Origin of the sequence: Marinomonas aquimarina, assembly GCF_900089755.1 — a bacterium.
Lineage (GTDB): Bacteria > Pseudomonadota > Gammaproteobacteria > Pseudomonadales > Marinomonadaceae > Marinomonas > Marinomonas aquimarina.
The window spans coordinates 115,198-172,868 of record NZ_FLOC01000004.1 but is presented as its reverse complement, the minus strand read 5'-3'; the positions used below and the strand labels follow the sequence as shown (position 1 = coordinate 172,868).

Sequence of the window (57,671 nt, the reverse complement as noted above, 5' to 3'; positions counted from 1 at the left end):
CGGACGCCAATTTAAACCGCGATCGTTTAGAGTCGGAGATTCAATTAGCGATCAAAGATCTGCCGGAAGAATTGCGTGGGGCCTTAACCCTGCGAGAGTTCGATGGTTTGAGTTACGAAGACATTGCCCAGGTCATGGATTGCCCTGTTGGAACGGTCAGATCGCGAATTTTCCGTGCCCGCGAGGCGGTGGAGAAACGAATTCGTCCCATAATGGGAGGAGGAGAATAGTCATGTCGAAATTCCATGATAAGCACGGCGTAGGGCGTGACGACAGTCTATCGGCATTTTTGGATAACGAAGCCACCCAAGCTGATATTGAAGCCTTGCTTGCCAGCGATATCAATGTGTTAGCGGATAAATTGGATCATTACGCGCAGATACAGCAAGCGATCCAGCCAGATCATGCTGTTTTGATTGAGGATTCAGGGGCGTTTCTAGCGCAGATGCACAGCAAACTTGAGCAGGGCAAAGCCGAAACCAATGTTGTTGCGTTTCCCAATCAGCCTAGCCAAGCGACGCCCCCCGCTAAACTCGAACAGCTGGAGCTGCCGCATATGAGTCCAACGGCGCACCGTTCCAGACGTTCGCTTTTCTCAGGTTTGGCGGTCGCCGCCAGTGTAGCCTTTGTGGTGGTACTGGGCGGTAACCTGCTGCTGCAAGGGGATAGCAATAACACCACGCCGACGTTCGCGGCCAGCACAGCGCCGCAAGCGACACCGGTTGAACCGATCACAGCGTTGAGCCCAGAAGAAGCGCTGCAGAACAATGAGCGCTTACAAAATTACTTACGCCAGCATGCACAACAGGCCTCCATGACGGCTGGGCAAGGCATGATACCGATGGCGAAAGTGGTGGGTTACCCGCAAGGGAACGGGCAATGATTCGTGGGTTAATAATGTCACTTTTATTGTGCGCCAGTAGTAGCTTGTTGGCGGCACAGACGGGAGTGGACTGGTTGACCCGCATGACCGACTCGTTTGATACCTTATCTTACGATGGCGTGTTTGTGCACCAAGAAGCGGGCATGATGAATTCTATGCGTGTCCGCCGTGGCCTGATTGGTGGGGTGGAATATGAAAGCCTCGAAGATTTAGATGGGCAGCGCATCGCTGTGATCCGCATCGATGACAGTGTTATCTGTGTCTTCCCAGACGTGGGCGACTATGTTGCAGGCGTGACCTTAGCGGAGCCATTGCGTCGCTTTCAAGAGCTTGACAAGGACCGTTTGACTCAAGCCTATGACATTAAGATTGTTGATAAAAGCCAGCGTATAGCGTCCCGTAAAGCGGTCAAACTAAAATTGATACCCAAAGACGAATACCGCTATGGCCATGAATTTTGGATTGATAAAAGCACTGGTTTTCTGCTGAAACACGATGTGCTCAGTTTGGATCATCAGTTGTTGGAGCGTATCCAATTTACCTCGGTTTCTTTTGCGCCCGACTTGAAAGAAGCGGATTTCACCCCCAGTGATGACTCCTATACGCAGCACTTTGTTGAAGTCGAACCAAAAGTCGTGAAACGAAATTGGCACTTTGACTGGTTGCCACAAGGCTTTGCTCTGGTTTGGCAAGAAGCGCGTCGCATGAACGACAGCACCAATATGATGTTGTTGTCTGATGGCATGAGCACGGTGTCCGTGTTTGTCGAACAGACGGATAAAAAGCGTCCGCAAACTATCATGAACCTTGGTGCCACCATCGCCGGTGAAATGAGCATCCAAGTGGATGAGCAAATGTATTTGCTGACCATGGTGGGGGAAGTGCCTGCGGTAACGATTCAACGTCTGATGGCAGTGATTATGCCGGGGCCCGATAATGATTGAAGAAAATGGTACTGTGCTTGCGATTGAGGATGGTATTGCCGAAGTAGAAACCATCCGTACCAGCAGCTGCACCAGTTGTCGTGCGCGTCATGGCTGTGGCCATCACGCCATTGCTAAGGTGTCGAACAGTAACCGTATGCTGATGAAGGCCATTGCCCCTGCCGATTTGGAAGTGGGCCAGAATGTGGTGGTGGGCATTCCCGAAGACACCTTGTTGCAAGCGTCTGTGTGGATGTATGCCGTACCGCTGCTGGGCCTAGTGCTGGGGGCAGCCCTGCCATCAATGTTCACGGAACAGACTATAATTTCGATTGTCGGAGCGGTAAGTGGGTTTGCTGGGGGCTTATGGGCGGCGAAATGGAAATCGTCTCACGAAGCCAAGAATCCAGATTTCTACCCGCGCGTTTTGAGAATCAATAAACATCAGGCCCAGATCATCCCGGTGGTACAAGAAGCCTGAGAAATCCTCTTCACCTGACACAATAGCAACAACCAACTTTGGTACATCTAAGGAGACCAATAAATGAACAGATTGCTAAAGCGTGTGAGCTGGATCAGCGTCACTTTTATGATGTTGTTCTCAACACTTGTGAATGCGGCCAACTTACCTGATTTCACCGAATTGGTGGAAGATTCTTCTCCCGCCGTGGTCAACATCAGCACAGAACAAACCACGACCTCCAATGCGCGTCAGCTCAGTCCTGATGCACGTGAGCTGAATGAGTTCTTCCGTCACTTTTTTGGTCAGCAACCCTTTGGCCAAACACCGCAGCAACCGCGCCAACAGCAGCGTAGTTCGCTGGGGTCGGGCTTTATTATTTCCCAAGATGGCTATGTCCTTACCAATAACCATGTCATCGAAGGCGCCGACGTGATTCACGTCCGTTTAAATGACCGTCGTGAGTACGAAGCCACGCTGGTGGGCACCGATGCGCGTACCGATTTAGCCCTGTTGAAAATCGAAGCGGAGGATCTGCCGACTGTGGATATGGGCGACTCAGATGATCTCAAAGCGGGTCAATGGGTGCTGGCGATTGGCTCGCCATTTGGTTTTGACTACACGGTGACGGCCGGTATTGTCAGTGCGCTAGGGCGTAATTTGCCAAGCGATAACTATGTGCCCTTTATCCAGTCTGACGTGGCCATCAACCCTGGTAACTCCGGTGGTCCGCTGTTTAACTTAGACGGCGAGGTAGTGGGCATTAACTCACAAATCTACACCCGCTCTGGTGGTTTTATGGGCGTGTCCTTTGCCATTCCATCCAATGTGGCCATGTCCGTGGTGCAACAGCTGAAAAAAGACGGCAAGGTGTCGCGTGCTTGGTTGGGGGTTTTGATCCAAGATGTGAATCGCGACTTGGCTGAATCCTTCGGTCTTGAACGTCCCCATGGCGCTTTGGTAAGCCGTGTTATGCCGGATTCGCCCGCTGAAAAAGCCGGCCTAGAAGCGGGTGATATCATTATGGCGTTTAACGGCAAAACCATCGAACACTCTTCAGAGCTGCCTTACTTGGTTGGTCAGCTTGGCGTCGATACCGATGCCAAAGCGCGTGTCTTCCGTGACGGCAAAGAACGTACCTTGACCATTACCCTAGCTAAGCGTCCTGACGGCAATGGTATGCAACAACAGCAAGCGGATGAGAATCGCTTGGGCATGACCGTGGCGCCGGTGCCGGAAAATGTCGCCGAGCGTCTCAACATTGAGGGGGGCGTTATGGTTCAGCAGATTCTAGGGGGCGCTGCCGCACGCAATGGTCTGCAGCAAGGCGATGTGATTACCATGCTTAACGGTGAGATCATTGACGGTGTCAGTGGTTTTAACCGTATTGCACAGACACTCCCTGCGAACCGCTCCGTGCCGATGCGTGTGATCCGCGATGGTTACCCAATGTTCATTCCCTTTAAAATTGTTGAGTAACCTGATCTAACAAAGAGCGTAAGACATAAAAAAACCCGCTGCGAGTGATCGCAGCGGGTTTTTTTGATGCGCCTTGCAACTGCGTTATGGCAGCTGTTTAGCAAAGATCTTAGAGTTACGCTGATAGTTGTACAGCACTTGTTTCTTGGCCGGTAGGCTAGAAAGAGTGGTTTCACGGAAGCCGCGCTCAACGAACCAGTGGGCCGTACGTGTGGTCAGTAGGAATAGGGTATCCAAGCCTAGGCGTTTGGCCTCGTGCTCGATGCCTTTGAGTAAGCGCTCACCACGGTTGGAGCCACGGTATTCCGGTGACACAGCCATACAGGCCAGTTCCCCGGCACCCTCTTGTTCAAATGGGTATAACGCCGCACACGCAACAATGGCGCCATCGCGTTCAATCACTAGGAAACGTTCAATTTCGTTTTCCAGCAGCTCTCGCGAACGGCGCACCAAGATACCTTTGGCTTCCAGTGGCGCGAGCAAATGCATCATGCCGCCGACATCGTCGATGGTGGCGATACGCAGCTTCTCGTAGCTGTCTTCATCAATCATGGTGCCCGAGCCTTCACGGGTGAACAGCTCGCTGAGTAAGCCACCATTTTCATTGTAAGAAATAATATGGGCACGGGGCACGGCGGCGCGCACGGCCATCAAACAGGCTTCTAAGGCATCACGGGTAATGGCGTTGAGGCTGTCTTGGGCCAAGATGGTGTCTGCATGGTGGGCCAGCAATTCGGAGTAAAGCTCGTCTTTGGCGTCGAAGATGCCTTCGTCTTCGGTAAAGATGATCAGCTTGTCGGCTTTCAGCTGGATCGCTGCTTGGGTAGCCACATCTTCGGCTTTTAGGTTGAACACCTCTCCCGTCGGTGAAAACCCTAAGTGAGGCAATAGCACCATGTTGTCGTCTTCTAGCAAGCGGAAAATCGCATCTCTGTCGATACGGCGCACTTCGCCAGAATGGCCATAGTCGATGCCATCGACCACGCCCAGAGGTTTGGCGACGACATAGTTACCACTGCAGACTTTTAAGCCGGCATTGGCCATCGGTGTATTAGACAGACCCATCGACAGCTGTGCTTCCAACTGTACGCGCACTGCTGCAGAAGCTTGAATAATATCGATTAAGTGATCTTGTGGCGTGACACGGTAGCCATCTTCAATCTGTGATGGTAAATCGCGCTCAGCCAAAGCACGATTGATTTGCGGGCGAGCACCTTGCACCAGTACCAGACGGATGCCGAGCGAATCCAGCAAGGCAAGGTCATGGATGATGTTGGAGAAGTTTGGGCTCTCGAACGCTTCACCTGGGATTAAGATCACTAGGGTCTTGCCGCGGTGGGCGTTAATGTAGGGCGAAGAGTGGCGGAACCAGTCTACATAATTGAGTTCGTCAGACACGCGTTGCCTCATTTGTTTTCGGTACTCGGGGTTAAACAATAACGTTCCACTAATCCTTTAATAACGCTTTGCATCGGCGCAATTTGATCGAGCGCCATAAATTCGTTGGGTTGGTGGGCTTGGTCAATGGATCCAGGGCCTAAGATTAGGGTTTCCATACCTAATTGATTTAAGAAGGGCCCTTCGGTGGCAAAGGCGACCGTGGTGGCGTCTTTTTGCGTCAGTCGCTCACAGGCTTGAATGATATCGGACTCTTTCGCGGTTGAGAACGACGGCACATCGGCAAACAAGTGTTGTAACTCGATTTGCGTATTGGTTTGTCGTTCAATGCTAGGCAGTAGTGCACTGATCTCTTGATACAAGGATTCGTTGCTCATGCCCGGCAGCGCACGAATATCAAACTCGAGTTCGCAGCGCCCACAGATACGGTTGGGGTTATCGCCACCGTGAATGCAACCAAAGTTCATGGTTGGGTAATCAATCACAAAGTTGGCATCACGGTACTTTTGCTTTAAGCCATGACGATACACCATCAGTTCAGACATGACTGAGTGCATGGCATCTAGAGCATTGTTGCCCAATCCTGGATTGGATGAATGGCCTGCTTGGCCAGTGATGCGGACTTTCTCCATCATGATGCCTTTGTGGGCATGGATGGGAGTCAGCGAGGTCGGCTCACCAATCAGCGCGTAACGGGCTTTAGGTCGACCCGCTTCAACCAGTGCACGGGCACCGTCCATGGAACTTTCTTCATCCGCCGTGGCTAAGATGATTAATGGCTGCTGTAGCGTCGACAAATCCATCTCTCGTAGGGTGTCCAGCACAATGGCAAAGAAGCCTTTCATGTCACAGGTGCCGAGGCCATACAGCTTGTTGTCACGTTCTTCCAGTTTAAACGGATCACTTTGCCAACGATCGTCGTCATAGGGCACTGTGTCCGTATGACCAGACAATACCAAGCCGCCCGCGCCTTGTCCGAGTGTGGCGATCAGGTTCATTTTCTCCGGTTGCCCCGGTAATGGCATGACCTCGCATTGGAAGCCTTGGCTGGAAAGCCACTTTTCCAATAATAAAATGACGCCTTTATTTGACTGATCCCAGCTTGCTTGACTACAACTGATAGAGGGCGTGGCGATCAATTGTGACATCATGCTCAGCAATGATGGAAGTGAGGACATGGGATGCTCCTGTGGCGTAGCGCCGAAAGTTATTTAGCATGCATTCGCTTCTGGTAAACTTGCTTCTTTGACACTGTTGTCTCCGGCAATCCGGAAGTTTAGAGGTTTTGAAATATGGCTACCGAGCTTGAACTAAAGTTAATGGTTCAACCCGAGTATCTCAAGTCGGCATGTACTTTTCTCGATGATTTTTGTGAAAAAAATAGTGGTGAAAAAGACGATCCTACTGGCAATACCCGCCAAGCGACACTCGATCTAATGAATGGTTATTACGATACGGCGAATGGGCTGTTGATGGAAAATGGCATTGCCTTACGCATTCGTGCGGTCAATCGACAGTATATCCAAACCGTAAAAACACGTGGTAGCAGCCGTGTCGGCATGCACGCACGGGGCGAATGGGAGTGGTCGATCCCGTCGGATACGCTGGATTTAACCAAATTGTCTGACGTGCCTTTGCCGCAAACGCTGCAAGATATGAGCTGGTCACGGGATCTGATTGAAGTATTCCGTACCGATTTTCAACGTCATGTGTGGTTGATTCATTTTCAAGACGCCACCATTGAAGTGGTCTGCGACGAAGGCGCCGTGTCGTCTGCCTATGGTCAAGACCCGATTTGTGAGTTGGAGCTGGAACTGAAATCTGGCCCAGAAACCGCTTTGTATGGCTTTGCCAAACACATTGCACAATCGATTCCTGTACAAGTAAGTGTGGTATCGAAAGCACAGAAAGGCTCTCGCCTGAAACATCGTCGCATCGAGTTTCCAGAAAAGCCAGAGGCCAAAGCGCCTTTGCTGCGTTTTGCTGAGTATTGGTACGAAACTTGGCTGGTCTATTGGGAAGCCATGTTTTACCTCAAAGATGAAGCCTTGCTGCAACCGATTCGCAGCTCCATTCATCAGCTGAAGCAATGTGTGCCAACAGAGATGAGTGAGCAGCTGGAAGCCTTAGATGCGCGCTACGACATATTATTCAAAAACCATGATAAGAGTCTTTTGCCAGGATTGGCAGGCTCGTTAGAAACCGGAATAATGATGTTAGAAACAGGTCATTGGTTAAACAAACAAATCCACTGATACGACCTAAGCGTGAACCATAATAAGGATGATCACTTGACGCTGATACCGCTTTCCCAAGTACAGGCGCTGTTTAGTGCAGAGCAGTTGGACATTAAACGTCAGGCCATTAACGATGCGGTGGCGCGTCGTATTGGTTTGGAAATCTCAGAGCAAGTCTTAGCCCAAGCCGAACGGGTTTGGTTGTTGAGCGACTATGTGCACAAACAGCTGTGCCGTTCGCCGCAGTGGCTGAGTGACTTTCTGATCCCCGCAGAGCAACTGGTGGCGCCTAATTTGGCGCAGTTTTATGCCGGTGAAACGTATTGGGGGCAGGCGCCTGAAGGGCAAGTGGAAGCGCCAGATTGGGATGAAAAAACACTGATGCAACAGCTGCGTCGCTACCGTCATTGGTGGATGACGCGCTTAATTGCCAGCGATGTTGAACAAACGGTGACGCTGGAAACCCTGACCGCACATTTGAGTAAGTTGGCGGATGTGGCGGTGAATGCCAGCCAACTATGGTCGATGAAAAACTACTTGTCGTTGTACGGGCAAGCTCTCGACAGCCAAGGTCAGCCACAAAAATTAATCGTTATCGGCATGGGCAAGCTGGGGGGCTTTGAACTCAATTTGTCCTCCGATATCGACTTGGTGTTTGCTTTTCGTGAGCACGGCGAAACCCAAGGGGGGAAAAAGTCCCTATCCCACCAAGAATACTTTACCAAGATCGGCCAAAAGCTGATTCAACATCTGGACCAAGTCAACGCAGAGGGGTTTGTATTCCGCGTCGACATGCGCCTGCGCCCCTTTGGTCAATCTGGTGCCTTGGTCATGAGCATGGATTCATTGGAAAACTATTACCAAGATCAGGGCCGAGACTGGGAGCGTTACGCCATGATCAAGGCGCGCGTGATGGCTGGGGATGGCAAAGACATTCTCGAATTTGAAGCCCTGCGTCGCCCCTTTGTGTACCGTAAATACCTCGACTTTGGGGCCATCGGTGCACTACGTGACCTGAAATCCATGATTGCCAAGGAAGTGCGTCGTAAAGGCATTGAGCATAATATTAAGCTCGGTGAAGGCGGCATTCGCGAAGTCGAATTTATTGTACAGGCGTTACAGATTCTGCACGGTGGGCGCGATCAAGGCCTGCAAAAACCGGCCTTATTCAAGGTGTTGCCAGTGCTCAGTGACGATGGTTATCTAGCGCCGCAGCAGGTACAGGACTTACTTGAATCCTACCGTTATTTGCGTCGCGTAGAGCATGCATTGCAAGGCTACGCCGACGAGCAAACCCAGTTGTTACCCACCAGTGCCAGCGAGCGTGAGCGTTTGGCATATCAAGTCGGTGAGCCTAGTTGGCAGGCGTTGCACGACACGCTTTGGCAATACCGTCATAAAGTGCATGGCAACTTTCAGCAGTTGATTGATGATGGCGAAGACAATTCTTGTGACGCCTCGGCACAAGAAGCGTGGCGCATGATTCTCAAGCAACCACATGATACCCACTTAATTGCGGAAGCCATCGAAGACATTGCTTGGCAAGACCCAGACGAAGTCAGCAAACAGTTGGGGCAGTTTTTAAGTTCCCGTGCAGTGGCCTATATGCAACCCATTGGCCAAGAACGTTTAGCGGTGTTTTTAGCGGCCTTAATGACGTGTCTGCCAGACGAAGCGGACCCTGATTTAGTGTTGCAGCGCATTATTCCGATTATGGAAGCGGTCACCCGTCGTACGGCGTATCTGGTCTTGTTATCGGAGAACCAAAGCGCGATTGTGCATTTGATCGGCTTGTGCCGTGAAAGTGTCTGGTTCTCAGAAATGATCTCCAGTTCGCCTGCGTTACTGGATGAACTGCTCGATGCCAATACCCTGTTTTCTCCGCCGTCAAAAGCGCAAATGGCTCAGGAGCTGCGTCAGATTCTATTGCGCCTACCAGAAGAAGACGAAGAAGCGCATATGGACGCCATGCGTCGTTTTCGCCGTTCGATTATTATGCGTATCGCTGCCTGTGATATCACTGGGATCTTGCCGTTGATGAAAGTGAGTGATCACTTAACTTGGCTAGCGGAAGTGTTATTAGAGCAAGTGTTGCAGCAGTCTTGGCATTATCTCACCCATCGGCATGGCTATCCGACCCGTGATCAGGAGCCGGTGACTTACCCGGAACTGGTGATCGTTGGTTATGGCAAATCTGGCGGCATAGAGCTGGGCTACGATTCTGACTTGGACTTGGTGTTTATTCATAATGCCGCCACCAATGGTTCTACCGATGGCGCGCGCAGTGTGGACAACTTGGTGTTTTATACCCGTTTAGGCCAGCGAGTTATCCACTTACTCACCAGTTTTACCTCCGCCGGGCGCTTGTACGAAGTGGATATGCGCCTACGGCCGTCAGGGAATTCGGGGCTGCTGGTGGCCAGTTTGGAGTCGTTCAAAGACTATCAGCAAAAAGAAGCTTGGGTATGGGAGCATCAGGCTCTTTGCCGTGCGCGGGTGCTCGCGGGCAATCCGACGCTAACGGCTCAATTTGATCAGACCCGTGCTGACATCTTAGCGCGTGACCGGGATCGAACTGAGCTCAAAACGGAAGTCTTGAAAATGCGTGAGAAGATGCGTTCGCATTTAGACACCAGTGGCGTGGACAAGGGCTTTGATCTAAAACAAGGTGCGGGGGGCATCATCGACATTGAGTTTATGGTGCAGTACATGGTGTTGGCATGGTCCCACCGTTACCCAGCTTTGATGGCCTATTCCGATAATATTCGTCAATTGGAAGCCGCCGCAGAAAGTGGTCTACTGGACGCGGATAAAGTCGACAAGATGAAAGAAGCATACACCTTCTATCGTGCCACGGCGCACCGTCAAACGCTGCAGAAACAAGGGCGCTTAGTGCCGGTGGAAACCTTGGAAGAAAACCAAGCACTGATTGCGCAGTACTGGGAAACCTTTGCTAATCAGCCCTGTGATTAGCCCTGGCGACCCATATAAAACAGCCCCTGAGCGAGAACGCTCAGGGGCTGTTTGCTTTCTAGCGACTGGAAAGTACGACGCTGCTTAGAAAGAAACGTTTACTTTCGCTTGGTAACGACGGCCATCTAGCACTTTGTCGTAGGTTTCTTGGTCGATTTTCTTATCAAACAAGTTGTAGATACCGGCGTAGAAAGTGACTGAGTCATTGGCTTTGTAGCTTAGACCAGTGTCCACTAGTGTGTAATCAGGCAGCTCTTCGGACATGCTCACACGGCTCAGACCTTGTGTGGTTTCACCAATATAGTTGGCTTCGCCCCAGATGTTCAGTTTCTCGGTCGCATCCCAAGACAGGTTAGTGTGCACACGGTGTTTAGGAATACGGTTCAAAGGTTGGCCAGAGAAGTCACCTGATTTTTGCTCCGAGTCAGTGAAGGTGTAGCCCACATCCCATGCCAATGTTGGTAGCAGTTGCATGCCAAACGAGGCTTCAATACCCTGAGTGTCCACTTCATCGACGTTCATACGCTGACTGATAAAGTTGTAATCGTGGCCTTGGAAGGTACAAGAATCCACGGCACCATCAGGCGTTTCACAAATACGCTCTTCGGTAATCTTGTCATCAAATTGCGTGTAGAACGCTGTGATTTCGGCTTTGGTACCTTGATGGTCGGACCAAGCTACACCGATCTCATGACTGATACTTTTCTCTGCTTTAAGGTCGTCACTACCAATGATAACGGCATTTCCGCCACGGCCACCGGTCGCTTGGCCCCAGCCTTCGGTGGCTTGGCGCAGGTCGGGTGAACGGTAACCGGCACTCACGCCACCTTTGATGGTGACGTTGTCAGTGGTTTGCCATACCGCGTACAAACGAGGTGTGACCTCACTGCCATAGTTTTCATCTTCGTTGTAGCGCAGACCACCCGTGATCGACACACTGTCCGTTAGGTAGTATTCGTCTTCAGCGAAGAGGGCACCTTGCCAACGTTCGAGTTCATTTAAACCACTTGGCAGGCTATTGCCCGAGTCGCTTAGAACTTGATTCTCAAACTGACCACCGACTGTTAAGGTATGTTTGTCAAAGAACAAGTGACTTTGGTGGTTCAGTACGGTGGACTCGTACTGCATATCACGGGTTTTGTTGTCGTTGTCTTCGTAGCTCAGGTAAGTGGTGTGCTGACCATTCTTGGTATCGATTTCATGGGTGACAGAAAAGTGGTCACGCTGGTATTCCTGCGCATTCACAGTGTTTGGATTGCCACGGCGATCCAGCACATCAATGGAATTGCCCGGTGTGCTAGTACGCTCTTGGGTTTCCGTGCCTGCTTCAAACTTGATTGACTGGTCTTCGTTTAGCATCCACGTCAGTTTGCTGGTGAGGTTTTGCATTTCTTGATCGGCATAGCCGTCGAGGATGCTGTCTTCATCACGCTCAGAGATTTGACCGAAGACTTCTAAGCCAAGCTTATTATCCACCAGTGGACCGGCGGCATAGAAATCGGTGGCGAGGCTGTTACCTGAGGCGCTGTCTTCTTGAATCGTGGTGCCCATACCAAGCTGACCGTGCCATTCGGGCTGAACTTTCTTGGTGATCACGTTGATCACACCGCCCAGTGCATCGGAGCCGTACAGAGAAGACATAGGTCCACGGATGACTTCGATACGTTCAATGGCAGAGATCGGTGGCAACCAACCTTGCTCAATGCCTGGACCGTCTGAGTTAGGACGGGTTTCACGGCTGCCTTGGCGCTTGCCATCCACCATAATCAGGGTGTATTTGCCTTCTAGGCCACGCATGGTGATATCCGAAGAAGAGCCACCGCCTGTCACGAAGACACCTGGTACCGCCGATAGCGCATCGGTCACATCACGGTAGTTCTTTTTCTGAAGTTCTGCGGAGTTCAGTACCGTAATCGATGCTGCCGCATCTTGTGTGCTTTGTTCGTAACCTGAGGCACTGACAACCAGTTCTTCAAGGTTAACCGTATCGGCATGAGCGGTATGTGCCAGAGCAATGCTGGCAGCCACTAGGCTGAAAGAGAGCGTACGCATGATATGTAATATCCCTAATAATGAACGAATAATGCAAAGTTAAATGGTAATATTTATCATTTGTATTCTGTCGTATTTGTGTAAACTTGTCTTGCGATGGTGCGTTGCGTAAATGACAACGGCAGCCGCTCAGGAGAGGATATCTGTGTACGATTTAAACGATTTAAAAAGCTTTGTATCAGTGGTAGAAACGGGCAACTTAAGCGCCAGCGCCAAAGAACTCGGCGTATCCAAGTCGACCTTAAGTCGACGCATTTCTCATCTTGAAGACGTGATGCGTCAACCGTTAATGCGCCGCCAAGCGAACCGTATGTTTGCCAATGACGCTGGCCGAGCTTTCTTACCCTTTGCACGAAACATTTTGGATACTGTGCACCGTGCGCATCGTACCGTGGATGAGTTAAAAGAAACGGTCTCAGGCAAAGTCAATTTTGCGATTTTCTCTGGCCTAAGTCGCTCTTGGGTGAACCGTGAATTGTTTCATTATCTGGCCCAATACCCAGACATCAATGTCGATGTGTACACCATCTCTAGCATTGAAGAGCTGCGCGCTGAGACCGATGTGGCGATTTGGATGGGCAATCTCAAGGAGATGTCGTTTAAGTCGGATTTGCTCGGCGAAATGGGCTGCAGTCTCTACGCCAGTCAAAGCTACGTCCAGCAATACGGTTTGCCAAACACCATGGAACAATTGGAACAGCACGATTGGGTCAACCTGCACAGTTTTTATTCCAATGAGCAGACTCTGTCGTTGTATCATGCCGAGCAAGGCTATCAGGAAATTGTCATGCCTCAGTCACGACTTAGTACTGATCTTCTAAGTTTTCATATTGATGGCATCGTTAATGGGAAGGGGATTGGGGTGATTCCCGATGCCATGGTCGAAGCCCGCGCCAAGCATCATCCGAATGATATGGTGAGAGTGATGCCAGAGTGGCGAGCACCGAGCATCCCTGTGTACTTGCTATACGCCTACGGCCATCTACCAAAGCGTAGCCAAGTGTTGTTGCAGCAATTAAAAAAGGCGTATTTAGCGCATCACTAAATACGCCCTCATGTCATTAAGCCAGGGCCGCTTGGCGCTGCGGCGACGAAGACGCTGCCCCTGCGTCGGGCGTGGCCGTTGCTGGGCTGCGACGTACGTTGATGAGAATCGGTGCGCCCGTGCGAGGGTCTTCCATTAAGTCACATTGAACGCCGTACAGATGATCCAAAATAGCGGGGGTAATAACCTCCTTTGGTGAGCCTTGCGCGACAATTTTACCTGCCTTCATAGCAATCAAATGGTCTGAATAACGTGCCGCCATGGCCAAGTCATGTACCACCATAACCACGGTTTTGCCGTTGGCAGATAAGTCTCGGATTAAATCAAACACCTCGATCTGATGGCCTAAATCAAGCGCTGAGGTGGGTTCATCCAAAAGCAATAATGGTGTTTCTTGGGCGATCGACATGGCAATCCAAGCACGCTGACGCTGCCCGCCGGACAAGGTATCCAATAAACGCTCGCCCAGATCTTCTAGATTGGCGGAGCGTAAGGCAAACTCAATGGCGGTTTTATCGTCCATGCCCCACTGCTTTAAAAAGCTTTGATGAGGGTGGCGACCAAAACGAATCAACTCACGCACGCTGATGCCATCTGGGGCGGAGGTTTCTTGCGGCAATAGCGCTAGCTTGCGCGCCACTTCCCGTGGCGGCAGTTTATGGATGTCTTTACCTTGCAGTACAATCTGGCCCCGGCTAGGGTGATGTACCCGAGATAAGCCATTCAGCAGGGTCGATTTACCACAACCGTTTGGCCCGACAATCGCGGTGACCTTGCCTTTTGGAAATTGGACACTCAAGTCCTCGATAATAATATGATCCGCATGCTGCAGCGTGATCGAATCTGTGCCTAATGGCGCTTGAGTTAATTGACTCATAGTGAGCTCCGCTTAGGTTTGCGAATTAAAATCCAAAGTAAATAAGGGCCACCGACTACCGCGGTAATCACGCCCACGGGGATTTCGATAGGGCTTAGCAACGTTCGCCCAGCTAGGTCTGCAAGCACCATTACGATGGCACCACACAGGGCGCTGGAAAGCAGCGGTAAGCCTTTGTGACGGGCAAAGGTACGTGCCATTTCTGGCCCCACTAGCGCCACCAGACCGACAGGGCCTGCCAGTGCGACGGCAAAGCCTGTGAGCGCCACAGAAATGGCGACCGCCGCCAAGCGTAGGCGATTCGGAGTGCGGCCTAAGGCGGTAATGACCGAATCAGAGAAAGCCATCAGTTGAAAGCGATAGCACAGCAGTAAACTCAGCAGTACGCCGATTAGCGTGACCATCCCCATCACCGGGATCTCCTCCTCGGAGTGGCCAGACAAGCTGCCAACGGTCCAAGGGTAGGCTTCGTTGGCGGTATCAATATGCACCTGGCTGAGTAGCAGTTGCGACACGGCGGCTGAGACTGAGCCAATCGCAAGACCTGCGACAATAAAGCGATAGCCACGAGTGCCACTGCCACCGCCGATCAAAAAGGCCAGTGCGGTGGCGCTAGCGGCCCCTGTTAAAGCCATGGCGGAAGGGGCCAGACTAATGCCGACACCGACGACGGATGCTACGGCAAAGGCCATCGCCGCGTTATCAATACCAATGATGCCTGGCGTGGCGAGACGGTTGCGCGCCACGGTTTGCATCAAGCAACCAGCAATGCTGAAAGCTGCGCCGCTGTATATACCCGCCAGCAGACGGTTTAAACGCAACTCATTAATCACAAACTGAGTCATGCTATCGCCTTGGCCCATCAGCGCCAGTAAGACCTCTTTGGGGGGCACGGTTAATGTGCCGATGCCAAGGCTGGCAATACTAATAAACAGCAGCGCGATACTCAGCAGCAGATTGCGCTTCAAAGCTACTTTATCGAGCAACAGTCGAGTGTGTCGGAACGACAATAAGTAGTGCCCCGAAGGGGGCGTTAACGGAATATCCGAAGCATCAGAAACAGACACGAAACATCTCCTAGGCCAACGTTGGTAAGCGTTTGGCACGTACAATCAGCATCAGCACTGGGGCGCCAACCATAGCGGTCAAAACACCTAGAGGCATTTCTGCAGGTTGGGCGATAAGGCGCGTTAAAATATCAGCACAAATGATCAACAGAGGGCCTAGGGGCAAGCACAGGATCATGGTGCGGCGAATATCTGGCCCAACGAGAGCTCTAGCCATAAACGGTACCACCAAGCCTACAAACATAATCGGGCCAGCAATGGCTGTGGCTGAGCCGGTTAGTAGGGCGACCGCTAACATGACTAGGTAGCGAATCACACGTGGATTATGACCAAGGCCGAGTGCGACTTTTTCGCCCAATGCCATAGACGCCAGTGGGCGTGAAACATAAAGCGTTAGCAACGTGGCAGCGATGAAATAGGGCAGCACCGCGACCAGGTTATCCAATGAGCGTCCAGCCACGCTGCCGGTGACCCAGAAGCGGATTTCATCGGCCGCACGTTGATCGTACATCAACAAGATGGAAGTGAGGGCCGTCAGTAAAGAGGTCAAGGCCGCCCCCGCTAAGACAAGGCGTACCGGGTCCTTAAATTGGCCCTGTAAGCGCGCCGCGGCCATCACAAAGAGACAGCCCAGCAAGGCACCCAACTGTGCCACACCCGCCGACAAAGTGGCGGCACTGGCGCCCATCATCAACGCGATGGCGATGGCAAATGAGGCGCCGGCACTGACCCCTAATAAGCCAGGTTCGGCCAGTGGGTTGCGCGCGACGGCTTGCATCAGTGCTCCGGCAATCCCCAATGCCATGCCGACAACCAGTGCCACCAATGTTCTTGGTAGGCGCAGTTCGTAAAGAATAAAGACCGCTTCGTCGCTGCCATGGCCGAGTAGCGTTTGCCAGGACTGTGTCATGTCGATGCTGCCCGCCCCGAACAGAAGGGAGAGCACCATGCTCAGCAATAGCGCGAGTGAAACTAGGCTAAAGCAAACGACTAAAGGGCGCTGCGAAGGCGCCCTTTGAAAATGCTGTAGTAACAACGGCATTATTTATGTTGGTCCAATAAAGCGTCGATGTTGTCGAGCATGACCTGAGCCGCCAATGGCCCAGAAGTGCTGCTCCAGACCTGTCCATCTACTGTGGTGACATGGTCTTGTTGCACCACGTTTAGACGGGCAAAGGCGCTCGATTGTTTCGCGGCGTCAAAGGCTTCTTGGCCGTCTTCGTTCAGAGTCGCCATAAACAGCCAGTCTTGGTCGATGACGCCAATGTTCTCAAGACTTAAAATGTTGGAGTGTGGGCGTCCGGCTTTTATCAATCCACCATCAAGGGTTTCAAAACCGGTGGCCGTAAGCACGCTGCCAGCAAACAGGTCTTTGGCCATAATCATAGGCCCCTGTGGCATCCAGCGTACGATGTAAGCTTCGCGCTCATCGGCTGGGATCTGCTGTTCTACTCGTGCTTTAATCTCTGCCGCACGAGTATCCACAGCCTTGAGAGCGGCGTCGACAGCGTCTGTTTTGCCTGTCACAGTGCCGAATAGACGCGCTTCTTTACGCCACGCATTGGGCTCATCAAAGCCCCATTGTGGCACGATTGTTGGGGCAATTTTGGACAGCACTTGGTACTGATCGGCGCTTAAGGCATTGGAGGCTAAGATGACATCAGGGCGCTGTTTAATGACCGCTTCTAGGTTGGTTTCGCGAGCGGTACCGACCAGCTCTAAATCCGGCTGACGATCTGCAAGGTAGTCTGAAATGCCTTCACTGCCACGTGTTGCAATGGAGCCGGCAACAGGGAAGTTAATAGCAGACATTACATCTAAGGCGCCTTCGTGCAGCGTCACCACGGACTGAACATTGTCTGTCACCGTCACAGAGCCATATTTCGTCTCCACTGTCACATCGGCCAGCACAGTGTTGGCACACAAAAGAGCCGCTGAGGCAGCGCTGCTTAGCATTACACGACGCATAAATGACATAATGTCTCCTTCAATCAGAATGAATTTATGCTCTGAATGATAATTTTTCTTATTCGTCTTTAGTATCCTATTGCACAGGATTTACTCAGTTTGGATTCAATGCAGTGTTGCGTATATTGCAACACTTTTGCGGGAACTAATTGATAAAGCATGAATGTATCTTTTTGTAACTTTCAGCCATTTAAGTAATTTTCTGTTAAAGTGTCTAAAAAGTAGGCCGTTAACACGGTGGAGCACTACTGGGATGTATCGCTCATTTATCGTTGAAAAGGCAGGATGCCAAACCAAGAGGTCTGACTATGAACAGTGTCAATAATGCTGGTTCGTCTTACGGCATGGAAATGCTGAGTGCAAAAATGGCTAAAAATCAGCAGGAAGCTCAGGGGCAACAATCTCTACAGCTACTTGCGAGTGCGTCATCGTCCACTCAACAAATTCAAGCCAGTGCCCCTGCGACCGGTAACCTTGGACAAAACATCAATATCAAGGTGTAACTTTGCTGTTGATGTCAAAAGCCGCCCGCGAACGCGAGAGCGGCTTTTTGTTTTTTTTCTGGGTTATAACCTGGGTGCTAAGACAGTCTTAGCCGGTTCACCGGGGATTTCTTTGGCCAGTTTGGGCATTAGATAACCGGGCAGCTTCTGTGCCACTTGCCCCATCAGCTGTTGCGCGGCTTCTATGCTAATGTCAAAGTGGGCGCCGCCTTCGATGGGGTCAAAGGTAAACATGTAATAGGGTAAGATGCCGGCCGCAAACAGTGCCTCGCTCAAGTTCACCTGTGCTTCGACCGAGTCGTTCACGCCTCTTAATAACACGCCTTGATTTAATACCGTGACCCCAGCTCGTTTCAGTAGAGCGACTTTGTCAGCAATGCTCTGATCGATTTCATGGGCGTGATTGCTGTGCAGCACCAACACCACATCTAAACGACTTTGGCTAACCCACGCCAAGAGTTCATCATTAATTCGACTGGGAATCACCACCGGTAAACGTGAATGAATCCGCAGACGCTTTAATTGCGGTAGGTCGTTCAAGCGCGCAATGTGTTGGCTCAGCTGACTGTCTTTGAGCATCAATGGGTCACCGCCACTTAAGATGACCTCGTTCACTTCGGGATGATCTTTTAGATAATCGATCACGCTGTCCCATTCTTTTTGTGCCAATTGGTTGTCACCATAAGGGAAGTGACGGCGGAAGCAGTAGCGACAGTTCACCGCACAAGTTCCGGTGGTGATGACCAAAATACGGCGCTCGTATTTATGCACGATGGCTTTTTGTGGGTTGTGATTGCCTTCATCGAGAGGGTCTTTGCTATAACCCGCCACCGGTAACATCTCGATATCATCGGCTAACACTTGCTTCAGCAGGGGGTCATTGACGTTGCCAAACTCCATGCGTGAGACAAATGGACGTGGCACCAGCATTTTAAAGGATGCCATGGCTTTGTGGGCAGCGGGCAGGTCTTGCTCAGTTAGGCCAAGTAGGGGCCACAGCTCGGCTGGGGATTTAATAGCTTGTGCTAGCTCAGTGGACCAATGGGTCTCGGTCGCATTTTGAATCGGGATCACGTCAAATATCTGCAAAATTAAGTTGAATTGGGTTATTATGGCCGCCAATCTTTGGCCGATTGGCCTTCGCTCTTGTGAGTCTCGCTTAATTATTCCGCGATGGACTCCGACGAACATCTTGTTCGTTCAGAGCTTTTTATCTAAATCATGATATTGTGAGGATTTATGGCGAGTTATTCTACCAGCGATTTGCGCAGCGGTAACAAAGTAATGGTTGATGGTGAGCCTTGTGCTGTACTAGACAACGAACACGTGAAACCTGGTAAAGGTCAAGCGTTCAACCGTATCAAGCTGCGTAACCTAAAAACAGGTCGTGTTTGGGAACGTACCTTCAAATCTGGTGAATCTCTAGAAGCAGCAGATGTAATGGATACGGATATGGAGTACCTATACACTGACGGCGAATTCTACCACTTCATGGCAACTGACGGTTCTTTCGAACAGCACGGTGCTGACGCAAACGCTGTAGGCGATGCAGTTAAGTGGTTGAAAGAGCAAGAGTCTTACGTGATCACGCTTTACAACGGCGCACCGCTAGCGGTAACACCACCAAACTTCATCGAACTTGAAGTAACGGAAACAGACCCAGGTCTAAAAGGCGATACGGCCAACGGCGGTTCTAAGCCTGCGACATTGTCTACTGGTGCTGTGGTACGTGTACCTCTATTCATCAACATTGGTGAAGTGCTACGTATCGATACTCGTACGGGTGAGTACGTATCGCGCGCAACAGGTAAGTAATTATCTTTTTAAAAAAGCCCCCAGCCGTAAGGTGTGGGGGCTTTTTTGTGTTTAAAAGAAGATCATAACTATGTATTCAAAAGACGTTTGGCAACCGACGGCAGATCTCAAAGCACTGAAATTTCGCGCTGAGGTGTTTCATAACATTCGTAGGTTTTTTTATCAGCGTGACGTGTTGGAAGTCGATACGCCGTGCTTATCCCTTGGCACTATCAGTGATCCCCATATTGAAGTACTGACCTGCCAAACCCGCACCTTGGGACAGGACGTAACTTACTACCTACAGACGTCTCCTGAATACGCTATGAAGCGGCTATTAGCCGCGGGTGTACCGAGTATCTATCAGTTAGGAAAGGTGTTTCGCGCCGAGGAAATTGGCCGTCGACATAGCATCGAATTCACCATGTTGGAATGGTACCGCTTAGGCTTTGATCACTGGCAATTAATGAGAGAAATGGACGACCTGTTAACGCAATTGATCGGCCAAACGATCGTCTCTGAGCGTCTTAGCTACGCGGAGGCGTTTGTGCGTTATGTGGGAGTAAATCCGTTTAGCGCCAGCCTCGCGGCGCTGCAGCAAGTCTGCCATCAGCATACCGAATATGGCCTTGAGGAGCAGGATCGCGATACTTTGCTGGAATTGCTGTTTGCCACCTTAGTGGAGCCGAATATTGGTCAACAGGTGCCGTGCTTTATCCATGCTTATCCAGCGTCCCAAGCGGCGCTGGCGAAACAACAGCAAGATGAACAAGGTAATGCCACCGCGGCGCGTTTTGAATGGTATTGGCAAGGCATGGAATTGGCCAATGGCTACTTTGAATTAACCGATGCCGCCGAGCAGCAACAACGTATGCACGAGGAAATGGCAGAGCGAGCCGAGCAGGGGCAAGTGTGGCGCCAAGCGGACGAGCGCTTGATCAGTGCCCTAGAGCGAGGCTTGCCCGAATGCGCAGGCGTAGCCTTGGGCGTGGATCGTCTGCTAATGTTATTGCAAAATAAAGCACATATTGAAGCGGTAATGCCCTTTGCCGGCCCCCACGCGTAAGCGCGGGCTGGCCTAAATCACTGCGCCATAATAACAAAGAGAGTGCCATGATATCTTGGTCAGAGAAGCTCAGTCATTTTATCAATCCCAAGCAGTCCCTCGCTAACCCCAAACGGTTCGCTTGGTTGTATGTGGCGGTGTTTCTGATTTGCCTTTTAACATTATGGCGCGGCGGTGATGCGCTCAAGCAACAGCAAACTGAGGATGTGGCGGCCGATACTTTAGAGCAGCTAAACCAACTGGCCAGCGTGATTGAAAGTGCCATCGCCAAATACCAGCATATGCCAACCCTGTTGGCCTCTAATGATCGCGTGCGCAAGGCGCTGCGTGACGGTTTGCCATCGGATATTAATCAGCTCAACCGTGAACTGGAACAGATTAACCGTATCACCGAAGCCTCAGACAGTTACATCATTGATACCGACGGCAATACCATTGCTGCGTCCAACTACCGCCTGAGTACCTCCTTTGTCGGTGGCAACTTTGCTTTCCGGCCTTATTTCCAAGACGCCATCAAAGGCAAGCCAGGACGCTATTACGCCCTAGGCACCACCTCTAATCGTCGCGGTTACTACTTTTCCTATCCGGTCTTTGAGGGTGACAGTGTCATCGGTGTGGCCGTGGTTAAGGTCGATCTGACCCAGTTTGAAAAACGTTTTAATAACCAAGCCTATGATTTCTTAATGCTCGACCCTGATGGGGTGGTGTTTAGCTCATCGCGCTCGCAATGGCTCTATAAAGTCATGGGTGAACTGTCGCACGAGGAACTGACGCGTATCGCAGAGTCACAGCGTTACTTTGATCAGGCCATTGAGACCTTACCGATCGTGTCGCAACGCCCGTTTGATGAGCAAGCGACGGTGATTGAGATGCTTGACCAAGCGACCGATCACTTAGGCAATGAGTTAGTGGAGCGTCATCGTTACCTCGCCATGAGTCGCTCGATTCAAATGTTAGATTTCCAAGTGGCGGTATTGGTGCCCTTGACCGCAATCGAGGAACAAATTGCCCTGTGGCGCGCGATTTTTGCGGGGGGGATTACCATTACGGTACTGATTTTTGGACTGGCTCATTTACGCTCACGGATGTTGCAAGAGCGCTCCGATGCCATTGAGATGGCACGTCATAATCAAGCCTATATCCGCGAAGTGATTCAGCACACGCAAGCAGGCTTGGTGACCTTGGATGGCCAATACCGTATTGAAGCCCTTAACCCCGCGGTAGAAAAACTGGCGGCACGCTCGTTATCGAGCTTGATTGGACAGCCGTTATCGGATTTGTTCCAAGTGGCGGAGCCGGACCAAGTACGCTGGCGACAGGCCTTGTCGAGTGAAGCTTCTACCGCGCTGCGTTTAACCACAGTTGAGGGCAAATTCCATGTGGAAGGGGCAGACCAAGATGTCAGCGTGGAAGCCACCCTATGTGAGTTACAGCTGCCCAATCGTCGCAGTCATTTGGTGACCTTTCATGATATGACCGAGCGTAAGCGCTACGAACAAGAAATCACCGATGCCCGCAACGCCCTTGAGCTGCGTGTCAAAGAGCGTACCTTCGAGCTGGAGCAAGCCAACCAACGCTTACGCCACGAAATCGGTGAGCATAAGGCGACGCAACAGGAATTGATTCAAACCGCTAAGCTCGCGGTACTCGGTCAGCTCAGCGCCGGTTTAAATCATGAACTAAACCAACCGCTGACAGCGATTCGTGCCTTTGCCGACAACGGTTTGAAATTCCTAGAACGGGAAAAGTTTGAACAAGCGAAAAGCAATCTGCAGCAAATCAGTCAACTCGGTCATCATATGGGCGACATCATTGCCCGTTTCAAAGTGTTTGCTCGCAAAGGCAATGTGGCACACACACCCATCGATGTGCAGTCCGCCATCAATGGGGCGATGAAAATAATGCAACCACGCTTTAAGGAAACCGGTATTGCCGTGGAAGCTCCGAGCAACGTACAAGTGGCGGTGTTAGCGGATATGGTGTTTTTAGAGCAGGTGCTGGTGAACCTATTGGCCAACGCCTGTGACGCCATTGTTGAGTGTGCTGGTCCAGACAAACAGATTCAAATGCGCGTGCAGCCGTTGTACAACAAGGTGCACATCTATGTACGTGACAGCGGTAATGGGCTGTCGCCGGAAGCATTAGAGCACCTGTTTGAACCTTTCTATACTTCGAAAAGCAGTGGTACTGGATTGGGACTGGGGTTGTCCATCAGTCAGCGTATTATGGACTCCATGCATGGTGACCTGAGTGCCCAGAATCACCCTCAGGGTGGCGCTGAGTTTTGTGTTACTCTAAACGCCTTTGAGCTAGATAAAGAATAAGGACTCCCCATGTCAGAATTGGATCGCGTCATTGTCATCGATGATGAGCAATCGGTGCGTATGGCCATCTCGCAAACCTTGCAGCTAGAAGACTTTGATGTGCTGGAATTTGGCTCAGCCCAAGGGGTCACCGAGCAATTGTCCATCGACTGGCCTGGGGTCATTGTCAGCGACATCAATTTGCCCGGCATGAGCGGTCTTGAGCTGTTTGAACAAGTGAAGAAGATCGACGCTGAGATTCCTTTTATTCTGATTACCGGCCATGGTGACATCAGCATGGCGGTCAACGCCATCCGCGATGGCGCTTATGACTTTATTGAAAAACCCTTTTCCAATGACGATTTTATTGAAGTGGTGCGCCGTGCCTGTGAAAAGCGTCGTTTAACTCTGGAGAACCGTTTCTTACGTTTGGAACTGGCGGCTCATAACGCGCCGGGCCCACGTATCATTGGTAACACCCCAGGGATTCATCGACTGCGTCAGGCATTACTGCATGTGGCCGACACCGGTGCTGATATCTTGGTGCAAGGGGAAACCGGCACTGGTAAAGAGATGGTGGCGCGCTTTATTCATGAACACAGCACGCGTCGTGCTAAGCCATTTGTGGCGATCAACTGCGGTGCAGTACCGGACTCGATTATGGAGTCTGAGCTGTTTGGCCATGAGAAGGGCGCGTTTACCGATGCCAAAACCCAGCGTATCGGTAAAATCGAGCATGCCAATGGCGGCACCTTGTTCCTTGATGAAATCGAAAGCATGCCTATGTCGATGCAGATACGTCTGTTGCGCGTATTGGAAGAGCGCAAGGTCGAGCGTTTAGGTTCCAATAAAGGTGTCGACTTGGATCTGCGTATTTTGGCCGCGACCAAGGTGGATTTGAAAGAGCTCAGTGAAACCGGCACCTTCCGTGAAGACTTGTACTACCGCTTAAACGTCGTTCGTGTAGACATCCCGCCACTACGTGAGCGCAAAGATGATATTCCGCTGCTTTGGCAACACTTTTGTTTGGTGGCCACCGCGCAATATAAGCGTGAGTCAGAGCCATTGTCAGCGGAGCGTATGCACAGCTTGATGGCGTATGATTGGCCCGGTAACGTGCGTGAGCTGCGTAACCTTGCCGAGCGTTATGTGTTGATGGGCGAAGCGGGCTCGTTTGAGTTCGACCAGATCATTACCAACGAAGGCAACCCTGGGGTGATGACCTTACCTGAGCAGATGGAGCGTTTTGAGAAGACCCTGCTAGAGCAAGAGCTGATGCGCCAAAAAGGCTCCATCAAAGACACCATGGATGCGCTTGGTCTACCGCGCAAAACCCTGTACGACAAAATGCGTAAGTACGGCCTCGATAAAGACTTATACAAGTCGTAATTCAAATTTCCCTCTAAGTCATTCGAAATCATCGTACAGCCATTCCCCTCTGAAGGAACATGCTAGCATTAGCCTTCCTTCAGAATAGGGTGTTGTTGTGAGCGAATTCTTTTTAAATGGCCTGTCGCCAATGATCTTTTGGCTACTGGTGATCACTGCCGGTTTTACTTCTCTTTTTACCGCCAGCTTTGGCGCTGGTGGCGGCGTTATGCTGCTTGGTGTGATGGCGCAGGTGCTGCCTCCCCTTGTGATTATTCCCCTGCATGGCGTAGCACAGCTGGGCTCTAACGCAGGCCGTGCCGGCATGAGTTGGCGCCATATTGATTGGCGTTTGATTGGTCTGTTTCTTCCCGGAGCGATTGTCGGTGCGTTAATCGGTCAGTTTGTACTCGTCGCATTGCCTGCCGATGTCATGTATTTCTCGATTGCCGGCTTCATCCTGTTCCTGTGTTGGGGGCCGAAGCTGCCGAAGCTGGTACTGGGTAAGTTTGGCACCATGCTCGCGGGTGGCATCACCACTTTCTTGACCTTGTTTGTGGGGGCGACGGGGCCCTTGGTGGCGGCCTTTATCAAACAGGTATTTATCGATCGTTTTCGTACCGTGGCGACCTTTGCCACCGCCATGTCTCTACAGCATGTGCTGAAAATTGCGGTGTTTGAGCAAGCGGGCTTTCCGCTTGGTGCTTGGCTGCCTTTGCTGGTGTGTATGGTGATCAGTGGCGCCATCGGCACTTGGGTTGGCTTAACAGTGTTGAAGAAAATGCCCGACCGTCATTTTCATCGGATTTTTAACCTTATTCTGACCTTGCTAGCGGTGCGCCTGATCTGGCAGGGGCTGTCTTTCTAGTCGTTTGTTTCTCTTGAAGCGGATATAAAAAAGGCGCTCCGAGGAGCGCCTAAGCAATGACAAGAGGGCTGTCATTAAACCGTTACTGGACGATCTCTGGCCCCATAATGGCGTATGGTAGCGCAGTTGATAGTGCAGGAATGTAAGTCACTAGGATCAAGAACACGAACAGTACCGCTACGAATGGCATAGCGGCTTTTACCACGCGTGCCAAGCTCATACCGGTGATCCCCGAGGTCACGAACAGGTTCAGACCAATCGGCGGCGTAATCATACCGATCTCCATGTTCACCACCATGATGATACCTAGGTGAATTGGGTCAACACCCAGCTCCATCGCGATTGGGAACACCACTGGCGCAACGATAACCAAAAGACCGGATGGCTCCATAAACTGACCACCGATCAACAGCAGAACGTTAACTGCGATGAGGAAGGTGAACCAGTTGAAACCAACGCCTAGCATCCATTCAGTGATCGCCTGAGGGATACGCTCTGCAGACAATGTGTGTGCGAACAGTAATGCGTTGGCGATGATGAACATCAGCATGATGGTCGTCTTAGTACCTTCCATCATGGTCTTACGGGTCTCATCACCAAATAGAGCAGGGAAGAAGCCACGTGCCATTAATGAGAAGTTACGGCCCCAAATTGGCATACCTTGAGCGATGCAGCTCACTAGACCATCTTCCAGTTTTGCACCACGTTTTGAGACATAGAACAAAGCAAGTGCTGCACCCAGTACTAGGCCGATGATGGCACGTGTACCAGCGGTCACGGTTTCGCTGCCTGCGAAAGCGAAGAACGACATGATTTCCCACACTAGGAAGAAAGACACACCGTAAACCGTGCCGTTAAAGCCAACACGTGCTGCGGGTGCATCGCTGTCGTTGGTCCATGTTTGGCCTTTTAGAGGGCCCATGTCACGGTACACAAACAGCGCGATAAAGATCGAGTACACGGCGGCGACTACAGCGGCTTCGGTTGGGGTAAACGCACCACCGTAAATACCGCCCATGATGATTACGATTAGGAATAGACCCCAACCAGCGTCTTTACCACCACGAACTAGGTTGCCAAAGCCTTTCCACTCTTCAGCAGGTAGGTTTTTCACTCGCGCTACCACGTAGATCGCCAGCATCAACATACCACCAGCCATTAAGCCTGGGATAACACCTGCTAGGAACATACGACCAACCGATACGTCTGTCGCGGCTGCGTATACCACCATTACGATGGACGGTGGAATCAAGATACCTAATGTACCTGCGTTGGCGATGATGCCAGAGGCGAACTCTTTTGAGTAACCTACTTGACGCATACCAGCGATGGCAATGGTACCGATCGCGACTACGGTTGCTGGGGATGAACCAGACAATGCCGCGAACATCATACACGCCAAAACAGAGGCCATCGCTAGACCACCACGGAAGTGACCCACCGAGGCAATGGCGAAGTTAATCAAACGCTTCGCTACGCCACCTGTCGACATAAATGACGACGCTAAGATAAAGAATGGGATCGCCAATAGCGTGTAGTGCTGGCCTGCACCAAACAAGGAGATCGCTACCGATGACAAAGAGTCATGGGAGAAAAATGTAATAAATAAAATGGACGACAAGCCCAAGGAAATACCAACTGGTAGCCCGATAAAGAGCAGCGTCAGTACCAATCCGAATAAAATTAAAGCTTCCACGATACGCTCCTAACCAATTAGTCTTTCAATGCGCCTTTGTTCTCTTCCACAAGATCTTGCGCTTCGTGACCACTGATCAGCATGTCACGTTTGCCTGTCGCAATCGCCCAAAAAGCTTGTAGAGAACGGTAAGACAGTAATGCCAAGCTGATTGGCAGAACCACTAGTACTAACCAGCGATGTACACGCGGTTGCAGATCGAACATTTCCACCATAAAGGCAGGGTAACGTAGCTCTTCTTGACCAAGACCGATACGCCACATTTTGTACCAGTACTCAATCGCGCCACCTCTAACATCGACGCCCAACATGGCTAGCCAAGTAGAATCCAACAGAATCAGACCGTAAAGAGCCGCTGCAGCAGCACCGATCAATGACAGCACTTTACAGGCGCCTTTTGGTACGGCATTTAGGAGAATATCGACCCCGAGGTGGGAGCCGGTTTTGATACCGTAGCTCATGCCTAACAGGATTAACCATGAGAACATCACGGTATTAAATTCGAGGGCAGCCACCCAGCCGGTGTTAAAGGCATAGCGCGCAATGACCTGACCGAATGAAACAACCATGATCGAAGAAATGATAAGAACCAGTAAGTTTTCTTCCAATCGTTCCATGAATTTTGGAAAACGTTTTTCCAGCGCCCAAAGGGCTAGAATAAATATTAATAAGTATAAATGGGGCCAGTATGCCATGGGGAGACTCCTAAACATCGAACTGCAGCGTAAAAAGGCCTTTCACACCAATTCTCACGGGCGTGCTAACACAATGTGAAAGGCTCGAAAGTGCTAGCTCCGACAGGAGCTAGCATTGCTGCTCGGGTGTGCTGAGCTTATGCGCCAGCGGCAGCGTCGATTAGATCTTTACCGATATCGCTCTCGAACTGTTTCCAAACAGGTTTCATTGTTTCTACCCATTCAGCACGTTGTTCTGGAGACAGAGTATTGATCGTACCGCCCGCTTTTAGGATGTTTTCGCGGTTTGCTGCTTCTTTTGCTTTAACTGACTCGTTTGCTTCTTGAGTGACAGCGTCCGCAATGGCAATGAATTGCGCGCGATCTTCATCGCTTAAGCTTGATAGGAATTCAGAAGAGGTCATAAACAGGTACGCCAACAACTGGTGGTTGGTTTCTGTGATGCTGTCTTGTACTTCGTAGAATTTCTTAGTGTAGATGTTTGACCAAGTGTTCTCCTGACCGTCTACTACACCTGTTTGTAGCGCACCGTATACTTCCGAGAACGCCATCGCTTGTGGAGAAGCATCCATCGCTGCGATCATTTGTTTCGCTACGTCAGAGGTTTGTACACGGAATTTTAGACCTTCTGCATCGCTAGGCACCATTAGTGGTTTGTTAGCAGAGAAGTACTTCATGCCCGACATCCAGTAACCTAGACCCACGAATCCCGCGTAGTCGTCCATTTCGGTTAGTAGGTCTTTACCTTCAGCTGTTTGCGTGAAGCGGATCGCGTGGTCCATGTCTTGGAAGATGAACGGTAGATCGAAGACGCCGTATTTTGGCGTGTAAGAGCCAAATTTAGATAGGGAAGGTGCTAGTAGCTGTACGTCACCTAGTAGAAGCGCTTCAAGCTCTTTGGAATCACCAAACAATGTCGAGTTAGGGAACACTTCGATACATAGTTTGCCATTCATTTCCTCGTTTACGCGCTCAGCAAAGTTGTTTGCAGCAACAACTTTAGGGTGAGTGGTGCCACCAGTTACGTGACTGAACTTAACCACACGTTCGCCTGAATCACAGTTAGCAGAGGCTGTTGTCGCAGTGAACGCTAGGGCAGCAGTCGTTAGGGCAAGGCTGATTTTTTTCATGTGTATGACTCCAAATTTGAGTATTTATTATTGTTAGCTTGGGCATGGCCAAACAGGCAACGCAATTTGGTTGTTGCTGTCCGTACTTATTACACAATCCGTGCCAATTTTTTATTAAATATTTAAGTGTATGTTTTTAAAGGAAAATATTCTTTTTTGAAAGTTTGGAAAGTAATGTTTGAATTGAAAGTGTGAGTGGTTGTTCGCCCATGCTGAGTAGGGGATGGGTGGAAAGCCACCCATTATTTTAGCTGGGACAAGGTGCTGGCAATGACGCTTTTCAAATGCTGATAAAAGGCTTTTTTGCCACTAAAACCTAGCTGATGAGCGTCTTTCTCGGATACTTGATTAAGGCCACAGCCCAGTAATAACAAGGCATCAGCATGCGCTGGGGAAAATGATTGCTTAGCTAGTCCGGATAAAACCAAGCGCAGTAATGGCGCTCGAATGGAGTCGTAGGGACGATGTTGGTGACAGAAAAGGGTCAAATCTGACACATCTTTGGCACGTAATTGGGCCATGTGTGGATTTTCCCCCATGGCTAAGGTGTGACTGATGGCAATCACCAGTGGCTCGGATAAGTCCCGTAAACGCAGCGCTAAGGTGCTGAGCCAGTCTTCGGCAAAATATTGTGACCACTGCTGGGTTAACGCTTTGCTATGATCGTTTAAGCCTTTGAGCATCATTAACGAGTAAGATCCGCTGGCTTGATCCTGGGCCGTGCCTAGGCGTACCGCAGTGAACTGATTGTGTTGCCAGAACTGAACCACTTCAGTGGTTGCGGCAAAACTGGTGCAAACAAAGTCGACGCCCTGAGCCTTGGCCTGCTGCGCGATGCGCTTGAGTAATTGGCTGCCGAGCCCTTGACGTTGGTAGTCTGCCGCAATGGCGATACGGCTAATGCGCCAATAGCGGTACTGGCCCGCTTCGGCAATGCCTTCGTGAGCCAACAAGGATTGTGGTAATAAGTGCCCCCGAGGTCGGCGTTTACCTTGCATCACTTGTTCGGCGAGGTCATCCGGCAGCTCACCTTCCACACTCACCAGTGCCACACCTACGAGGCGATCGTCTTGATAGTGGCAAAAAGTGATCACGCTTGGGTCGTCTACCAACCATCTTTTGTTTTCTGGGGTGGTTTGATAGTGAGCATTTACTAATAGGGCAAAGGCTTGATCTAAAAGTTGTGGCAGTTGTTGCCATTGCGCCCCTGTGACATAACTGGGCTGTTGCTCAAGCAATGGTCCCGCTTGATACTCCTGAAACAGCAGTTGATCCAACCAGTGCTCCAATGGGTCATTTTCCCCCCAACGCAATGGGCTCGTTAAATGATGCTCTTGGCAGGGGCGTTTAGCGGCTTTTAATTGCTGCCTAAAACGAATGCCAAAGCCTCGGCCAGAGCCTTCATAACCGTAATCGGTACTGCTAAACACTAAGCATTGTGCCTTTTCCAGCATGGCTTCTAGCATGGGCAAGGGAAGGCTAGCGGCCTCATCGACGACTAATACATCATAGTGTTGCTCGGCTTGTAGCAAGGCATCTGGCGCGACAAAGGGAGCAGGGGATTGGGCGACGGCTTGATAGTGTTCCGTTAAGGTACTGAGGTTATGGGGGCTGGACGCTGTGCACACACAGCGCAAGCCTTGTTGTTGCCCTTGGTATAACAGCTCGGCTAGGGCATAGGACTTGCCGCGTCCCCTGGCTGCCAACAAGATATGGGTGCCGGAGCACTGCGCCAATACCTGTGTCACAAAGTGCTGTTGTGCTGGGGTGAGAGTTGTTTGAGTCAAATGGTACGGTGTAAGGAGGCTTGGCCAGACTCTGGTAAAAGGTGACTCGGGAGCGTGTAAGGCATGCCAAAAGAGGGTTTTATAATGGCTCGTGACCTGCTCACTGGTCAGTGGCCAAGGTAGGAAGCGCGCTAATTCGCAGTCTTCTCGGGCTAACCAGTCTGCGCCCAAATGTAATACCAGTAAGCCACCGCCGCGCAGGGTTCCCGCCAGAATAGACAGCGCGGTCAGGTGTAACCCGCCAGACAGATCTAAAAAGATCGCTTCATAAGTGTTGCCCAGTTGGTGCTGCAGCGCCTTAAAATTGATCTGTTGCAACGCTGTATTAGGGGGGATGTCGGCGCTGATGTGGCTGACCAGTAAGCAGTCGTCTAAGCCTTGGCAGAGTGTGCTGAAGCGCTCTAGGGCCTCTTCTCGAGTCGAGTAACTGACAACACATTGGCGCGCGGGCATGGGATGGGCAGACATAAGGGTTCCTGGCACTCAAACAAAGAAGCCTACGTAATGTAGGCTTCTGTGCATGATACCTGGGTTCTGGCATGGCGCAAGAACCGATCCAGATTAGGAGATTCTGAATTTCGCCAGGTTGTCTTTCAGTTGTCGTGTTAGGCTGCTGATGCGCTCACTTTGCGCCTGTGAGTGGTGCACTTCTTCTAGGGTGCTTTCTGCCGCTTGATGCAGGTGATCGGCGTTGCCGCGAATCTGTACGGCGGCGACGCTTTGTTCTTCGGTAGCGGCGGCGACCGAGGAAATGCCTTCCGCGACCAAGCTCATGGCATTGTTGATTTGCGAGAGCAATACCCCTGCCTCAGCGGCTTGTTTGACGCTCAATTCCACTTGATCACGACCATCTTGCATGGTGGTTACCGCAGAACGACTGCCTTCTTGTAGACGGCTGACGACGGTTTGAATTTCTTCCGTGGATTGCTGCGTACGCTGTGCCAACACACGTACTTCATCGGCCACCACGGCAAAGCCACGGCCTTGTTCACCGGCTCGGGCCGCTTCGATGGCCGCGTTCAAGGCCAGTAAGTTGGTTTGTTCGGCAATGTCGTTGATGACATTGACGACATTGCCAATGTTGCTGGTCGATTCACGCACGTCTTCGATGGTATGGGCGGCACGTTCAAACGAGCTGGACAGACTGGCAACGGTTTCTTCCACTTGATGTACTGCAGCATAGCCTTTATTGGTCACATCCGTAACCGACACCGTCTGTTCGGAGACGCCAGTAGAGCTGGTGGCGACTTCCTCAGTGGATGCGGACACCTGCTGGATCGCTGCGGCCACTTCCATGCTGGTTTGTGTGCTTTGATTGGCACTGGCAATTAATTGCTGATTTGAGGAAGAGATACGCTGAGCGGAATCCACCAGAGACTCACTGGTCTGATTGACGCTTTCAATTAATCCCAATAAGTCGTCCCGCATGGTTTGCACGGCGACTTGCAGCACGTGGGTTTCATTACGGCTTTTCGAGCTGGCATGATCTTGGAAGCGGTAGGTAAGGTTGCCGTCACCAATTTCCTGCACTCCTGTGAAAATGCTGCTTAGCGGACTTAATGAGCGACGAATAAACAACCAGATAAAGAGGGTTAAGGCGATGGCAGCGATCGAGCTGACGGCCGTTAATAGCCACACCACCGCCATCACTTCTTGACGATACTCGTTGCTGTAAGTCTTGATGACTGCGACCCAGTTCCAGCCATCGACTCGGTGATAGATGGCTTTGGTTTCTTGGGCTTTATTGTCTTTACCCGCGATCAGAGCCGTGTAATAGGTGATACCGGATTCTGAGCTGAACAACTTGGCGAACGCTTGGCGCAGATTTGGGTAAAGATCATAGAAGTTTTTACCTACCAGCGTGGGGTGAATCAAAATATCATTTTCATGTTCACCGCTGTCCACTACATAAATATAACCTTCTTTGCCAAAGCGCAGGCCGCCTAAATTCTTCTGCAGCACGCCGTAGATATTACTCATCGGTACGAACACACTGACGTAAACAGAAGGGTTGCCCGCCGCGGGCAGTGCTTGAGCTAGGTATTCCTTACCCGATAGGGTGATTCGTGTTGCGGTGGCAAAATTACCCTCTGGGCGCAGCGTCGCCAGCTTAGGCACGTCATTAGTGGATGTCTCAAGCACCTTGAATTGGTCACCTTGTTGTTCTAACAGCGCCACTTCAGCATTGCTTGCGGCGGCAAATGTCTTCAAAAAGGTGCTGAGCTGAGCGCTGCTTTGTTCATTGATCGGTGCTAACCCTTTTAGGCCGGCATTGACCATGTGTACTGTGCGGTCAAGAGAACGACTGATCAGGACAAATTCGGACTCCAGCTGCTTTGCTACCAGCTTAGCTTCTGCATGCTGATGTTCGGTCACGGCAGCGTTGATTTTATCTTCTACCAGTTCGGCGATAATAAGGTTAAGTACGATAAAAGTGATCACGATAGAAATCAAAGCGCCGAGACTGATTTGGCTCGGTAAGCGCATTTTGCGGAATGATGAGAGCATTTTGAAGGGGTCCTAGTTGAATTCCTTTTGAGAATCATTCTTATATAGAAATATCGATATTCTTTCTATATGTCATAACCGAAGAACCGAAAAAAAACGCGGAATTCCTTATTTACTGTACAAAGGATGACATTTTATTGATAGGAGTGTTGCCACTTGGCGCTTTTATTAACTAATTGTATTACATAGAAAAAAGCCCCTTGTTTGATAGCAAGGGGCGGGCGAATTACAAGCTGAAGCGGGTTAATTTACGCTGCAGTTCTTCAGCCAACTGATTAATGCGCTGACTTTCGTTGAGCGAGCTTTGCGCTTCTTCAAAAGTTTGATTGGCGACCACATGCAGCTCTTCAGCATTGCCGCGGATTTGCGTCGCCGCGACACTTTGCTCTTCGGTCGAAGCGGCCACATTTGAGATACCGATGGAGACCGTTCCCATCGCATGATTGATGCTGCTTAGGAGCTCGCCGGCATGAGTGGCTTGATCGACACTATTGGTGACTTGGTCACGCCCTTGCTGCATGGTGTCTACCGCGGAGCGGCTGCCTTTTTGCAAGCGTTCCACCACTTGCTTGATCTCTTCTGTTGACTGTTGCGTGCGTTGTGCCAGTACACGTACTTCATCGGCCACTACGGCAAAACCACGTCCTTGTTCACCGGCGCGGGCGGCTTCAATGGCGGCATTGAGCGCGAGCAGGTTGGTCTGCTCGGCGATTTCATTAATCACATTGACCACATTGCCGATGTTCTCAGTGCTGTGCTCCACTTCTTGGATAGTTTTGGCAGCGTTCTCAAACGATGCTGCCAAGTTAGCGACGGTGGTCTCAACCGCTTTGGTCGCTTGATGGCCTTGTTCAGTGCTGGCATTGACTGACACCGTTGTTTCAGACACTTCGGTTGAGCTTTGTGCGACTTCTTCAATGGAAGCGGACATTTGTTCTACGGCGGCGGCCACTTGAGCACAAGAATTTGAGCTACTGGTGGCGGAGCCAATCAGGCGCTCATTAGCCTGGGTGATGGTTTGCGCTGAGCTGAGTAATTGTTGGCTACTAGATTGGATGGCCTCAATTAATTCCAACAAACCGTCACGCATCGATTGTATTGAACGCTGCAAGCGGTGGGTTTCATTCTTACTCTGGGCACTGACGTAATCACTAAACCGGTAAGTGAGATTGCCTTCACCAATTTCTTTCACGCCATGGGCAATGTCACGCAATGGGCGCAAAGAAGAGCGAATGTAGAACCATAAGGTGGCTGCCAGCAATAGGGCTGCAGCGGTACAGATGGCGATCACAAACAGCAAAATGGACATGATTTCTTGTTGGTACTCCGCGGAGTACGCCTTGATGGCAACGACCCAGTCCCAGCCGTTTACGCGCTGGAAGATGGCTTTCGACTCCTGTGCGGTTTGATCTTTACCAGCCACTTGGATGGTGTAATGAATCACACCAGAATCGGACTGATACATCTTTTCAAAGTCGCTACGGACCTCAGGAAACTCTTGATAGATATTACGTTCTGTCAGAGTTGGGTGTACCAGTAGTTGGCCCTCGTTTTGGCCCGTGTCGGTGACGTAAGCGTAGCCACTTTTACCAAAGGTCAGTTGGCCGATGGCAGTTTTAATGCCTTTTAAAATTTCGTCGTAGCCAAGGCCAATATAGAGAATGGCGATGGTTTTGCCAGACTGGACCACTGGAGTGTATTGGGTGATGTAGTTTTTACCAAATAAAAAGGCTTTGCCGACAAAAGGTTGGCCGTTCAATAACGCTTGGTAGCCTGGATGGTTTTTACCCAAGTAGGTGCCAATGGCGCGTTGGCCTTGTTGATCTTTTAAAGAAGTGCTTACACGTAGGAAGTCATCACCGTGGCGCACAAAAATAGTGGCGCTGGCGTCCGTGGCGGCGGTGAAGCGATCGACAATATCAAAGTTTAAGTTAACCGTGTCACCATTAAAGGTCATCTGAGGGCTATCAATCGATTTAATCTTAACGCTCTTTGAGGGATCTACTTTTAGGCCACCTGCTAATTGATCGACAAATACATCAGACAATACGCTGGTTTGGTGTGTGATGGAGCGATACTCAGCCTCGAGTTGCTTGGCAATTAAATTGACCTCTACCTTCTGATGGTCAGTCACAATCTCGGAAAGCTGCTTTTCAAATAACAGCTCGATGGCAACGATTAACACTGAAAATATCAGCACAATAACGATCAGTGCGCCTGCCGCAAGCTGCGAAGGCAAGGATTGGCTGCGAAAACGAGAGAGCATGGGAATGTTTCCTTACGTGAAAATTTTGTCCAGATATTAGCCTAAGTTATAGATTTAGGTAAATGGCATTCATTCTCATTTAGGTGGTTTTTATGTGAATATTCGTATGGTTTTTACATAAAGTTACAATTCGGCCAGCTATTTCAGGCTTTTTGGTTAATATGTGTTCAGTTTAATTGTATTGAAACACAATCTATGAAACCGAGTGTAAGTAAAGTGAGGTGCTCTATATTTTTAGCTGGGTGGCTGCTCAGTAATAGGGTAGCTGGCATTTTGGAGGGCAGAGAGCTGTTATTTAGCTTCTTGATTTAACAGGGTTAAATCAAGAAGCCTTTGGACAGGGAAGGTTATAAGTGAAAACGTGTTAATTTACGCTGCAGTTCTTCAGCTAATTGATTAATGCGCTGACTTTCGTTGAGGGAGTTTTGTGCTTCTTCAAAGGTCTGATTGGCGACCACATGTAACTCTTCAGCATTGCCGCGGATTTGTGTTGCCACCACGCTTTGCTCTTCAGTTGAAGCTGCGACATTCGTAATACCTTGCGATACAGCGTCCATTGATTTAGTAATGCCACTTAGCAAACCACCGGCAAAGGTGGCTTGTTCAACACAGTTGGCCACTTGATCGCGACCTTGCTGCATAGTATTGACCGCGATACGGCTACCGGATTGTAGGCGTTCCACCACTTGTTTTATTTCTTCCGTGGATTGCTGAGTACGTTGCGCGAGCACTCGTACTTCATCTGCTACCACAGCAAAGCCACGGCCTTGCTCACCAGCTCGAGCCGCTTCAATGGCAGCGTTCAATGCCAATAGGTTGGTTTGCTCCGCAATTTCATTAATCACATTGACCACACTGCCAATGTTTTCTGTGCTGGTCTCTACTTCTTTAATCGTTTTTGCTGCGTTTTCAAACGAAGTAGAAAGGTTCGCCACGGTCTCTTCAACTCGCTTAGTGGCTTGGTAGCCCTGTTCTGTAGTGGCATTGACTGATACGGTTTCTTCGGAGACCTCGGTTGAACTCTGCGCTACCTCTTCAATCGAAGCAGACATTTGCTCCACGGCTGCAGCGACTTGAGCGCAAGAATTTGTACCATTGGTTGCGCTAGTAATAAGCAGCTCATTTGATCGCGTAATATTTTGGGTAGAGGTGTACAGTTGTTGGCTATTCGATTGAACCGCCTCGATCAACTCGATCAAACCATCACGCATACTTTGCACAGATAGTTGTAGTTTGTGAGTTTCATTTTTGCTGTCAGGGCTAACAAAATCTTTAAAACGGTAGCTGAGCTTACCTTCACCAATTTCTTTGACGCCATTTGTAATGTCACGCAAAGGCCCTAATGAAGAACGAATGTACAACCAAAGGATGATGGCAAGGGTCGTAGCTGCGCCGGCACAAATTGCCATAACTAAGAGTAAGATAAACATAATCTCTTCGTTGTATTCAGCTGAGTAGGTCTTAATCGCAACGACCCAGTCAAAGCCTTCGACACGATGAAAGATAACCTTGGACTCCTCCACTGCGCTATCCTGTCCAGCGACCTTGATTGAATAAGTCGTTACGCCAGTGGGGCTTTGATACATGGCTTCAAAGGCTGATCGAGCACTTGGGAAAAGCTCAAATACATTTTTGCCGAGCACCGACTCACTAGGGTGAGTAATCAGTTTGCCTTTGTCTACTCCGTTGTCCACAACGTAGATATAGCCTCGTTTACCTATGGTAATATCGTTCAGATTCGCACGCATATCCGGCATGATTTGACTGTAAGGGAGGGCAATCATGAAGATCAATCCCGAATGGTTTGATAAAGGTTGCACATGAACCATGTAGTTATGCTCGTTAAGGCGCAGCTTTCCTGAGTAGTTTGCAGTGGAAAGGTCCACTATGCCTTGGAAGTCATTTGATGTGGAAGACAGTACATTATAGCTACCCTCGCTACGCTCCATGACAACGATGTCAGCTTGTACGTTGCTTTTAATTCGATTGAGCTGGGTAGTGGCTTGAGCGAGAGGTGTATAGCCCCAGAGCCAATTATCGCCTTGTTTTTCAATCGACAAGCTCAGTTCGCTGTCGACATAGTTCGATGAACGATTAAGGGATTTATGGATGTCTTGATATTGTGTCTCAAGCTCATGGGCAACAAGTTTGATCTCGGTGAGCTGGTGGTCTGTTACCACATCGGTGAGCTGCTTTTGAAATAGGAAATCAATGGCAGCGATTAATACGATAAAGATCACTACGACAGCAAAGAGTGCACCCATGGCAAGCTGAGCAGGAAGAGAAAATGAGCGAAAGCGGGTAAGCATTTTGAGGCGTCCTTCGTAAAACTAGTCCAATTTATAACTAATATTACAGGGCGTTATATATTTGAAAGGGGGCTTGCACTATAACAAAACTGTAAAGGCGCCAGTCGATGCTTACGTTTAGTTACAAAGGGTAAGGGAGAGAGTTTGTAACCCATTGATATTAAGTATTCATTAGTTATTTCTAAATTTTATAAGTAAGTTAATGTTAAAAATTAAAACGGCACTGACTTGATCTAAGTCAGTGCCAGAATTTCCTAAATGACAAACAAATCCATAAAGTGATGAACGGCAGTTTGCTCTAGTTGCGGCTGGTTTTTACATAGGTCAAAAATATGCTGGCTGCGACCCGCTGGGAAACGAGTGGCCAAGTTGGCTTTGAATTTCTTCTCCAGTAATGGAATGCCTTCTTCGCGGCGACGGCGATGCCCGATAGGGTACTCGACGGACACCTCTTCTGTTGATGAGCCATCTTTAAAGAACACCTGAATAGCGTTGGCGATTGAGCGTTTGTCAGCTTCTAAGTATTCGCGGGTAAAGCGCTCGTCTTCAACGATTTCCATCTTCTCGCGCAGCTCATCAATGATCGGATTAGATGCGTGGAAGTCATCTTCGTAATGCTCTGCTACCAAGTTACCAAACGCCAACGGCACGGCGGCCATATATTGTAGACAGTGGTCACGGTCGGCCGCATTCGCTAGTGGGCCCACTTTCGAGATGATACGAATCGCGGATTCATGGGTGCGAATCACAATTTTCTCGATTTGATCTAAACGATCTTTTACTTGAGGGTGCAGAGTGACCGCGGCTTCAGCGGCGGTTTGCGCATGGAATTCGGCTGGGAACGAGATTTTAAACAGCACGTTTTCCATCACGTAGGTGCCGTAGTCTTGGGTGAATTTAAATTCACGATCCTCTGGCGATTTAACCTGCTGATCTTTGTTGGTCTTAGAGAAAGACACATCGTAGAAGCCCCATTGTGGCGCGGTTAATACCCCAGGGATGCCCATTTCACCACGCAGCGACATATCCGCTAAACGCACCGCACGCGAGGTGGCATCGCCCGCGGCCCAAGATTTACGCGAACCTGCGTTGGGTGCGTGGCGATAAGTGCGCAGTGCTGAGCCGTCTACCCAGGCTTGGGAAATCGCCGCCATGATCTGCTCACGATTACCGCCCATCATTTTCGCCACCACAGCAGAAGACGCCACTCGAACCAAGAGTACGTGACATAAACCGACGCGGTTAAAAGAGTTTTCTAGAGCGATCACCCCTTGAATCTCATGGGCCATGACCATAGCTTCTAGTACATCACGCATGGTCAGTGGCGCTTCGCCACGCGCTACACGAACTTGAGATAAGTGATCGGCCACTGCCAAAATACCACCCAAGTTATCTGATGGGTGGCCCCATTCAGCGGCGAGCCAGGTGTCGTTGTAATCCAACCAGCGAATAATACAACCGATGTCCCAAGCCGCTTTTACTGGATCGAGCGCAAATGAGGTTCCCGGTACTCGAGCGCCGTTTGGTACCACCGTGCCTTGCACCATTGGCCCAAGGTGTTTAGTACATTCTGGGAAGCGTAGTGCCAACAGACCACAGCCAAGCGTATCCATCAAACAGTTACGAGCCGTATCGAGGGCTTCTTGGCTTTCAATTTTGAAGTTTAAAACATAATCCGCGATGTCTTGGATTACCTGATCGTATTCAGGGCGGTTATTTAAATCGACATTTGCACTCATGGTGGTTCCTCTGATTCTTATTTACCCAGTTCATACTGATGTAGCTTGTTGGTTAATTCTGTTACTCAGTTGAGCTCGAGCTTGATGCTTTTACGCCGCTCGGATGGGGCGTCCTGCCCCAACGACCTACCGCGTCATCCTGACGCTGCTTTAAAAGCATGCAATCTCTCGTTCTAAAATTTCGCACAAAACTTTATAGGGCTTTCAAGCACTCTTAAGCACGCGCCATGGATGGCGCAAGAGGGCGCTTTATCAGGGACGATTACGCGCCCGCGTAGAGTGTTGGAATACCTATCACTCTGTTGAACTCGAGCTTGATGCTTTTACGCCGGTCGGGTGGGGTGTCCTGCCCCAACGACCTACCGCGTCATCCTGACGCTGCTTTAAAAGCATTCAATCTCTCGCTCTAATTAATCTCGCTCTGCAATATCTACCCAAGTGGCTTTCTCCGGGCCGATGTAGTCGGCGCTTGGGCGAATAATGCGGTTATTGGCGCGTTGCTCCATTACATGGGAGGCCCAACCGGTGACGCGTGAACAGACAAAGATTGGTGTGAACAATTTGGTTGGGATGCCCATAAAGCGGTAAGCGCTGGCATGGAAGAAGTCGGCGTTACAGAACAGTTTCTTCTCGCGCCACATCACCGCTTCACAGCGCTCGGACACGGCGTACAAATGTGTGTCGCCCACTTCTTCAGACAGCAGCTTCGACCACTTTTTAATAATGTCATTACGAGGGTCGCGTTCACGGTAAATAGCGTGGCCAAAGCCCATGATTTTGTCTTTGTTAGCGAGCATTCCCATGATGGCGTCTTCCGCTTCATCTGGGCTCTGCCAAGGCTCGATCATGTCCATGGCCGCTTCGTTGGCACCGCCATGCAGTGGGCCGCGCAGGCTGCCGATGCCGCCGGCAATACAAGAGTGCATATCAGAAAGGGTGGAAGCACAGACGCGAGCCGTGAACGTGGAGGCGTTGAATTCGTGCTCTGCATAGAGAATCAGCGATGCGTTCATCACTTTTTCATGCAGTGGGTTTGGGGTGTCGCTGTGCAACATCGCCAAGAAATGACCGGCTAAGCTACTCACCGATGGATTGAGGGTATCGATCCGTACGCCATCATGGCTAAAGCGATACCAGTACAAGATGATGGCTGGCAAAGTCGCCAATAAGCGATCTGCTACATCTTGCTGTTGGCTAAAGTCGGTTTCGGTTTCAAGGTTACCTAAGAAGGAACAGCCGGTACGCATGACATCCATTGGATGGGCGTCTTTGGGGATCAATTCCAAGGCAGACTTAAGCGCTTGTGGTAACTCGCGCAAGTTCATTAGCTTGGTTTTGTAATGATCTAGCTCTGCTCGGTTCGGCAGTTTGCCGTACAGAAGTAGGTGTGCCACTTCTTCAAAACATGCTTTGTCAGCCAGCTCCTCTATGTCATAGCCGCGATAGGTCAGGCCTGAGCCAGTTTTACCGACGGTACATAGAGCGGTTTCCCCTGCGCTTTGGCCACGAAGGCCCGCGCCTGATAGTTCTTTAGCCATTTGTATCTCCATTTTTATTTTTCGAGACTTCAGGGCTACTGCGCTTGCCAATACTTTGTTAAAAACAGACTCAAAATGCTCATTTATAGTTATAAACTCCGCTTTTTCGTCTGTTTTTGCCTCGTCTTGGCTTCGCTCGTGACGCCCTGTAATTGTCTCTTTAGTGAGATATCGAGCGGATTTAATCCGCCTCGGTCGTTACTGCTGTGAATCTCAGGTGATTTAAATTGGTTATTTATCCTTGGAAAAAAGTGCGTCGAGCTTTTGTTCGTAATCGTGGTAGTTCAAGAAGTCGTACAAGTCCATGCGTGTTTGCATGCTGTCGACCACGTTGCGTTGGTGGCCGTCGTTTAATAGGTGTTGGTAAACGTTAAGCGCGGCTTGGTTCATGGCACGGAAGGCGCTCAGTGGGTAGAGCACGATATCAACGCCAGCGCTGGCCAGTTCTTCACGACTAAACAACGGTGTGGCGCCAAATTCGGTAATGTTGGCAAGCACAGGGACTTTGACTGCATCCACGAATTCTCGGTATTGCTCAAGAGTGAGCATGGCTTCTGGGAAGATCATGTCAGCACCGGCTTCCACGCAGGCGACGGCGCGTTCGATAGCAGAGTTCATGCCTTCGACGGCCAGCGCATCGGTGCGCGCCATGATGACAAAGTTGTCGTCATAACGTGCATCGACACAGGCTTTGATGCGGTCGACCATTTCTGCTTGGCTGACAATCGCTTTATTGGGGCGATGTCCGCAGCGCTTTTGTTGTACTTGGTCTTCAATATGCACGGCTGCGGCCCCCGCTTTTTCCATTTGCTGGACTGTGCGTGCGATATTGAATGCGCCGCCAAAGCCTGTGTCGATATCTACTAATAGAGGCAAGGAGCTTGCCGCGGTGATTCGACGCACGTCTTCTAGCACATCGTTGAGATCCGTCATGCCCAAATCAGGCAAACCATAGGATGCGTTAGCAACACCACCTCCTGAAAGGTAAATGGCATGGTGCCCTGTTTGCTCGGCCATCATGGCGCAGTAAGCGTTGACGGCGCCAACGACTTGCAGCGGTGAATGGTCTTTTATCGCTTGGCGAAAACGTGCGCCGGGTGATGCTAACGTCATACAATCCTCACTTTTTATTGTTATTGGCTAAGGTTGGCCAGTATTACCCTGAGAGATGCTGTTTTGCAGCATCGCTTTTCTTAATAAATTGGCGGCGCGACTAATGTGGCGACGCATTAGTAGTTCAGCTAGATCTCCCTCGCGATTGGCGATGGCATCTAAAATGGCTTTGTGCTCACGCAGTGCCTGACGCGGGTCTGGGCGTGAGTCCGCGGTGTAGCGACGATACATACGAATCGTGGCGTACAAATCTTGGGTTAAAACGCGAATCAGCTTGTTGTTTTGGCTGGCGTGAATGATGCGCAAGTGGAAGTCTTCGTTGCCATATTGGCTGGCGTAGTGCTCATCTTGGTTGGCATCTAAATGGGCCTGATGATCCTCTAGTAGCTGGTATAGCTCCGCCACTTCTTGTTCGCTGATTAGCTCTGCTGCCAAGCGCGCCGCCATACCTTCCATGGCTTCACGCAAGGTGTAGGTGTCTAACAGATCTTCGATATTAAGCTCAATCACGCGTGCACCGACATTGGCTGTGCGGGTAATCAAGCCTAGGGTTTCTAGCTTCACTAAGGCTTCACGCAGAGGGCCCCGCGACACGCCATAGCGCTTAGCCAGCTCTGGTTCGGAGATTTTGCTGCCAAGCGGTAAAACGCCTTCGACGATCTCAGCCGTTAAGCGCTGAGTTAAGTCGTCAGAAAGGGTGGCAGATTTAATTTGAGTAACCTTGTCCAAAGCTCATGTCCTACTTCGTTGTCTACAATGAAACCAGTTATAGGGTGTAAATGAGTATAGATCAAGGTGGATTGTCGACAATTCGACTTAGGTCTTAGTCTTTGAAGATTTTTAATCTGTAGATTGTCGACAATATGAGAAGGGTTTAGTCGCTGTAATAACAGCCTACCAAGTAATGACTTGATGGTTCCAGTCCATATAGCTGGCGTGACCGTCTACTTCTAGTCTATCCAATAAACTCAAAAGCTGTGTCGCGACAAACTCAGGTGTAAACAATTTTCCTTCTGGCACCGAGCGCTGAAACGGTTCTGATAGGGGAGTATCGGTGGTGCCTGGGTGAAAGGCGAGCAGTTTCACATTCTTCGCTCGTCGTGCCAACTCTACCGCAAAGGTCTGCACCATCATATTCAGCGCTGCCTTTGAAGCGCGATAGCTGTACCAGCCGCCCAGTTGGTTATCACTGATGCTACCAATACGTGCGCTAAACAGAGCCACTTTACAAGGTTCGCTGCTTTTCAAATGAGGGGTTAAGTATTTCAACCAAAGAGACGGGGTGACGGTATTGGCCTCAAACACTTTGAGCATATTTTCGGCGCTGATGCTTTCAAGTTTGCGTTCCGGTTGGAGTTCACCTTGGTGCAAGATGCCTTGGCAAATAAACACCTTAGCCACAGGAAATGTGGGGGCTAGCTCTGAACAGGTGTGCGCAATACTGGCTTCATCATAGTGAGTGTTGATTGCGGTGACTTTTTCGTGTTCAAAGTTTTGCCCACGACTGATGGCGAGTATCTGCTGGCAGTCATCTAAGGCAATTAACTGCTCGATAATGGCTTGAGCAATTTTACTACCTGCCCCGACGACAATGGCTGAATAAGACATCTGATTCTCCTTTGCTAACCCTGTGAATACGCAAAAGATCTCAGGCTGGATTGGTGGCGAGAACTATTTCGGCGGGCAAACGTCTTTGCTGCACGCATCGCAACGTTCTTGACCCGTTAACCAGTAGGAAAGTGTATGGCGATGTTTGGCAAACAAAAGGTAACCACGATCGGCAAACCAACGCATGATGGGCCAACGTAGTGCTTTGAGCCATTTATGCTTGCCCACGGCTTGCCAAACCGCCACATTGGCATCGAGCCCTGTGGCCAGTTGGCCGTTGTTAAGAATAGCGTGTAGTAAGCGATCCGCGGCGTCTTTATCGATTTGTGGATAAAGACGCTCAAACTCTTCGCTGTGAATATCGACCAGTTTTAAACGCTGTGCCGTATTGTGGCGCTGCAGTACAGCGATCTCCTTCATACACAGCGGACAATGGCCATCGTAAAACAGTGTTACCATAAGCTATCTCGTTTTTGCTTAAAATTTTGGATACAGCATGAGCAAATGCATGGCACACACTAAGGTGGTCAAAATAAAGCGTAGACTTGGATAGAAGCTCTGGTCTGGGCGGATTTGCTTCAACCAACGTACTTCCAACCAAAAAATACTGATGTAACCACACAGCAATAGCAGCAGTGACATATGCGGTTGCTCGATCAACAAGCCACACCAAGCGAGAAGTGCGACTAGATTGCTGCCAATTAACAGTGCTGTCCCTTTGCCTTGGAAAGGCTGTTCCAGCACTTGCCCCCAAATGGCGCCGCTTAAGAAGCTCAAAATAATCGCACTGTAGGCAACAAACACAGTCTGAGCGACAAAGCCGTAACCATAGAAATCAAAATGAAATGTCAGGGTGCTGGCCAGAAATGGTAATAGGCCTAACGCCCCAAGCGTTTGAATCAGTGAGCGTGATGAATTACGCATTGAGATATTCCAAAAGTAAAGTTTGGTTTACAGGATTTACGTATTATCTAACAGATTGGATCTTTAGGCATGTGAATGTCATCACATTTTATCAACTTTGCCCAGAATAATGTCGACTTTGGAGCCATTGAGTCGATCAAGGCCACAGAGTACAATGACGAACTTATTTTTATCGGCTACGCCGTTGCGCGCCGGCCGTCCCTAAATTAACGAATTAAGGTGTGTTGAAAATGCCAGCTAAAACGATGGATGAACTCGTTTCCCTGTGTAAACGTCGTGGATTTATTTTCCAAGGCAGTGAGATTTACGGTGGTATGCAAGGTGCGTACGATTACGGTCCACTAGGTATCGAGCTTAAAAACAACCTTAAAGCGGCATGGTGGCGTGCCATGGTCTACGAGCGTGACGACGTAGAAGGCCTAGACGCTGCGATCATCCAAAACAAGCACGTTTACAAATACTCTGGTCACGAAGATACCTTTACCGACCCAATGGTAGATTGTCATGAGTGTAAATCACGTATGCGTGCTGACCACATGAAAGACATCAAAGTGTGTGACAACTGTGGTTCAACCAACGTCACTGAGCCACGTGACTTCAACTTGATGTTTAAGACCAACGTTGGCCCAATGGTGAACGAAGAGTCTTACACTTACCTACGTCCTGAAACGGCGCAGGGTATCTTCACCAACTTCAAAAACGTGGTCGACTCTACTTCACGTGCTTTGCCATTTGGTATCGCGCAAATCGGTAAATCGTTCCGTAACGAGATCACGCCACGTAACTTTATCTTCCGTGTTCGTGAATTCGAACAGATGGAACTGGAATTCTTCTGTAAGCCTGGCGAAGACGAAAAATGGCACCAAACGTGGGTCGACCTACGTACACAATGGTGGCTAGACCAAGGTCTTGGCAAAGAAAACATGGAATTCGAACATGTTACCGGTGATGACCTAGCACACTACTCAAAAGCCACTGTGGATATCTTGTACAAGTTTCCACATGGTTTTGAAGAATTGGAAGGTGTGGCTAACCGTACTGACTACGATCTTGGCTCGCACACCAAAGCACAAGAAGAGTTCGGTTTGTCGGCTAAAGTGAAGCCAAACGAGCACTCTACCACTAAGCTTGCGGTTCGTGACCTTGAAGAAAATAAGATGATCGTACCATTCTGTATCGAGCCATCTGCAGGTCTAGACCGTGGTGTCCTAGCGGTACTAACGGAAGCCTACACAGAAGAAGAGCTAGAAAACGGTTCTACTCGTACGGTGCTAAAACTTAAGCCACACCTAGCGCCGATCAAAGTTGCGGTACTGCCACTTAAGAAGAACAAGCCAGAAATCGTAGAAGCAGCGAAAGGCATCAAGAACCGTCTACAGAAACTGGGTCTTGGTCGTATCCTTTACGAAAACACAGGTAACGTAGGTAAAGGCTACCGTCGTCACGACGAAGTCGGTACACCAATCTGTATCACTGTGGACTTCGATACGATCGAACAAGAAGGTGCACCAGTGACAATCCGTCACCGTGATACGATGCAACAAGAAGTCGTGAACACTGCTGACCTGCCAAGCTTCATCTTGAACTACTTCGTCAATCAAGACTAAGTTGGACGAACGTCTCTAGAGCAGATAAACAAAAAAACCGATGCAGTGCATCGGTTTTTTTTAGCTCTAGTCGAACTGCTTTGCTAAGGCTTGCTGGCTTTCATTTCCTCTAAGCCACCGCCATTGATCACTTGTTTAAAGCCCATATCGTGCAACGTTTGTTTAGCATGAGAGGCGCGATTACCAGAGCGGCAGTAGACGACAACAGTCGCGCTAGGATCCAACGAGTTAGCCATGGTACTGATATCGCTTAAAGGGATATGGAGTGCCCCAGATAAATGTTCTTGCTCAAACTCTTGTATGGTGCGCACATCAATTAACGTGGCGCCTTGAGCCAATGCTTGCCAGGCCTGAGTAGAGCGCTCTGACGCCTGTGCGTTACTGATGCTCAGCATGCTGCTGAGAAGGGCGACTAAAACCAGGGTAGCCTTTATCAGAAGGTTGCTAGGGCGAAAGCTTGTCATAGTGTTCTCCTTGAAGCTGTCGTGTAAAAAACTCTGAGACGTCCTGTGCGATAGATGCTTTACTGGGCATAAACCAGATTAAGTTCGCGACCATATCCACATGACCCATGTTAGGGTAAATCTTAGTTTCGGCTTGTCCACCTTGTTTTGCAACTTCGGCCTGTAGCAGATCTAAATTACGTCGTCCTACCAGCGTATCTTGGGCCCCCCAAAGCAGCAACATGGGCGGCTCAGTACCATCAATAAAACGGGTTACTGTCATTTCAGGATAGCGCTCAGGAGGACCAAAGATGTCTTTTAAGTCCTCATCTTTTGGAATGAAATCGTAGGGACCAGACAGCCCAGCAAACGCTTTGATAGGACGGCTAGAGTGGCCATGACTGGCGAGATAACGCTCGTCAGCACTGATCAAGGCGCCAATATGCGCCCCCGCAGAGTGCCCCATCAGCACCAATTTATCAGGGTTGCCTTGGTAATCCGCAATATTTTCTAATGTCCATGCAACGGCCAGCGCAGCGTCTTCCACAAAGGCGGGAAAGATGACTTCAGGGTATTTACGGTAGTCGGGCACTACCACTATATAACCACGATCAACAAACGGCTTAGCGACGAAGGGATACATACTTTTATCACCATCGGTCCAGCGGCCACCATAGAAAAATACTACAACCGGCTGTTGCTCTGACGTTGTTTGGGCTGGTAGGTAAATATCTAAGTGATGTTGTGGATGCTCGCCATAAGCGATATTCAGATGCTGTTCATTGCTGTCCATATAGGTAGGGAGGTTGGCCAACTGAACGCCCACCTGAGTACAGCCTGTGCTAAACAGTGCCGTGATGGCAAGGAAAGGAGCCTTGATATTAATTGTGGTCACCATAAAGGTTGAAGCTAAAAACATGTTACGCAATGACGCAACGATTGGATGAGGCGTGGACAAAAAAGGTTTCCTTGCGCATTTTGAACCAAAGGGATTGGTAAGCCATTTATGGCTCTGCATAATTAAGTGATTCACTGTCTCATTTGAAAGGATACGCCTATGAATGCGGTACTAGAGCAATTGCAATCCCATCGATCGATTCGTAAGTTTACCGATCAGCCATTGCCTCAAGGGTTACTTGAAAAGTTAGTCGCGGCGGCACAAGGGGCTTCTTCAAGCAATCATGTGCAGGCTTACAGCATTATTCGCATCAGTGATCGTCGTAATCGTGCGTTGCTCAAATCCCTTGCCGGTGAACAAGCTTATATAGAGCAAGCAGCGGAGTTTCTGGTGTTTTGTGCCGATATGAAGCGTAACACTGAAGCGGCAGCACGCACTGGAATTGAACCTACCATGGGGATGACGGAGCAATTGCTGGTGGCCACTATTGATACGGCCTTGGTGGCGCAGAATCTGGCCATTGCGGCGGAATCAGAAGGGCTAGGAATTGTCTATATTGGTGGCGTGCGTAACAATCCTGAGGCTATCTGTGAGCTGCTAAAACTACCGCAAAATGTCTACCCCGTGTTCGGTATGTGCCTTGGCTATCCAGCCCACAATCCGGAGGTCAAGCCACGCTTGCCCTTGGTGACAGTGTTAAAGCAAGATTACTATGATGATCAACACGATCCAGTGCTCATTGATCAATACGACACTGAGATGGAGCGCTACTATCAGGCCCGTACGGGAGGCAACAAGACTTCTAACTGGTCACAGAGCATGGCTCCCATGTTCTCAGGAAAATTACGTCCACACATGCGTGAATTTCTGCTTAAGCAGGGTTTTGAACTGAAGTAAGTTCAATGATGACCGATTCTGCCTAAATGATAAGCGCTTTAGTTGCTTGATTTCTCGACGGAATTTTATGTTATTTTCTTGGCAAGCAGAGGCAGTCTGGCTATAATGGGCGCCGTTTTCGGGCCTGTAGCTCAGTTGGTTAGAGCATCCGACTCATAATCGGCAGGTCCCCAGTTCAAGTCTGGGCAGGCCCACCATATAAAGAAGCGCAGTAGGTACTCACTTACTGCGCTTTTTTATGGTCTTAAAGCAAGCATTTTATCAGCGCATCTGAGTCTTAATCGCTATCCTATTGCTGCCCTCTTAAATGTTCTGGCTATTGTCTGCTTAGATCAAAAGTTGTGTGATTTCTTCAATTCACAGTCTTTAGCGTTTGCTTACATTCACAAATTGACTCATGCTAAGGGTAGGTTAAAACTTATTAGCAGAGGGAACCGCAGGTGTTAAAAAATCTAAAAGTATCTCATGCCATCATGATCGTCGGGCTATTGCCCCTCATCCTAGTGGTCATCCTTGCTTTTTCATTAGGCTCCAGTTTATTGAGCAGTATCGAAGACACGCAGAAAGCGAACGATATTGTACATTTAACCGAAAAGCTGGATGCAGTGGCCCATAATTTTGCGGTAGAGCGTGGCCTGTCAGCGGGCTTTCTCGGCTCAAAAGGTCAAAATGGCAAAGACGCTCTGTTAAAACAGCGTCAGCTGGCTGACCAAGCAGAACAAGCATTACGAAATGTCTCACCTGCGGATTTCAGTCAGCTGTCCGCAGCGGATATTCAGTCAATTATCCAGCCAACCTTGAGTTTGTTTAGCAATAAAACGACGGTACGTCAGAAGGTCGATAATATTGCCGCAGATAACGGTGCCTTCGTGTTTTACTCTAACCTTAATGATTCGGCATTGCGTGGTATTCAGCGCGGTCTGAACTTTGTCGCCAACCCAGACATCAGTAAAACCCTATCTGCACGCCTTAGTCTGCTGTGGATGAAAGAGCGTATTGGCCAATACCGTGGTGCACTCAATGGTGTGTTCAGCGCAGGAAGTGTGTCAGCTCAGCGCTTTGTCGAAATCAAAAGTTTTATTGCTGATGAGAAAGTATGGGAAAACTACTTTATTGATGTCGCCTCAGCAGATCAAAAAACTCAGCTAAATACGTTAAAAAATGATGTCAATTGGAAGTCTGTGGCACAGGTGCTAAACAGCTTTCAAAACACCGGTGATCTAAATAAGGTCGAAGGTCCTGCAAATTGGTTTGCCATGGCAACCAGTCGCATTGGCTTGGTTAAGTCACTGGCCGATGAATTAGGTGAGCAAGTCGACGATCTAGCGGATGCCCAAGAGGCCAGTCATAAAAATGTCTTTATTGCCGTTATTGCTGCGATTGTCGTGGTGTCATTGTTGGTATTGTTTTTGATTCGCCAGGTGTCTAGTAACGTCTCACAGCGTGTTTCTCAGGTGCATCAAGCACTGAGCTCAGTGGGTGAAAAGAAAGACTTTACCGTGAATCTGGAAGTCAAATCCCACGATGAACTAGGTCATATGATGCGTGAGTTGAACCTTCATTTGGGCCACTTGTCGAGTACCTTTGGCATGTTGCAATCGAAGTCAGAAGAATCGAAAGGCAGTATGGACAGCTTGATCCTGCAGGCCCGTGAAGCAGTGAAGGAAACGCAAGATCAATTGGCGCGAACCGATCAAATTGCCGCGGCCATTGAAGAGATGTCGTTGACCAGCAATACCATTTCGTCGGACATGCAAGAAGCAGCAAAATCCACCGAAACGATTCAAGTGCGCGCATCGGAAGGCCGTAAAGGCGTACATTCCATCCAAAGTTCGATTGAAACCCTAAGCCGTGAAGTGACAGGGGGCTTTGATTCAGTGCAGCAAGTGACCAATCAAACCGAGCAAATTGCGAGCATTTTGCAAACCATTGAGTCGATTGCGGAACAAACCAATTTACTTGCTCTAAACGCCGCTATTGAGGCCGCTCGTGCCGGTGAGCAGGGACGAGGATTTGCTGTGGTAGCCGATGAAGTACGCAGTCTCGCTCAGCGTACACAAGACTCAACGGAAGAAATTCGCTCCATGATCGAATCCTTGATTAGCTCCAGTAAGAATGCTTTAAGCTCGATGGAGAGCTGTTCTTCTATGGCGACTAATACCGCTTCAGAAGTGATTAAGAACGCTGAGATGATTGAGTCTTTGTTGGAGTCCGTTGACGAAATCAATATGACGATCGAACGTGTGGCGACCGCGGCAGAAGAGCAATCCCAAGTGACCGAAGACATCAACCAAAACGTACAGATGGTGCGTGATCGTTCGAGCCATATTTTTGATGTCGTGAATACCACCGAGTCGGAAGCAAAACAGACGCAAGATCGCTTTGACGATGTATTAACGGAAGTACGCTCGTACCGTTTACGCTAATGATAACTCTGTAATGAAAACAGCCGCTCAATGAGCGGCTGTTTTATTTCCACACTATTTCTTTTTCGCTTTGGCGAAAGGATTGCTACGCAGCCCAGGGCCTTGGGTCACATCTGGCTTTTTAACTTCTAGCTGAGCTTTGGCCTTGCCTTTACCTTGCGCCGTAGACGCTTGGCCATCGTTCGCTTTGTTCGCTTTCTTTTGGCTTCTTGGGTGGGTATCTGGCACGCGGTGCTCCGCTTCAAAGCCTGGAATTTCTTTGCGTGGCACACGCTGTTTCAGTAGTGCTTCGATAGCGCGCAAGTTTTCCACTTCATCGGCGCAAACTAGGGATACGGCGCGACCTTCTTGCCCTGCACGACCCGTTCGACCAATGCGGTGAATATAATCTTCTGCTACATGGGGCAGGTCGACGTTGATCACCACGGGTAAGCCTTCAATGTCTAGTCCACGTGCGGCCACATCGGTTGCTACGAGATAGGCTAATTCACCTGCTTTAAAGGCCCTAAAAGCGGACAGACGAGCATATTGGTTTTTATCCCCATGCATGGCTTCTGCAGAGAAGCCTTCTGCTTTAAGAATATCTGTAATCTCATCGGCACCACGCTTAGTCTTAGTAAAAATCAGCGCTTGCTCCCAGTGTTGTCGGTTAAGTAACTCGGCCAGCAACTCGGGTTTACGCACTTTATCGACGGTGTAGATTTGGTGGCGAACGGTCGCGGCAACGCGGTTACCCTGTTTAGCCGCGACTTCTTCTGGGTCGTTGAGCCACAATTTAGCCAGTGTTTTTACCGCATCGGAATAGGTGGCGGAAAACATCATGCTCTGGCGTGATTTAGGCAGCAGTGCCAGTAGCTCGTTGAGGGCTTCTTCAAAACCAAGATCGAGCATGCGATCGGCTTCGTCTAACACCAAAAATTCTAACTGATCAAACTTCACTGCATCTTGATTCACCAAGTCGATCAAACGCCCAGGTGTCGCCACCAGAATGTCTGCGCCGCGTTGCAGGCCATTGATTTGTGGAAAGGCTTTCACACCGCCGAAAATAGTCTGGCTACGCAGGCCCAGACCTTGGCTGTAGCGGCGTACACTGTCACCGATTTGGCTGGCGAGCTCGCGCGTAGGGGCTAAAATCAGCGCGCGCACTTGCTTAGCCTCGGCCCGCGTGCCCTGTTTGAGCTGTTCTAGGATGGGCAAGGTAAAGGCCGCGGTTTTGCCGGTGCCTGTTTGCGCGGCCGCCAGTATGTCTTTGGCTGACAAAATTAAAGGAATAGCTTGAGCTTGGATTGGCGTCGGCTTTTGATAGCCCAGCTCGGTGAGGGTATCGGTAATGGCCGTCGATAGGCCAAGGTTTGCAAAGGTCATTGTATTACCAGATTTGAAATAGAGGTAAGCGCTTACACACGCTGAACATCTACAGAAACATTGAGTGCCTGACTGTCACCACCGTCAAAAATAACCCCTTGCAGTGGCGTGACATCGGCGTAGTCACGTCCCCAAGCGGTGACGATGTGTTGTTCATTTGGCATTAAGTCATTTGTGGGGTCGAATTCTACCCAGCCTAGATCCGGAATGAAAATAGCAAACCACGCATGGGAGGCATCGGCGCCGACTAATTTCTCTTGTCCAGGAGGTGGCAAGGTCTCCAAGTAGCCACTCATATAGCGTGCGGGAAAGCCTAGCGAACGAATGCAGGCAATGGCCAAATGGGCAAAGTCTTGGCATACCCCGCGCTTCTCTTTGAGTACCTGCTCGGGCGGTGTGCTGACACTGGTGGCAGCGGGATCAAAGGCGAATTCTGCAAAGATTTTATGGGTAAAGTCCATGCTGGCTTGCAGCACAGGCGTATCGTCGGCAAAGCAAGCACGGGCGTATTCGGCGAGGGCTTCAGCACGATGAATGTGAGTCGAGTCCAAAGTATACTCTTTCACCATGCGCAGCTCAGGAGTGCTGGCTTGGGCTAACAATTGACGCAGTTCACCGCAGGTTAAGCCATGTAAGGTCAGTTGGCTGGAGAGGTCATTTTGCTCGATCTCAAAATAGCATTCTACGTCAATGGCCAGCCTCTTATGGGGCTCTTGTACTGAAAAATAAAACGTCGGGTTGCCGTAATAGTCCTGTCCTTCGGTTTGGTACACAGGCGTGGGGTTGACCAAAATGCGACGGCTGAGACAACGCTGGTTGCGCGTGTCACGTGGCAAAAGGTGCGCCATGTTGTAACACAAGGTCACTGGGGCACCGTATAGGTATTCCGTTAAATGCCGAACCCGATATCTCATACGTTATTTTTCCATTTCGCTTTGATCAGCTGCTGTGGTCCTGCAGTGTGGTCGAAGTACTTATCACTGATCAAGGTGGTCAGCTTTTCTAATTGCTCGATAACCTGAGTCATCAGTTCGGTCAACTGTTGGCGTGTCTGAGTCGTCTCATCAATTTGTGATAAGCCTTCTAAGTCGGCCAGCTGAATATCATTCAGTGACTTGATAATTAAGCGTTTATCCGGCGACAAGCCTAATGAAGTTTGCTCTGTTTGAGGCAACTCTTCAAGGTACTTACGTAGCTGCTCGATTTGGTAAATCAACGAGCGTGGGTTGGTACGGTCGATCATTAACAAGTCCAGACCATAGGATACCCGTGCACGGGTGCGGTAGCGGCGACGGAATGAGATCAAGGCCTCTACACTGAGCAGCACGGACTCCAATATTTGTTGCTGTTGTAAGCTGGGTAGCGGTCGACTTAGGGTATGTTTGAGTAAGTTCGCGGTCAGTAGGGCGCGCTCAGTACGACGGCCAATTTCTTGGAACATCCAGTCCATACCACGTAGCATACTTTCATGGTTCAAACCGGAAATGGCCAATAACGATGTCACCAGACCATCGAGGGATTCTTCGGGCACCGCGGGTAAGCCATTGACGTAAGCTCGATCGACACTGTGAATATGATCACGCAGTTCGTTCAAGATAATACGCGTGTCGGCAGACAGCATTTCTTTTACTTGCTCAGCACAGGCCAGCATCTGCTGCAGGTTGGATTTGATCGAGCCGACACGTTGACTGTTGGCTACCAATGCCGCCAGTTCATCATTTGGATTCTCAATCAACTCAGGATCATCTTGGAAACCCGGTAGTGAACCGGTGATTTCTGACATGGCTCCCAATAGCACTTCACGGCTTTCGGTTGGGAAGTGGTCAATACCATTAAGCTGCTTGAAGATGGTACGCATCAAGCGCAAGCTCATTTCGGCACGCTCAGCGTAGCGACCAAACCAGAATAGGTTTTCCACCACACGGCTTGGTAAATTGGCAACGTGGGCTTGGCTAATGGGCAAGTTATCAAGTGGAATATCGGTGTCGGTTTCCGCGCTATCGCTTAAGATCCATAGGTCTTTACTGCGTGACCCCGATAAGTTTTTACTCACGATCAAGTGATTGGTGGATTCTGCTACCCGCGCCAAACCGCCCGGCATCACACAATAGCCTTGTTCGTTGGCAACACTGAAGGTACGTAAAATGCCAGGACGAGCACACATTTGACCGTTGTCCCAGATAGGGGTCAGAGAGCCTGGAATATACCCCTGTGCCACATAAGCCACAGGGTTAGCTTTGATTTTGGCAATGGTTCTTTGTAGCTCTTTATCACTCAGCTGATGGCAATAAATACTCTTACTCTGTAGGTTGCGAACCGCAGGCTTAATAATCAGGTTACGAATGTTGGCCAGCACATAATTCAGCTGTTCTTGGTTGCCACACCAGTAGCTGTCTACCGACGGTAGTAATAACTCTTCCCCCATGAGGAATTGGCTGATGGCGGGCAAGAAGGCCAATAGCGCTGGGGTTTCCAGCAAGCCAGAGCCAAGCGGGTTGGTGACCACCACATTGCCTTGGCGAGCCACTTCCAGTAATCCTGGTACGCCCAGTATGGACTCAGAGCGAAGCTCTGCTTGGTCACATAAGGTATCGTCGACGCGCCGTAAAATCACATCGACGCGCGATAGTCCGTTGAGTGACTTCATCCACACCTTACCGTTGCGTACCGTTAAGTCACCCCCTTGTACGAGGGGATAGCCTAAATGGTTGGCTAAATAAGCCTGCTCGAAGTAAGTGGAGCTGTAAGCGCCAGGTGTTAATACCACAATGCGTGGTGCTTCGGTGATATGGCTCGCCAAGCGGCTGATGGTTTCACGTACGGTTTGGAAGAAACCAGACAAGCGCATGGTTTGGCTATCACGGAACAGGCTCGGTAACACGCGTGACACCACGGTGCGGTTCTCCAGCGCGTAGCCAGCGCCACTGGGGGCTTGGGTGCGATCCCCTGTGGCAATGTAACGCCCCGTTTGATCCCTAACCAAATCCACCGCATGGAAGGTGAGCATGGTCTCGCTCGGCCAATGCATATTGTGGCACTGACGCAAAAAGCCGGGGTGGGAAAAGACGATTTCGGAGGGCAAAATGCCTTCTTTAAGCAAGCGTTGCTCGCCATATAAATCTTTGTAAATCAGATCAAACAGTTTAGCTCGTTGCTGAAGCGATGCTTCTAAACCGCGCCATTCGCTTTCGCTCATGACCTGCGGAATGATGTCCAGCGCCCAGACATTGGGTGAGAGTGGGTCGCTTTTCAAATTATAGGTCGCACCATCGTCGCGCAAAATACGTTGTGCACGAAGATGGCGGTCTTGCATCCCTTCAGACCCTAATTGCTGCACAGCCGTCATCACTGCTTGCCAAGGCAAGCGTGTTTGGCGGTTGTCTTCAAATGCTTCATCAAAGGCATGGTTTGGTGCAGCATAGGGGGCAACAAACGGCGCCTCACTCAGCGCCGTGATGGATGGAGCAACAGTATCTGTCATAGTAAGACGTTCTAATGGAAATTAGAGCCTAGTATACCTCTTCCTTAGGTCAAGCGTATGAGGATATTCATGACATATCTCTTCCTCTGGTGGGGCCATAGGGCGTGTGGTCTTGGCATGCTCGGTGACACTGCGTAGGGCACTGTACTCAGGTGGCGGAACCAAAGCGCCTTGGCTAAAACCATGATCCCAGAAACGATTTACACGACGGGCTTCGGCCTCGTTGCTGTTGACCGGAAGGGTGTCATAGTTACGACCACCTGGGTGGCTCACATGGTAGGTACAACCACCGATAGAGACGCCGTTCCATGTGTCGATCAAATCAAACACCAAAGGCGTGTCCATGCCCAGCGTTGGGTGCAAGGCTGATGGCGGTGCCCAAGCCTTGTAGCGCACCGCGCCAACCATTTCACCTTTACGACCCGTGCTGCGCAGCGGCACACGACGGCCATTACAAGCCAGCACATAGCGACTTTCGGTTAGACCACTGAGACGCACTTGCAAACGCTCCACGGAAGAATCTACATAGCGAGCGGTGCCCGATTGGGTGATTTCTTCACCCAATACATGCCATGGCTCAATTGCCCAGCGCAGCTCCAACTCGATGTCATCAATTTGTTGACGACCATAGTGTGGGAAACGGAACTCTTCAAACGGTGCTAACCATTCTAGTTTGAACGGCAAGCCGTGTGCTTGCAGGTCGTCCACGACTTCCTTGATGTCCTGCCAAACAAAGTGCGGCAGCATGAACTTGTCGTGCAACGAGGTGCCCCAGCGTACCAAGGGTTTGTGGTACGGCTTATCCCAGAAGCGTGCTACTAGACAGCGCAGCAACAGCATTTGTACTAATGACATGCGTGCATGAGGCGGCATTTCAAAGCCACGGAATTCCAATAATCCCTGTCGACCACTGCTAGAGCCCGCCGCGTACAGCTTGTCGATACAGAATTCTGAACGGTGCGTGTTACCGGTGATGTCCACCAATAAGTTACGCATTAGGCGGTCTACCAACCATGGTTCATCCACCAAGCCCGATGGAATGTTTTGGAAGGCAATTTCCATTTCATACAAGGCTTCATCACGGCCTTCGTCTGGGCGTGGTGCTTGGCTAGTTGGACCAATAAACATACCTGAGAACAGGTATGACAGTCCCGGGTGATGCTGCCAGAAGGTCACTAAGCTGCGTAGCAAGTCTGGACGACGTAGTAGGGGGCTGTCAGCCGGCGTCACGCCACCTAGGGTAACGTGGTTACCACCACCGGTGCCGGTGTGCCGACCATCAAGCATAAACTTCTCTGTGCCAAGGCGTGCTTGATGGGCTTCGTCGTACAGAGTTTCTGTGTTGTACAGCAGTTCTTTCCAGTTCTTCGACGGGTGAATGTTGACCTCGATCACGCCTGGGTCAGGGGTAATTAAGAACTTCTGTAAACGGTAGTCTTTTGGCGGCTCATAACCTTCAATAACGATTGGCATCTCAAGCTGCTTGGCAACCATCTCAATGGCGTTGATCAGTGCCACGTAATGCTCAAGGTAGCTCACTGGCGGTAAGAAGGCATGAAGACGGCCATCACGCGCTTCGATACACAGAGCGGTATGAATCACGTTCTTGACGGCTGTGCTCTGGCTCTGGCTCTGACTTGCTGCAACCTTTTTGCGCGCAGCACGTTGCGAGGAGAGCGTTTGCCTAGTTGCGCTACTTGAGGCTGATTGACTAAACGTCGGCAACGCCTCACGTTCCGCGAAAGGATCTCGCTCGTGCGGCCGCTCTTCTTCACTCAAGGCGGGAAGTGAGTTCAATGGCAGGCGGTAGCCCATCGGGCTGTCACCAGGAATCAGGGTGATAACGTCGGAACGCATGGGCCAAAGGCTGCTTTGCCATTGTTGACCGTTAAACTCGACCGGTAACACATAACCACTGACACGTTCTAAACCACGGTTTAATAGTTTGGCTAAACGACGACGTTCAAGGTCGTCTTT

At 50.0% G+C, this 57,671-nt stretch carries 45 protein-coding genes and 1 tRNA gene (2 of these 46 only partly in view); 18 read left to right on the top strand and 28 right to left on the bottom strand.

Annotated features, from left to right (window positions below; translation table 11 throughout):
- The 5 genes from rpoE to MAQ5080_RS05270 form a co-directional block, all read left to right on the top strand.
- Nucleotides 1-230 carry the 3' portion of an RNA polymerase sigma factor RpoE gene (gene rpoE, locus MAQ5080_RS05290; RefSeq protein ID WP_231870786.1) on the top strand. Its footprint begins 358 nt before the window's first position, so 230 of the gene's 588 nt are visible here — the last part of the coding sequence; its start codon lies beyond the left edge, outside the window; its stop codon occupies nt 228-230.
- Nucleotides 231-232: 2 nt separating this feature from the next.
- Nucleotides 233-883, top strand: a complete 651-nt coding sequence (locus tag MAQ5080_RS05285; RefSeq protein ID WP_067206532.1) for a hypothetical protein — start codon at nt 233-235, stop codon at nt 881-883.
- Between the two features lie 14 nt (nt 884-897).
- Nucleotides 898-1,827: a MucB/RseB C-terminal domain-containing protein gene (locus tag MAQ5080_RS05280; RefSeq protein WP_197464560.1), complete on the top strand. Its 930-nt coding sequence runs from the start codon at nt 898-900 to the stop codon at nt 1,825-1,827.
- Nucleotides 1,820-2,287, top strand: a complete 468-nt coding sequence (locus MAQ5080_RS05275; RefSeq protein WP_067206526.1) for a SoxR reducing system RseC family protein — start codon at nt 1,820-1,822, stop codon at nt 2,285-2,287. Before MAQ5080_RS05280 ends, MAQ5080_RS05275 begins: the two co-directional genes overlap by 8 nt.
- Before the next feature lie 63 nt (nt 2,288-2,350).
- A complete protein-coding gene (locus tag MAQ5080_RS05270; RefSeq protein WP_067206523.1) occupies nt 2,351-3,745 on the top strand; it encodes a DegQ family serine endoprotease in 1,395 nt (464 codons plus the stop codon).
- 84 nt (nt 3,746-3,829) lie between these two features.
- Here MAQ5080_RS05270 and argA read toward each other — a convergent pair whose 3' ends face one another.
- Both argA and argE read right to left on the bottom strand, forming a co-directional pair.
- Nucleotides 3,830-5,155 (bottom strand): amino-acid N-acetyltransferase, encoded by a 1,326-nt coding sequence (gene argA / locus MAQ5080_RS05265; protein WP_067206520.1) that lies wholly within the window; start codon nt 5,153-5,155, stop codon nt 3,830-3,832.
- On the bottom strand, nt 5,152-6,321 hold the full coding sequence (argE, locus tag MAQ5080_RS05260) for an acetylornithine deacetylase (RefSeq protein WP_067206518.1): 1,170 nt from the start codon (nt 6,319-6,321) through the stop codon (nt 5,152-5,154). The genes argA and argE overlap by 4 nt, the downstream gene beginning before the upstream one ends.
- A gap of 114 nt (nt 6,322-6,435) precedes the next feature.
- Here argE and MAQ5080_RS05255 point away from each other — a divergent pair, with 114 nt between their 5' ends.
- Both MAQ5080_RS05255 and glnE read left to right on the top strand, forming a co-directional pair.
- Entirely contained in the window at nt 6,436-7,398 is a 963-nt protein-coding gene (locus MAQ5080_RS05255; protein WP_067206515.1) for a CYTH domain-containing protein, read from the top strand.
- A gap of 12 nt (nt 7,399-7,410) precedes the next feature.
- Nucleotides 7,411-10,353, top strand: a complete 2,943-nt coding sequence (gene glnE / locus MAQ5080_RS05250) for a bifunctional [glutamate--ammonia ligase]-adenylyl-L-tyrosine phosphorylase/[glutamate--ammonia-ligase] adenylyltransferase (protein WP_231915731.1) — start codon at nt 7,411-7,413, stop codon at nt 10,351-10,353.
- An 84-nt stretch (nt 10,354-10,437) separates the two neighbouring features.
- Here the strand turns inward: glnE and MAQ5080_RS05245 are convergent, their stop codons facing one another.
- Entirely contained in the window at nt 10,438-12,405 is a 1,968-nt protein-coding gene (locus MAQ5080_RS05245) for a TonB-dependent receptor domain-containing protein (RefSeq protein ID WP_067206510.1), read from the bottom strand.
- A 145-nt stretch (nt 12,406-12,550) separates the two neighbouring features.
- On the opposite strand from MAQ5080_RS05245, the gene MAQ5080_RS05240 reads away from it, so the two are divergent.
- On the top strand, nt 12,551-13,450 hold the full coding sequence (locus MAQ5080_RS05240) for a LysR family transcriptional regulator (RefSeq protein ID WP_067206507.1): 900 nt from the start codon (nt 12,551-12,553) through the stop codon (nt 13,448-13,450).
- 16 nt (nt 13,451-13,466) lie between these two features.
- Here MAQ5080_RS05240 and MAQ5080_RS05235 read toward each other — a convergent pair whose 3' ends face one another.
- From MAQ5080_RS05235 to MAQ5080_RS05220, 4 genes are read right to left on the bottom strand one after another with little or no spacing between them, the layout of a single operon-like run.
- The gene (locus tag MAQ5080_RS05235) at nt 13,467-14,327 is read right to left on the bottom strand and encodes an ABC transporter ATP-binding protein (RefSeq protein WP_067206504.1); all 861 of its coding nucleotides are present in this window, start codon (nt 14,325-14,327) and stop codon (nt 13,467-13,469) included.
- The gene (locus MAQ5080_RS05230) at nt 14,324-15,394 is read right to left on the bottom strand and encodes a FecCD family ABC transporter permease (RefSeq protein WP_231870785.1); all 1,071 of its coding nucleotides are present in this window, start codon (nt 15,392-15,394) and stop codon (nt 14,324-14,326) included. Before MAQ5080_RS05230 ends, MAQ5080_RS05235 begins: the two co-directional genes overlap by 4 nt.
- A gap of 10 nt (nt 15,395-15,404) precedes the next feature.
- Complete coding sequence (locus MAQ5080_RS05225) at nt 15,405-16,436, bottom strand: FecCD family ABC transporter permease (RefSeq protein WP_067206500.1); 1,032 nt, start codon at nt 16,434-16,436, stop codon at nt 15,405-15,407.
- Nucleotides 16,436-17,371 carry an ABC transporter substrate-binding protein gene (locus tag MAQ5080_RS05220; protein WP_067206497.1) on the bottom strand — a complete coding sequence of 312 codons (936 nt, stop codon included), beginning with the start codon at nt 17,369-17,371 and terminating at the stop codon, nt 16,436-16,438. Before MAQ5080_RS05220 ends, MAQ5080_RS05225 begins: the two co-directional genes overlap by 1 nt.
- 299 nt (nt 17,372-17,670) lie before the next feature.
- Here MAQ5080_RS05220 and MAQ5080_RS05215 point away from each other — a divergent pair, with 299 nt between their 5' ends.
- Entirely contained in the window at nt 17,671-17,865 is a 195-nt protein-coding gene (locus MAQ5080_RS05215) for a hypothetical protein (RefSeq protein WP_067206493.1), read from the top strand.
- A 63-nt stretch (nt 17,866-17,928) separates the two neighbouring features.
- On the opposite strand, the gene epmB is transcribed toward MAQ5080_RS05215, so the two are convergent.
- On the bottom strand, nt 17,929-18,939 hold the full coding sequence (gene epmB, locus MAQ5080_RS05210; RefSeq protein WP_067206490.1) for an EF-P beta-lysylation protein EpmB: 1,011 nt from the start codon (nt 18,937-18,939) through the stop codon (nt 17,929-17,931).
- A gap of 165 nt (nt 18,940-19,104) precedes the next feature.
- On the opposite strand from epmB, the gene efp reads away from it, so the two are divergent.
- From efp to MAQ5080_RS05185, 5 genes are all read left to right on the top strand, one after another.
- Nucleotides 19,105-19,680, top strand: coding sequence for an elongation factor P (efp, locus tag MAQ5080_RS05205; protein WP_067206487.1), 576 nt, complete (start codon nt 19,105-19,107; stop codon nt 19,678-19,680).
- Between the two features lie 70 nt (nt 19,681-19,750).
- Nucleotides 19,751-20,725 carry an EF-P lysine aminoacylase EpmA gene (gene epmA, locus MAQ5080_RS05200; protein ID WP_067206484.1) on the top strand — a complete coding sequence of 325 codons (975 nt, stop codon included), beginning with the start codon at nt 19,751-19,753 and terminating at the stop codon, nt 20,723-20,725.
- Between the two features lie 47 nt (nt 20,726-20,772).
- Complete coding sequence (locus MAQ5080_RS05195) at nt 20,773-23,049, top strand: ATP-binding protein (protein ID WP_082861018.1); 2,277 nt, start codon at nt 20,773-20,775, stop codon at nt 23,047-23,049.
- Between the two features lie 9 nt (nt 23,050-23,058).
- On the top strand, nt 23,059-24,417 hold the full coding sequence (locus MAQ5080_RS05190) for a sigma-54-dependent transcriptional regulator (protein WP_067206481.1): 1,359 nt from the start codon (nt 23,059-23,061) through the stop codon (nt 24,415-24,417).
- A 97-nt stretch (nt 24,418-24,514) separates the two neighbouring features.
- Entirely contained in the window at nt 24,515-25,264 is a 750-nt protein-coding gene (locus MAQ5080_RS05185) for a sulfite exporter TauE/SafE family protein (protein ID WP_231870783.1), read from the top strand.
- Between the two features lie 82 nt (nt 25,265-25,346).
- On the opposite strand, the gene MAQ5080_RS05180 is transcribed toward MAQ5080_RS05185, so the two are convergent.
- The 14 genes from MAQ5080_RS05180 to MAQ5080_RS05115 all read right to left on the bottom strand — a co-directional run bounded on the left by MAQ5080_RS05180 (nt 25,347) and on the right by MAQ5080_RS05115 (nt 44,577).
- Nucleotides 25,347-26,960 carry a TRAP transporter large permease gene (locus MAQ5080_RS05180; RefSeq protein ID WP_067206478.1) on the bottom strand — a complete coding sequence of 538 codons (1,614 nt, stop codon included), beginning with the start codon at nt 26,958-26,960 and terminating at the stop codon, nt 25,347-25,349.
- 17 nt (nt 26,961-26,977) lie between these two features.
- The gene (locus tag MAQ5080_RS05175; RefSeq protein ID WP_067206475.1) at nt 26,978-27,655 is read right to left on the bottom strand and encodes a TRAP transporter small permease; all 678 of its coding nucleotides are present in this window, start codon (nt 27,653-27,655) and stop codon (nt 26,978-26,980) included.
- Nucleotides 27,656-27,792: 137 nt separating this feature from the next.
- Nucleotides 27,793-28,785 (bottom strand): TRAP transporter substrate-binding protein, encoded by a 993-nt coding sequence (locus MAQ5080_RS05170; protein WP_067206472.1) that lies wholly within the window; start codon nt 28,783-28,785, stop codon nt 27,793-27,795.
- A 242-nt stretch (nt 28,786-29,027) separates the two neighbouring features.
- Complete coding sequence (locus tag MAQ5080_RS05165; protein WP_067206469.1) at nt 29,028-31,040, bottom strand: GNAT family N-acetyltransferase; 2,013 nt, start codon at nt 31,038-31,040, stop codon at nt 29,028-29,030.
- A 93-nt stretch (nt 31,041-31,133) separates the two neighbouring features.
- Nucleotides 31,134-33,080, bottom strand: a complete 1,947-nt coding sequence (locus tag MAQ5080_RS05160) for a methyl-accepting chemotaxis protein (protein WP_067206467.1) — start codon at nt 33,078-33,080, stop codon at nt 31,134-31,136.
- 226 nt (nt 33,081-33,306) lie between these two features.
- Entirely contained in the window at nt 33,307-35,346 is a 2,040-nt protein-coding gene (locus tag MAQ5080_RS05155; RefSeq protein ID WP_067206464.1) for a methyl-accepting chemotaxis protein, read from the bottom strand.
- Between the two features lie 347 nt (nt 35,347-35,693).
- On the bottom strand, nt 35,694-37,655 hold the full coding sequence (locus MAQ5080_RS05150) for a methyl-accepting chemotaxis protein (protein ID WP_067206461.1): 1,962 nt from the start codon (nt 37,653-37,655) through the stop codon (nt 35,694-35,696).
- Nucleotides 37,656-37,909: 254 nt separating this feature from the next.
- The gene (prpD, locus tag MAQ5080_RS05145; RefSeq protein ID WP_067206458.1) at nt 37,910-39,394 is read right to left on the bottom strand and encodes a 2-methylcitrate dehydratase; all 1,485 of its coding nucleotides are present in this window, start codon (nt 39,392-39,394) and stop codon (nt 37,910-37,912) included.
- Nucleotides 39,395-39,804: 410 nt separating this feature from the next.
- Complete coding sequence (gene prpC / locus MAQ5080_RS05140; protein ID WP_067206455.1) at nt 39,805-40,932, bottom strand: bifunctional 2-methylcitrate synthase/citrate synthase; 1,128 nt, start codon at nt 40,930-40,932, stop codon at nt 39,805-39,807.
- Nucleotides 40,933-41,163: 231 nt separating this feature from the next.
- Nucleotides 41,164-42,045, bottom strand: a complete 882-nt coding sequence (gene prpB, locus MAQ5080_RS05135) for a methylisocitrate lyase (protein WP_067206452.1) — start codon at nt 42,043-42,045, stop codon at nt 41,164-41,166.
- 27 nt (nt 42,046-42,072) lie between these two features.
- Nucleotides 42,073-42,774: a GntR family transcriptional regulator gene (locus MAQ5080_RS05130; RefSeq protein ID WP_067206449.1), complete on the bottom strand. Its 702-nt coding sequence runs from the start codon at nt 42,772-42,774 to the stop codon at nt 42,073-42,075.
- A 165-nt stretch (nt 42,775-42,939) separates the two neighbouring features.
- Complete coding sequence (locus MAQ5080_RS05125; protein ID WP_067206446.1) at nt 42,940-43,653, bottom strand: SDR family NAD(P)-dependent oxidoreductase; 714 nt, start codon at nt 43,651-43,653, stop codon at nt 42,940-42,942.
- 63 nt (nt 43,654-43,716) lie between these two features.
- Complete coding sequence (locus MAQ5080_RS05120) at nt 43,717-44,112, bottom strand: thiol-disulfide oxidoreductase DCC family protein (RefSeq protein ID WP_067206443.1); 396 nt, start codon at nt 44,110-44,112, stop codon at nt 43,717-43,719.
- An 18-nt stretch (nt 44,113-44,130) separates the two neighbouring features.
- Nucleotides 44,131-44,577 (bottom strand): DUF3429 domain-containing protein, encoded by a 447-nt coding sequence (locus MAQ5080_RS05115; protein WP_067206440.1) that lies wholly within the window; start codon nt 44,575-44,577, stop codon nt 44,131-44,133.
- Between the two features lie 230 nt (nt 44,578-44,807).
- Here MAQ5080_RS05115 and MAQ5080_RS05110 point away from each other — a divergent pair, with 230 nt between their 5' ends.
- The gene (locus MAQ5080_RS05110) at nt 44,808-46,184 is read left to right on the top strand and encodes a glycine--tRNA ligase (protein ID WP_067206437.1); all 1,377 of its coding nucleotides are present in this window, start codon (nt 44,808-44,810) and stop codon (nt 46,182-46,184) included.
- A gap of 83 nt (nt 46,185-46,267) precedes the next feature.
- On the opposite strand, the gene MAQ5080_RS05105 is transcribed toward MAQ5080_RS05110, so the two are convergent.
- Nucleotides 46,268-46,648, bottom strand: a complete 381-nt coding sequence (locus MAQ5080_RS05105) for a rhodanese-like domain-containing protein (protein ID WP_067206433.1) — start codon at nt 46,646-46,648, stop codon at nt 46,268-46,270.
- Nucleotides 46,629-47,585, bottom strand: coding sequence for an alpha/beta hydrolase (locus tag MAQ5080_RS05100; protein WP_231870782.1), 957 nt, complete (start codon nt 47,583-47,585; stop codon nt 46,629-46,631). The genes MAQ5080_RS05105 and MAQ5080_RS05100 overlap by 20 nt, the downstream gene beginning before the upstream one ends.
- Before the next feature lie 99 nt (nt 47,586-47,684).
- Between MAQ5080_RS05100 and nfsA the strand changes: the two genes are divergently transcribed.
- From nfsA to MAQ5080_RS05085, 3 genes are all read left to right on the top strand, one after another.
- On the top strand, nt 47,685-48,422 hold the full coding sequence (nfsA, locus tag MAQ5080_RS05095; RefSeq protein WP_067206430.1) for an oxygen-insensitive NADPH nitroreductase: 738 nt from the start codon (nt 47,685-47,687) through the stop codon (nt 48,420-48,422).
- 120 nt (nt 48,423-48,542) lie between these two features.
- A tRNA-Ile gene (locus MAQ5080_RS05090) sits at nt 48,543-48,619 on the top strand.
- A gap of 243 nt (nt 48,620-48,862) precedes the next feature.
- Nucleotides 48,863-50,848 (top strand): methyl-accepting chemotaxis protein, encoded by a 1,986-nt coding sequence (locus tag MAQ5080_RS05085; protein WP_067206426.1) that lies wholly within the window; start codon nt 48,863-48,865, stop codon nt 50,846-50,848.
- A 54-nt stretch (nt 50,849-50,902) separates the two neighbouring features.
- Here the strand turns inward: MAQ5080_RS05085 and MAQ5080_RS05080 are convergent, their stop codons facing one another.
- The 4 genes in view from MAQ5080_RS05080 to MAQ5080_RS05065 are tightly spaced (at most 32 nt apart) and all read right to left on the bottom strand, a layout consistent with a single transcriptional unit that may run on beyond the window.
- Nucleotides 50,903-52,213: a DEAD/DEAH box helicase gene (locus tag MAQ5080_RS05080; RefSeq protein ID WP_067206423.1), complete on the bottom strand. Its 1,311-nt coding sequence runs from the start codon at nt 52,211-52,213 to the stop codon at nt 50,903-50,905.
- 32 nt (nt 52,214-52,245) lie between these two features.
- Nucleotides 52,246-53,127: a transglutaminase family protein gene (locus MAQ5080_RS05075; protein WP_067206420.1), complete on the bottom strand. Its 882-nt coding sequence runs from the start codon at nt 53,125-53,127 to the stop codon at nt 52,246-52,248.
- Entirely contained in the window at nt 53,124-55,694 is a 2,571-nt protein-coding gene (locus MAQ5080_RS05070; RefSeq protein WP_082861017.1) for a circularly permuted type 2 ATP-grasp protein, read from the bottom strand. Before MAQ5080_RS05070 ends, MAQ5080_RS05075 begins: the two co-directional genes overlap by 4 nt.
- Nucleotides 55,695-55,715: 21 nt before the next feature.
- On the bottom strand, nt 55,716-57,671 hold the 3' portion of the coding sequence (locus MAQ5080_RS05065) for a transglutaminase family protein (protein WP_067206417.1). Its footprint extends 1,416 nt past the window's final position; 1,956 of the gene's 3,372 nt are visible here — the last part of the coding sequence; its start codon lies off the right edge, out of view; the stop codon is at nt 55,716-55,718.

Coding starts and splice junctions, on each gene's coding strand:
- MAQ5080_RS05285 (WP_067206532.1), top strand. CDS start 233: ATGTCGAAATTCCATGATAAGCACGGCGTAGGGCGTGACGACAGTCTA.
- MAQ5080_RS05280 (WP_197464560.1), top strand. CDS start 898: ATGTCACTTTTATTGTGCGCCAGTAGTAGCTTGTTGGCGGCACAGACG.
- MAQ5080_RS05275 (WP_067206526.1), top strand. CDS start 1,820: ATGATTGAAGAAAATGGTACTGTGCTTGCGATTGAGGATGGTATTGCC.
- MAQ5080_RS05270 (WP_067206523.1), top strand. CDS start 2,351: ATGAACAGATTGCTAAAGCGTGTGAGCTGGATCAGCGTCACTTTTATG.
- argA (WP_067206520.1), bottom strand. CDS start 5,155: ATGAGGCAACGCGTGTCTGACGAACTCAATTATGTAGACTGGTTCCGC.
- argE (WP_067206518.1), bottom strand. CDS start 6,321: ATGTCCTCACTTCCATCATTGCTGAGCATGATGTCACAATTGATCGCC.
- MAQ5080_RS05255 (WP_067206515.1), top strand. CDS start 6,436: ATGGCTACCGAGCTTGAACTAAAGTTAATGGTTCAACCCGAGTATCTC.
- MAQ5080_RS05245 (WP_067206510.1), bottom strand. CDS start 12,405: ATGCGTACGCTCTCTTTCAGCCTAGTGGCTGCCAGCATTGCTCTGGCA.
- MAQ5080_RS05235 (WP_067206504.1), bottom strand. CDS start 14,327: ATGAGTCAATTAACTCAAGCGCCATTAGGCACAGATTCGATCACGCTG.
- MAQ5080_RS05225 (WP_067206500.1), bottom strand. CDS start 16,436: ATGCCGTTGTTACTACAGCATTTTCAAAGGGCGCCTTCGCAGCGCCCT.
- MAQ5080_RS05220 (WP_067206497.1), bottom strand. CDS start 17,371: ATGTCATTTATGCGTCGTGTAATGCTAAGCAGCGCTGCCTCAGCGGCT.
- MAQ5080_RS05215 (WP_067206493.1), top strand. CDS start 17,671: ATGAACAGTGTCAATAATGCTGGTTCGTCTTACGGCATGGAAATGCTG.
- efp (WP_067206487.1), top strand. CDS start 19,105: ATGGCGAGTTATTCTACCAGCGATTTGCGCAGCGGTAACAAAGTAATG.
- epmA (WP_067206484.1), top strand. CDS start 19,751: ATGTATTCAAAAGACGTTTGGCAACCGACGGCAGATCTCAAAGCACTG.
- MAQ5080_RS05195 (WP_082861018.1), top strand. CDS start 20,773: ATGATATCTTGGTCAGAGAAGCTCAGTCATTTTATCAATCCCAAGCAG.
- MAQ5080_RS05190 (WP_067206481.1), top strand. CDS start 23,059: ATGTCAGAATTGGATCGCGTCATTGTCATCGATGATGAGCAATCGGTG.
- MAQ5080_RS05175 (WP_067206475.1), bottom strand. CDS start 27,655: ATGGCATACTGGCCCCATTTATACTTATTAATATTTATTCTAGCCCTT.
- MAQ5080_RS05170 (WP_067206472.1), bottom strand. CDS start 28,785: ATGAAAAAAATCAGCCTTGCCCTAACGACTGCTGCCCTAGCGTTCACT.
- MAQ5080_RS05165 (WP_067206469.1), bottom strand. CDS start 31,040: ATGTCTGCCCATCCCATGCCCGCGCGCCAATGTGTTGTCAGTTACTCG.
- MAQ5080_RS05160 (WP_067206467.1), bottom strand. CDS start 33,080: ATGCTCTCATCATTCCGCAAAATGCGCTTACCGAGCCAAATCAGTCTC.
- MAQ5080_RS05155 (WP_067206464.1), bottom strand. CDS start 35,346: ATGCTCTCTCGTTTTCGCAGCCAATCCTTGCCTTCGCAGCTTGCGGCA.
- MAQ5080_RS05150 (WP_067206461.1), bottom strand. CDS start 37,655: ATGCTTACCCGCTTTCGCTCATTTTCTCTTCCTGCTCAGCTTGCCATG.
- prpD (WP_067206458.1), bottom strand. CDS start 39,394: ATGAGTGCAAATGTCGATTTAAATAACCGCCCTGAATACGATCAGGTA.
- prpC (WP_067206455.1), bottom strand. CDS start 40,932: ATGGCTAAAGAACTATCAGGCGCGGGCCTTCGTGGCCAAAGCGCAGGG.
- prpB (WP_067206452.1), bottom strand. CDS start 42,045: ATGACGTTAGCATCACCCGGCGCACGTTTTCGCCAAGCGATAAAAGAC.
- MAQ5080_RS05125 (WP_067206446.1), bottom strand. CDS start 43,653: ATGTCTTATTCAGCCATTGTCGTCGGGGCAGGTAGTAAAATTGCTCAA.
- MAQ5080_RS05120 (WP_067206443.1), bottom strand. CDS start 44,112: ATGGTAACACTGTTTTACGATGGCCATTGTCCGCTGTGTATGAAGGAG.
- MAQ5080_RS05115 (WP_067206440.1), bottom strand. CDS start 44,577: ATGCGTAATTCATCACGCTCACTGATTCAAACGCTTGGGGCGTTAGGC.
- MAQ5080_RS05110 (WP_067206437.1), top strand. CDS start 44,808: ATGCCAGCTAAAACGATGGATGAACTCGTTTCCCTGTGTAAACGTCGT.
- MAQ5080_RS05105 (WP_067206433.1), bottom strand. CDS start 46,648: ATGACAAGCTTTCGCCCTAGCAACCTTCTGATAAAGGCTACCCTGGTT.
- nfsA (WP_067206430.1), top strand. CDS start 47,685: ATGAATGCGGTACTAGAGCAATTGCAATCCCATCGATCGATTCGTAAG.
- MAQ5080_RS05080 (WP_067206423.1), bottom strand. CDS start 52,213: ATGACCTTTGCAAACCTTGGCCTATCGACGGCCATTACCGATACCCTC.
- MAQ5080_RS05075 (WP_067206420.1), bottom strand. CDS start 53,127: ATGAGATATCGGGTTCGGCATTTAACGGAATACCTATACGGTGCCCCA.
- MAQ5080_RS05070 (WP_082861017.1), bottom strand. CDS start 55,694: ATGACAGATACTGTTGCTCCATCCATCACGGCGCTGAGTGAGGCGCCG.